This is a genomic window from Pedobacter terrae, from assembly GCF_036946585.1.
In the GTDB taxonomy this organism is placed as follows: Bacteria; Bacteroidota; Bacteroidia; order Sphingobacteriales; family Sphingobacteriaceae; genus Pedobacter; species Pedobacter terrae_C.
Map to the genome: position 1 here is coordinate 1 of NZ_JAQIIV010000027.1, position 49240 is coordinate 49240.

Genomic DNA, 49240 nt, shown 5'->3' on the forward strand with positions numbered 1-49240 from the left:
CAACTGTAGGCGTTGTGGTTACTAACATAGCTTCAGTTTTATCATTAGAGCAAATCTTTTGCAAAATGTTACATCTTTCAAAAATGCGAAGGTTGAGGATTTGAAATCCTGTTGATTGAATCATGTTACAACCAAAGTATACCGGATGGAGAACGCAATATTATCCTTAGCTAGATTTCCCAGCTGTGGTTTATAATAACGGTCTACAACACGGATTATAGCAGTAAACCCGCTACCTCCTCCCAGTTATTTACGCGCTCATATTCTGTAACCAACAAATTATGCGGAGAAGTATAAAGTAAAGGCCTACCTGTAAAATTTATAAAGTTTTTAATGCGATCGTCTATAATAATATCAACATTCACAATTTTATTTCCGCAGAACATGATGTGTTGCCAATCGATGAAAGGAAAATGCTCGGCCAGCCAGTCGTATTTATCAACCAATGAATTACGGAACTCCATAGCTGCTGAAACTATGTAAACATCATATTTCTCTTGCAAAGCTTTGATTACGCGCTGACTATCAGCAATAACGTCAAGATCACGAAAAAAACCAGGCTCATTGATATATTCGAACCATTTTTGATTCACATCTTGTGGAACATGGTGATAGATTTCATTACCGGCTTCAATTTTTAAGTCTAAAGGAACATTAAAGTCACGGTTATAAAGTTTAATAAATTTTCCAACGGCATCGGCAATCACCTCGTCCATATCAATCGCAATTCTTTTCATGTGTATCTGCAAATATTTTAGGTGTAAATATCCTGAAAACAAAGAAATTAAACTATGTTTTTAATTTCCAGTATTTTAGTTATCTTTGCAGCCCCGCAGTATGAAGCTCCGGGAACTATGTTGAATACATAAATACAAAAGAAAATGGCAACTAAAATCAGATTGCAAAGATTCGGTAAAAAAGGAAAACCTTTTTTCCACGTTGTGGTAGCAGATTCTCGCTCTCCACGTGATGGTAAATTTATTGAGCGTTTAGGTTCTTACAACCCAAATACCAATCCTGCTACCATCGAAATTAACTTCGAAAAAACTTTAGCCTGGGTTAACAGTGGTGCACAACCAACTGATACTGCTCGTGCTATCCTTTCTTACAAAGGTGTTTTATATAAAAAACACTTAGAAGGTGGTGTTAAAAAAGGAGCTTTAACTCAAGAACAGGCAGATGAAAAATTTGCAGCTTGGTTAGATGCTAAAGCGGGTAAAATTTCTGGTAAAGCAGAAGGTTTAGCTACATCTAAAGCAGATGCACGTAAAGCAGCATTAGCCGCAGAAGCTAAGAAAAAAGAAGATAAGGCAGCAGCTATCGCAGCCAAAAATGCACCAGTTGTGGAAGAAGAAGCTCCAGCTGTTGAAGCTGAGGCAACTGAAGAAGCTCCTAAAGAAGAAGGCGCAGAATAGTTTTAATTATTTTGTCACATGAAATAGCGTTCCGATCTCCGGAACGCTATTTTTATTGATACCCCCTTGCCCCTAAAGGGGGGTATCAGGTAATTCCCTGTTAGGGGATTTGGGGATAAATATGAAACACGAAGAAGCATTTTATATCGGTTATGTAACCAAAACAAGAGGTTTAAAAGGAGAAGTTCAGGTATTTTTTGAGTTTGAAGAATACGAACAGCTTGATTTTGATGTGGTATTTGCTGATATGAATGGCAAACTCGTTCCTATTTTGTAGCGTCTGCAAAGCTACAAGCCAATAAAACAGGTTACTTCAACTTTGATGATGCGGATCATATCGATAAAGTGCAGCCATTATTAAAAAAGAAATTGTACCTGCCGCTGTCGCAAATGCCCGAACGCGAAGAAGGAGAACTTTTCTATACCGATTTCAAAGGGTATCTAGCTATCGATGAAACCTTGGGCGAATTGGGCGAAATCCTCGAAGTGAATGAATATCCACAGCAGTTCGTGGCCACAGTGATCTATAAAGAAACCGAAGTGCTGTTTCCGCTAAATGAAGATTTTATCTTAGAAATTGATGATGAGGAGAAAATTTTAACACTCGATTTGCCCGAGGGCTTATTAGATGTTTATCTGCAGAAATAGAAAAATATTATCTTGGTGCTTTTTGGCTTGAGGCAGTTTTGTAAAAAATAAATATCTTTTGGTAAAAAATACTTGACATGAATATCAAAAATACTTTACATTTGGTAAAAAATATTTGATATGAAAAATTCGCTATTAATTTCCAGCAAATACAAGGTATTGGGTTGGATCATTTTCATTTGCTTTGCCACACTTGGTATATTTTGCATGGTTGAAGGTTTTGAAATACCGGGCTTTCAACTCCTTTCTACTATAGAACAAACCGGTGAAGACTCTGTCAGTATGGATCTATTCGGTACCTATAACCTGACTAATGAATTGGCTTTACTCGGCATTACGGTGGGGCTTCTCATGATTGTTTTTGCCAAAGAAAAAATCGAAGATGAATTTATTTCCATGCTTAGGCTCAAAAGCCTGCAATGGGCAGTCTTATTGAGCTATATCGTCCTGATTGTGATAAATTTTACAGCCTACGGCCTGAATTTCCTTTCGTTACTGGTTTACAACTTATGGACTGTACTGATTATTTTTATCATTAGGTTTTACTGGTCGCTTTATCGATTAAAAAAAGAAGAGGTTACAGATGAAAAATAATTTACGCGTACAACGTGCTATTAAAAATATAACACAAGCTGAGCTGGCAGAACTGATTCAGGTTTCTCGTCAAACCGTTAATACGATTGAATCGGGCAAGTATGTACCCTCCACTGTACTAGCCTTAAAGATGGCCAGGGTTTTTGGGAAAGCAATTGAAGAGATTTTTGAACTGGAAGAAGGAGACTAATCATGAAAAAATCATTTATAATATGATTAAGTCTGTTGTTGACTAACCTTTGTCACGCCCAAAATTACCGCATCAAGGAGCAAATAATTGTACTTGAGGCGGATAGTTTACTCGAAAATAACATGTGCAACAAAATAATTAATTTATATAGATCTTAATTTTTATATTGGCTGTATCTAATTAATTCTTTTATGTTTAAAACACTATCTAAAGCTTTTGCGCTACTTTTGGTGGCAGCTTTATGTCAAGCCTGCGTCACGCAAAAATTATCTTTCAAAGCCAACAAGCCATTGGTTGGAATTTGGCAAAATGTTAAAGAACGTACATCTTATATCACCTATACCGAAGATGGCCATTTTTACAATAGTTACAAAGAGGGCGATAACCAGGTGATTACGCACAGTGGTAATTATAAAATTATTGGGGATGATGCCTATTTACTTGATATCACTTATGAATTGCCAAATCGAAAGTATGCACTAAAAGACCGCCAGTACATCAATCATTATGTTTTTGGAAAAGATCTGAAAAGTGTAAAGCTTTCCGGAGTGGTGTATGGTAAATCTGGTTCGGATACCCTTACGTGGGAAGAAAATATGGTAAAAGTGAACACGTTGTAGTTATTTTAAAATCTTAAAACCAGTATGATGAAAATCCTTAAATCCCTTTTTGTTTTTGTTCTTTTTTTCTTAAGCTCAAATTTTATTATCGCCCAGGAGAAAGCCACGTTATCTGATTTCGTTGGGGCATGGGAGTTTGTAAAGCCATCTGGGCAGGCTAATGCTTCGCAGCTGCCATTTTTATCAACCCTTAAAGTGTTTGATACGATGGGAAACTGTCTGCAGTTAAAAGTAACTGAAAAGGGTACAGTGGTGTGGCAAACCGCTAAAATTGAGGTAGAAAATGAGAATTTTATAAAAGAAAGTGTTAATTATTCTATCAGCGCGCCATTAAACAATACTGTTTCCAGTTTGAAATTTAAATTTTTTGATGGGCCTGACGGGAACAAGTATCTTGGCATAATGGGTGGTGCTAAACAAGTTGATGGAAAAGAAACTTATGAATGGCAGGAACTATGGCGGAAGGTAGATAAAATTAAAAAAGGCTAATATTTGTCTTAGTCAGGAGTATTTGTATCACCAAAAATTTGTCAATTAGTTTGCCGACATAAATAGGTAGGTATTGATCCCGTTTTGGTTTATTTACATTTGACGGTCAAAAGCCTTAACTTTGCCCCATGCGTTTCGATATTATTACCGTTTTACCCGCTTTATTAGAAAGCCCTTTTGCTCATTCTATTTTGCATCGTGCACAAAAAAAAGGCATTGCCGAAATTATTGTGCATAACCTGAGGGATTATGCTACCAACAAGCAAAAAAGTGTAGACGATTACCAATATGGCGGTGGTAGTGGTATGGTAATGAGCATTGAGCCTTTTGCAGCCTGTATCGAAAAACTTCAGGCGGAAAGGGAATATGATGAGGTTATATTCATGAGTCCTGATGGCGTTACTTTAAACCAGAGTACGGCCAACGAGCTATCTATTAAAAAGAACATTATTATTCTGTGTGGCCATTACAAGGGCATAGATCAGCGTATACGCGATATTTTTGTAACGAGAGAGATATCTGTTGGCGATTATGTTTTAAGTGGAGGAGAGCTTCCTGCTGCGATTGTGGTAGATGCCGTGGTGCGTTTAATTCCCGGGGTTTTGAATGACGAGACTTCTGCCCTCTCTGATAGTTTTCAGGGCGAGCTACTGGATGCACCGGTTTACACCCGGCCTGCAGATTGGCGCGGACATAAAGTGCCTGATGTTCTACTAAGCGGCCACGAGGCAAAAGTGAACGAATGGAGGCACGAACAGGCTTTGGAGCGAACTAAAACCCGCCGTCCTGACCTTTTGGAATAGAAGCAATTAACACAATCAAATGTGGAATTCATAAAGATTGTGGAAAAAATTAAAATAGGTTTTTTTTTGTCGAAAATAATCCCTAATATTGCAATCCGATTTTCACGGGATGAAATATCGATTTAATAGCTTAAAATCATGGATTTAGTAAAATTTGTTGAAGAGCAGGCCATCGCGAAAAAAGATTTTCCTGCGTTCAAGTCTGGCGATACAGTGAGCGTACACTATAAAATTCGCGAAGGTAATAAAGAACGTATTCAAATTTACCAGGGTGTTGTAATACAACGTAACAGTGCAGGTGCTAACGAAACTTTCACCGTTCGTAAAATGAGCAACGGCGTTGGTGTTGAGCGTATTTTCCCTTTTAGTTCTCCAAATATCGAGAAAGTTGAAGTGAATAGCTATGGTAAAGTTCGTAGAGCGAAGTTGTTCTATTTACGTGCTTTAACTGGTAAAGCTGCTCGTATCAAATCATTGAGAAAATAATATTCTTTATTATAAGATATAGCCTTCACGATTAATTTCGTGGAGGTTTTTTTGTTTATACCTTTGTTTCATGTTAGACTCCGCTTTTTTCGATCAGGTTTTTTGGGGTAACACCATAAAGGCTTATTTCCTTTTCGGAGGAATACTTTTTTTTGGATTAGTTTTCAAAAATATCTTCTCTAAGCTCTTAAGTAAATTGCTTTTTAGACTTTTCAGGAACTTTTCAAATCAATCACATGATGATGCTTTTGTGGCCTTACTGGTAAAACCCATAGAAGTTTTTATTCTATTAACCACACTTTATCTTTCTATCAATCAGTTAAAGCATCCTTTAGAAGTGACTGTATTTCATTACAGCAAGTTAATTGGAAAGGTTAAAGAGTCTATACCTGTTTCCATTGGCGATTGTATAGACCGGATATTTTTGTTTGGCATCATTCTTTCGGTTTTCTGGATTATTTTAAGGATAATCGATTTCATTAGCCATGTATTATTGTTTAAAGCGTCGCTGACGGAAAATAAGGCTGACGATCAATTGGTGCCTTTTTTAAAAGAACTGCTTAAAACAACGGTAATTTTTATCGGGTTTTTCACTCTGCTGGGTTTTGTTTTCGAAGTTAATGTGTTAACGCTGATTACAGGATTGGGTATTGGTGGTATTGCCATTGCTTTGGCCGCGAAAGAGAGCTTAGAAAACTTAATTGGTTCATTTACCATCTTTTTGGATAAGCCTTTTACGGTTGGCGATCTGGTAAAAGTTGACGGTGTGGAAGGTACGGTGGAAAAGGTTGGTTTCAGGAGTACCAGGATCAGAACTTCGGAAAAAACCATGGCTACCCTGCCCAACAGGGCCATGATTGACGGCGTTCTAGAGAACCTTTCGTTGCGAAATTCACGCAAGGTATCATTTGTAATCGGACTTACCTACGAAACGAGTTTAGATTCTTTAAGAAAAATCATTTTCGAAATTCAGGATTATATCAACAACCATCAGGGCACCAGCGATGATGGCAATGCTTCCTTTAAAAGCTTTGGCGATTCAAGCCTGAATGTTGAAGTTAACTATTTTGTAACCGTGCTTAATTATGCTGAATTCCTAAAAATTAGGCAGGAAATTAACCTTGAAATTATGGATATTGTGATCCGTAACAAATCAGACTTTGCTTATCCTACGCAGCGTTTAATTAGCGACAAGCCAGCGGCTTCAGCCGGTAAGGAAGAAGTGGGTAATGATGCTACAGATTAGTTCTGATCCTATGATCTTGTATTTCCACAAACCGCTGCGTAAATTAAAGAAATTACAATGTAGAAGATGTAATGGATAAGAAAAAAAGTTGCTTTTTTGGAAAGCAAGGCCTGTGAGAATGATTAAACTTTGTTCCTGCTATCCACTACGAGTCCTCTCCCGATGAAAAATCGGAATCCGGGCTTTTCCGTTGCGATCAGGCTTAGGTGGATTCTTTAGTGTTTAAAAATCCCTTTAAGCTGCCGTGGTCTGTGTCCTCACAGAACACCGTTTTATCAAGTGGTAGTAATAACAAAAAAGCCGATTTAGCATTAACTAAACCGGCTTTTTCTAAGATATTATATGCTTAACTTAAAGTCGCCAGGGTAGTGATCCCACCTTTTACAACCTGGTTTAGTTCTACATTAACTTTGGTGCCTATCGGAAGAAAAACATCAACCCGTGATCCGAATTTGATAAAACCAAACTGCTCGGTTTGTATCACCTGATCGCCTTCTTTTACATACCATACAATTCTACGGGCTAATGCACCTGCAATTTGACGAAACAACACAGGCGTGCCATTTTTATGTTCAACAACGGTGGTAGTACGCTCATTTTCAGTAGATGATTTTGGATTCCACGCTGCAAGATATTTTCCCGGGTGATACTTAAAGAACTTTACCACTCCCGAAATTGGATTGCGGTTGATGTGAACATTTACTGGCGACATAAAAATCGAAACCTGTAAACGTTTATCTTTAAAATATTCGCCTTCTTCTGTTTCTTCAATTACCACTACTTTCCCATCTGCAGGACAAATAACCAGGTTATCACCTGAAGAAAAGCTGCGGCTCGGATTACGAAAAAACTGCAGTACAATAATAAATAATGCCGCTGAAAAGATATAGATAAACCAGCGTAACCAGGTAACGTCATGATATTTATAATCAACTATAGCGTTGATTACGAAGATAAACAATATGCTTAAGGCAATGGTGGTGTAGCCTTCTTTATGTATGGTCATTGTTTTAGAAATTATTGGGCAAAGGTGCGAAAAATAAATTAATCCAATCTAAAAATTATACGCCCGTTGCTCTGTAAATATCTGTCAGGTTTCTGCCAAGGCCATTATAATCCAGGCCATAACCAACCACAAACTCATTAGGTATTTCAAAACCAACGTATTCCAGTGCTTTAATTTCATGTTTTAAAGCGCTCGGTTTAAGTAAAAGAGAAGCTACCTTAACTGAAGCCGGATTTTTCTCATTTATCGTTTTTAAAATATGTGTTAAGGTAAGGCCGGTATCAACAATATCCTCCACAATGACAACGTCTCTACCTTCAATGTTATCTGGCAATCCGATTAGTTCTTTCACATTCCCCGAACTGGATGTCCCTTCATAGGATGCAACACGCATAAAAGCAACTTCGCATGGTACATTAATCTCTTTGATTAAATCAGCCATAAAGAGAAAACTACCATTGAGCACACCGATAAATAACGGGCATTTATCCTCATAATCTACATTTATCTGGATACCTAGCAAACGGATCCTTTTGTTTAAAGTATCATTTTCTAAAAATATCTCGAACTCTTTATCCTCTACTTTTATTTTGTGCATTTTGATGTTAAATAGTTTAAACGCTGGAAAGTTGTAATGTTATTATTAGTCGTTATTTTATTGTTGAGGCAGTGGATTACTTTAATCGGCATGTTAACCAAGCATGGTAAACTGCCAATTGAAAATTGATTTAGGTTTAATTGTTAAGTTAACTAAAAACTGTAAGCCGCTAATACAAAACAAGAACTGAAAACTGCCAATTTCAAACTGAAAACGGGCTACTATTGCTCCTGGTTTTTCTCCAGTTCCTTTTGGCGTCTTCGTTCTTCCCTTCGCTCCTGTCTTAATTGCTTTTTGGTTTTAGCGGTATCGGCTGGGGTAGTTGTCTGCTTATTGTTGGCGGAGTCTTTTTTAGAATCGCCACCGAAAAGGCGTTCGAAGAAATTTTTATTTTTGTCATGTACAATTACAACAGGCAATCCATCCCCGTCATCGTCAAAAGCAGAAGTATCAACCACAGCTGTATCTGGTGCCAGGTAACGACGCAATCCTTCTCGTAATCGCACATTGTAAAAACCATAACCTGAGGTATCGCCAGGGGTTAAACCTTTTCTGGCCATAATATTACCCATAAACCTGAAATAGTTGAACATATAAGGTTTCAGGCTGCCATCGGCCATAAATTTATACATAGAAGCTTTTGGTTTAGGCACAATACTGGCCAGAAACAGCCCTTCGCCGATGGTTAAATCTGCTGGTTGTTTTCCAAAATAATACCTTGAAGCTTCCCCTATTCCATAAATATTTTGTCCCAGTTCCATGATATTGAAGTACACCTCCAGCATTCGTTGTTTACTGATGAGACGATTATGCTCGATAAGCCAAACAATCAAAATCTCTTCGGCTTTACGTGCTAAAGTTTTCTGACGGCTCAAATATACATTTTTAACCAGCTGCATGCTGATGGTACTGCCACCACGTTTAAATTTCTTTTCCTTAAAATTTACAGCAATCGATTTGCGGATTGATTCTTCAACAAAACCATTATGCGTAAAAAAAGAAGGATCTTCTGCAGTTAAAACAGCATTGATAAAATTCTTTGAAATGGCTGATAGTGGTGTAAAATTAGGGTTGGATGGGCCAATGGTAATGTCACGCATCGGCTTGCCATACTCGTAAGGTGTATATACAAAAGTATTGTTGATTTTTTGGAGATTGGTTTTGCCCCACTGCACAATTTTGAAATTAACAGGTGTTAGCGTGGAGTTGAAACGTACACTATCCGGCACTTTGATGTCCAGGTAAAAGTTGAGGTTGTATTTAACCTTGCCCTGTACTTTTAACCCTTCCAGCGATTCGAACAAGCCTTGTGGGAATGCATCTAAAACCCCTTGAGCATCCTGCTCTTCAGCATTTAGCTTTAACTCATATATTTTGTTTTTTCCTAAAGTATATTTAACGAACGGATGGATCTGTGCGTTTTTTAAATAGGCTGTAGAGGTGCTGTCTAATGCGATATAATTAGGTCCAACCAAGATATCAGCATCCAGTTTTGCACTTTGTACAATAATATCATTTGATGCAATACGCGGCTGATTGATCAACATATTTTTAACTGACCAGGAGCCAGATATCTTATAATCATCACCACTGTATTTGGCATTTTTTAATTCGGTTTGTAAGGTGTCGAAACTAAGCCTGGCGTGTAATTTACTATTAAGGTAAGGCAGTTCCAGTTTCTTTCCATCAGCATAAGCTAAAAAGTTCAGCTTTTTACTTCCCGGATCAACATAACCATTGATATGCCAGGTAGCTTCATTATTATTGACATCAATGGTTGATTTTAAATCGCCACCATCAATTATAGCATTGGTTGCAAAGCTCAATTTGGCAGTATCATGATCGTTTAGTTTGAAAACCATGTTTTTTACATCCATATCATCAGGGATTTTATATAGAACCTGATTTAAGATGTTGCTGGCTATTTCGGATAAGTTGGCTTTTTGATTGGTTTGCGTGCTGTCTTTTTTCTTGCGTTTTAAGATGAAATCGATATTTGTGGTTGAATCTTTTAGCACAACACTCACATAACCTTCTTTCAGTTTTACTTCTGAAAGTTTTACGTTGCCAAATATTAAAGGTAAAATTTTAACGCTAACACTCAGCTCCTTAATGTTTGAAAGGGTGTCGCGTTCCTTAGGAACGACAGAGATGTTTGTCATTTTAACGGTGCTAAGTCCTGCAAAATCTGCTGTTCCGATTTTAACTTCCAGGTTATAATCCCTATCGGCCTTGGCAATTGCTTTAGTCACCATTTTTTTTAGAAGTGCTTCCCTTTTGCTATAGGCTATGGCTCCAAAAGCAATACAAACAACTAAAAAAATACCTAATAACCAGGCTCCGATTTTTAAATACTTTTTGGGGATCTTAATTTTTGGTATTCGCATATAGTCGTTAAAATGATTAATTGCTTAAACGTAACAATTAAATGTTTATTTCGTGTTAAAATTACAGTTAAAAAGCCTAAATAAAAGTATTTGTGGCTATGTTTTGTTAATTTTGAATTTAAAAAAATACCATGCAGATTAGCCCGCAACAAGTTTTAGATGCGCTTAAAAATGTTGAAGACCCCGATCTTAAAAAAGATCTGGTGACCTTAAACATGATTAAAGATTTACAGATCATAGATAACCAGGTCAATTTTACATTAGAACTTACTACGCCGGCATGTCCGATGAAGGAGATGCTGAAAAATGCCTGTACCAATGCTATCAAGCATTTTGTATCAGCCACAGCAGAAGTAGCGATTAATGTAACGTCGAGGGTTACTCAGCCCAGCAATTCATCATCGTTAGATAACATCAAAAACATTATTTTGGTTTCATCTGGAAAAGGAGGTGTTGGTAAATCTACCGTAGCGAGCAATTTGGCGATTGTATTGGCTAAAGATGGTGCTAAAGTTGGCCTTATCGATGCCGATATTTACGGCCCATCTGTACCCACCATGTTCGATTTGATTGATGCCAAACCAGCTGCCGAAGAAACAGCTGATGGAAAGACCAAGATTTTACCGATCGAAAAGTATGGTATTAAATTGTTATCTCTTGGTTTTTTTGCAGATCCCGGCCAGCCTGTGCCATGGCGTGGACCAATGGCATCAAATGCGGTAAAACAATTATTCAATGATACCAATTGGGGAGAACTGGATTATCTGGTCGTAGATCTTCCACCTGGAACGGGCGATATTCACATCACCATTACGCAAAGTTTCCCCATTTCGGGTGCGGTTGTGGTTACCACACCACAACAGGTTGCATTGGCTGATACGCACAAAGGTTTGGCAATGTTCAGAATGCCGGGGATTAATATCCCAATTTTGGGTGTTATAGAAAATATGTCATATTTTACGCCAGCCGAGTTGCCAGAGAACAAATATTATATTTTCGGAAAAGGTGGCGGTACGGAACTCGCAGCACGTTTTGACGTACCTTTTTTAGGAGAGATTCCAATTGTTCAGAGTATCGCCGAAGCTGGAGACGAGGGAAAACCAGTAGCGCTAAATCAAAACCCATTATTGGATGATATATTTGGGGATATCGCTAGTAAAATTGCGCAACAGATATCCATTAACAATGCACAAATGGTGAATTGCTAAAAAATTACTATTTTTATAAATTAAAATATATATAATGAATTTAACAGAAGAAGTAGAACAGGCATTGGAAACCATCAGGCCGTATTTGAAGGCAGATGGGGGTGATGTTTCTGTTGAAGAAATTACAGCCGAAGGAACGGTAAAGCTTAAACTTTTAGGTAACTGCGGTTCTTGCCCAATGAGTTTTATGACAATGAAATCTGGTATTGAACAAGCCATTATGAAAGCTGTTCCTCAGGTTACTTCAGTCGTAGCCGTCAACATGGCTGAACAAGAATAAGCTTTAACACTATTTAACAAGGAAGTTTTATTAATAAAATTACTTTTGTATTAATGAGATATTGTGTTATCCTGATTTGCCTGATTTTATCTATAGCCGCTTCTGCACAGCAAAAGCCGGTTCAGGATAAATTAATTCAGTTTTCTGGGATTATTACCGATATCGACAGCTCAAATGTAATACCTTATGTCACCATCACCAATCTTTCTGCCAGAAGTAAAAGGGTTGGTGCCGATTATAGGGGATACTTTACTTTTATTGTTAACCCTGGCGATACGATACTATTTACTGCCATTGGTTACAAAAAGTTTTCTACCGTAATACCTCAGAGTACGCCAGATAGTAAGTATACCATTATGGTTAAACTGAAAGCCAATGTGATCGATTTACCTTCGGTACGCGTTTTCCCTTGGGCAACCACTGAAGAATTTACCCGTGAATTTTTATCAATGAAACTGGCGGATGATGATATGGCGATAGCAAAAAAGAACCTTTCGCGTTCGTCAATTGATGGTTTGATCCAAACGTTGCCACGCGATGGACAGGAAATCGGTAGTCAGAATTATCGTTATAATTTTGATAGGATGATCAATAAGAATATGGTGCAAACCAATCCACTACTTAATCCTTTCGCCTGGGGTAAGCTGATGCAGCAGATCTTTGATGGCGATAAGAGCAGGACGAATTAGTCTTGAGTCCTAAAGTCTGGAGTCCTTGGTCTATTCATACGAGTTTATTTATACTACCGTCATCTCGCTGAAACATAGAGTTTATTTAACTTGAAAGACCCTGAAACGCCCGTCCGACTGGCCGGGCGGAAGTTCAGGATGACGGAATACAAAGAAATTGATGAGGAAAATCAGGAACGAAAAAGGGAAAACGTTTTCTTTTTCCCTTTAAAATCTTCCATCAAAAGCTATCTTTTCTTGCTCTTGTTCGGAAATTTCATTTCGTAGTCTGTTTTGATATTTCCTTTCGAAATGGCATCTAATTTACTTTTAAGCATGGTTTTACGTAAAACACTTACTTTATCGGTAAATAACTTACCTTCAATATGATCATATTCATGCTGGATTACACGTGCAGGCATTCCATCAACATCATCAGTATGCTCTACCCAATTTTCATCAAAATAGGTAATTTTGATATTGGGTTTACGCATGATATTTTCGCGGATATCAGGAATACTTAAACAGCCTTCATTAAAACTCCAGGCTTCGCCTGTTTCTTCCAGAATTTCAGCATTGATAAATACCTTTTTATAGCCAGGATTCCCGTCTTCATCTTCACCGGTATCTACAATAAACAAACGAATCGGCAAACCAATCTGCGGTGCAGCCAGGCCTACACCATTGGCGTGATACATGGTGTCGAACATATCGCTGATTAATTTTTCTAATTCTGGATAATCTTTATCAATATCGGTGCAAACCTTTTTTAAAACCGGATCGCCGTAAGCTACTATTGGTAATTTCATGGTATTGTATTTTTTCAGAAGTAAATCTGAACTCATTAATTATTATAATATGGTGTCAGCCTGAGCCTGTTGAAAACCTATTGTTAAGTCCCCCTACAGGCTAATGAAGACAAACAAAAAGATATTTGACTTACAAAAATAACAATTTATTCCTCTATTGGGCAGAAAGTAAAGACATTCAGTTGATCAGTATCTAAAATCTCATTGGCAACATTTGCCATTTGCTTGGTGGTAACGGCATTTATTTTCTCAAAAACAGTTTCCAAAGAATCGATTTTGTTATGATCGATCAGGCTTTTAGCCATTGAAATGATTAAACCAATTCTGTTTTCTTCACCCAACGCAATCTGTCCGATAAACTTGTTTTTCGCTTTTTGTAACTGCAATTCATTTAAAGGATGTTCGCGGAGTTTTTTGATCTCCTTAAAGATTAAAGAGAGTGCTTTGGCTTGTTTTTCTTTATCTGTTCCGAAGTAAATAGAAAAAATCCCAGTATCACTTAATGGAGAAAAATTTGACTCGATGGTATAAGCAATCCCGTATTTCTCCCTGATCTGCAGATTTAATACAGAGCTCATTCCATTGCCGCCAAAGTAATTATTCAACAGCATTAATGGGACTTTTTGCGATTGGTGTGTGGAATAGGCCTGTGTGCCCAAAATGCAGTGTGCCTGCATAATTGGTTTGTAAATGGTGGTATTGTTTGGTGGAAGTGTGGTTGGTTTAACCCTCGCTTTGTTTGGGCTACTCTCTTTAACATCGGCAAAATGTTTGCTCCCTTTGCTTACCACTTTATTTAAATTGTAATTGCCTAACACAGCCACTACAATTTCATTTGTGCGGTAATTGGCCTTTCTGAAGTTGATTACATCCTCGCGGGTAAAATTTTGAACGGTTTCTGTTGTACCCAAAATGTTATTACCCAAAGCATGACCAGTGAAAAGCATATCTTCAAAATCGTCGTTAATCGCTTCTTCAGGTTGATCCAGATAAGAAGAAATTTCGTCCAGAATTACACTCTTCTCTTTTTCCATTTCCTCTTCGGGAAAAGTTGAATGGAAAAGAATATCGTTGAAAAGATCTAAGGTTCTATCTAAATAAGGATTTAAAAAAGAAGCATGTATGCAGGTATATTCTTTAGTGGTATAGGCATTTAAATCAGCCCCAACACTTTCTAAACGATTTAAAATCTGGTTGGTGCTTCGTTTTTCGGTACGCTTAAAAATTAAATGCTCAATAAAGTGCGCTAAACCTGCTTTGCCTTCAGGCTCGTCACGTGATCCTGTATTAACGATGATGCATGCGTGAGATATGGCAGAGGCCGCGGGCACGTGTAATAAGCGAATGCCGTTTGGCAAAGTGTGAACATTGTATTCCATTGAGGGGCAAAGATAAGGCTAATTGCTTATAAAGACCCTGAATTTGGATGTTGCAATTGTAAGGTGGAAATCAATTTATCTTTTGTTGGTCGCTTCAGTACCAAAAATATAAAATTGGCTGCCCCGAAAATCAAAAAGAACGAATTGCGTGTCATAAAGAAACCGACGATATTGAAAAGTGCTCCTCCTTCCAGTAAAGCTGAACTAATGATAAATGCACTTTGGTACATGTTGATTTTAATATCATCAAAAGCTGTTTTATCGATCTTGGTTATTAAATTTCGGTAAAAAAAGATGCTTGCAGAGAGGGTGATTAATCCCATAACCGGAAATATAGGGTTAAAAGGTGCAGTGGTTTTAGGATCGGCATCGAAAAACATGACTTCACGGTTTAGAAATATCGTTACTAATGCAAAAAGTAATACGCCGGAGCATAGCGCAAGGTGGATGGTCTGAAGTGTTTTTAGTTTGGTATTCATTGTAGGATGATATAAGTTATGATTCAAATTTTAAAAAAGGATGGTCGTCATTCCCAACTTGATTGGGAAACCTAAAGCGGTTATGCATTAAGATTCCCGCCTGCGCGGGAATGACGAGCTGTGTGAGAAATTATTTCGTTATCCCCTCCAACGAGAATAAAAACGTCCAGCGCAATGCCACATCTTTCAAATAATCAAAACGGCCTGATGCACCACCATGGCCAAACTCCATGTTGGTTTTAAGTAGCAGAACATTTTTGTCGGTTTTGGTGGCCCTTAATTTAGCGACCCATTTTGCAGGCTCGAAATATTGCACCTGGCTATCATGTAAGCCTGTGGTGACCAACATATTCGGGTAAGCTTTTTTCTCAATATTTTCGTAAGGGGAATAGCTTTTCATGTAATCGTAAGCTGCTTTTTGTTTTGGGTTGCCCCATTCATCAAATTCGTTCGTGGTGAGCGGAATACTTTCATCCAGCATCGTATTAATTACATCTACAAAAGGAACATCAGCAATAAGACCGTTCCATAAATCAGGCGCCATGTTGGCTACAGCACCCATTAATAAACCGCCAGCACTACCACCATGACCATATAAATGGCCTTTTGAGGTATATTTCTGATCAATTAGATACTCCCCTGCTGCAATAAAATCAGTAAAAGTGTTTTTCTTTTTCATCAGCTTTCCATCTTCATACCATTGTCGACCCATTTCCTGTCCACCACGAATATTGGCTATAGCAAATACAAAGCCCCGATCTAGCAAACTTAAACGAGGAGAAGAGAAATAAACATCCGAATTTGAACCATAAGAACCATAGCCATAAAGCAATAATGGCGATTCACCGTTCCTTTCGAAGCCCTTTTTATAAACTAGTGCAATGGGCACTTTGGTACCGTCTTTAGCGGTTGCGAAAACACGTTCTGTAACATAATCTTTTGGATGATAGCCGCCCAAAACCTCCTGTTGTTTCATTAATTTCTGATCTTTCTTATTAAGGTCATAATCGTAAACCGAGCTGGGCGTAGTTAATGATGTATAATTGTAACGCAATGTAGTGCTATTGTATTCTGGATTTGCGCCAACGCCTACATCGTACACAGGTTCATCAAATTTAATGTAATAATCGTTTTTGTCTTTCTTCAATACACGCAATTCGGTTAATCCGTTTTTACGCTCAGATAAAACAGTAAAATCTTTAAATTCTTCAACACTTTCCAATAAAACATCGTTACGGTGCGGAATCACTTCCTGCCAGTTTTCTTTTTCGGTTTTATCCAGAGGACATTCCATTAAACGAAAATTCTTAGCGTTCCAGTTGGTTAAGATCAAAAATTTATCACCAACTGGCATCACATTATAAAGAACATCCTTTGAGCGGGCCGCAAAAACTTTAAAAGGGCTTTTCGGATGGTCAGCATCAATCATTTTGTATTCAGAAGTTAAGGTTCCTTGTGAAGCAATGAAGATATATCTGCCGTTTTTCGATTTGCCTACCCCGATATAGTTCGTGTTATCTTTCTCATCGTAAACCACCGCATCCGTTTTGGCATCTGCACCGAGCACATGTTTCTTAATTTTTTCACTCAATAGTGTAACCGGGTTTTTTGACGTATAAAAGAACGTTTTATTATCATTTGCCCAAGCTACCCCACCTTCTGTATTGGTAATGGCATCTTTTAAAATTTCTCCCGTTTCTAAATTTTTAACATTAATGGTATACTGCCGGCGTGAAACCTGATCGACCCCAAAAGCTAAAAGTTTGTTATCGGGGCTCACATTAAACCCGGTTGCACTGTAATAGGAATGGCCTTTTGCCAGTTGATCTACATCCAGCAAAACTTGTTCTGGAGCAGATAAACTTCCTTTTTTGCGGCAATATTTAAAATATTGCTGACCATCTTCTGTGCGTGAGTAATAATAGTACCCATTTCTAAAAACCGGAACGGATTCGTCTTTTTCTTTAATCCGGCCTTTCATTTCCTTAAACAGATCGGCCTGAAACTTTTCGGTACTTTTCATCATGGTATCCAGATAAGCATTTTCTGCTTTCAGGTAATTCACAACCTTCGTACTATCGGGACCTTTTTTAAAATAATCGATCATCCAATAATAGTTATCTATTACAGTATCGCCATGGATTACTCTTTGGTGCGGAATAATTTCTGCTACCGGAGCTTTGGCTTCAGGCCACTTTATTGCTTTCATTTCTTTCTTTTGAGGGTGATTACAGGCCGTGACTGCACTTAGCAAGATCAGGCTGGGTAAGATACGTTTCATCGCAGTTTGATTTAGGATCAACTGCAATTTAATGAAATAGTTTATTAGTTCAATAGTCATTAGTTTATTAGTGGTTAACCGGTTAATTATTTAAATGGTCAACGATGTTAGCCTCAGGTACTTCCGACCCCGTTCATCAGACTTCAGACTCATAACTTAATCAATGCCAATCGTTTAGCGCTAAATCCAATTATGATTTTCGCAAAAATCCATCAAGCCTATAGATAATCATTTGAATTAGAAAAATTGATGTTAAATTGCCTCATCAAATTGCTTTAAATAATAATGAAATCAGGTTACAAAAAGATAGTTGTTAAAATTGGTTCTAATGTCATTACACAGGCGAATGGTTTGCCTGATGAAGCGAGGATTAAACACCTTGTAAATCAATTGGCAGATATTAAAAAGCAGGGTATCGAAGTAATTTTGGTTTCTTCGGGTGCAGTAGCCTCAGGCAGAAGTTTGATTAAAGTATCCGAAAAACAAGACGCTGTAACTACCAGACAACTATTGGCGGCTATTGGTCAGGTGAAGCTGATTAATACCTACTCCAATTTCTTTGCAGCACATGCGCTACAATGTGCACAGGTTTTGGTTACCAAAGAAGACTTCCGCGACCGGGCGCATTACCTGAACATGAAAAATTGCCTGCAGATTTTGCTGCAGAACGAGGTAATCCCTGTAGTGAATGAAAATGATGTGGTTTCGGTAACCGAGCTGATGTTTACCGATAACGATGAACTTGCCGGATTAATTGCATCTATGTTAAATGCCGATGCGCTGATTATTTTATCGAATGTGAATGGCATTTATAATGGCGATCCGAAAGTTGAGGGCTCGGCTGTTATTGAGGAAATTAGTGGTTCGGTTGCTAATCTGGCCTCTTTTATTCAAACAGGAAAATCGCAGTTTGGCCGTGGCGGAATGATCACCAAATCGACCATGGCGCAAAAAGTGGCTAAACTGGGCATAGCCGTTCATATTGCCAACGGAACTAAGGATGAGGTGCTAACTTTGCTATTAAACAATGAGTTGATACATACGCGCTTTGTTCCCGAAAAAAGCAAATCGGGTAAGAAAAAATGGATTGCCCATTCTGAAACCGCGGCAACCGGTGTGGTGAAATTAAATGATGGGGCAAAAACCGTCTTGACCTCGGGCAAAGCAACCAGTTTATTGCCTGTAGGGATTATTGAAATACGAACAGACTTTTTAAAAGGTGATATTATTAAAATTATTGATGAAAAGAACAACCTGATTGGATTAGGCATTGCAGAATATGGATCGGATAAGGCCAGAGAACGTATCGGACAGAAGAAGCAAAAAGCACTAGTGCATTACGATTATTTTTATTCGGCTATTTAATTCTTTCATTCATCACCCTGAACTTCCGCCCGGCCAGTCGGACGGGTGTTTCAGGGTCTTAGCAGTAAAGATGCTGACCACGCAGTAGCTACAAGGCAATTAAAAATACTAGTACTACTTGTAAAATAAATTCAGCATGACGGATCTAACTAAAAAAGAAAAAATGGATTACAAACAATACTTCGAAAAAGCAAAACAGGCAGGTCGTGCGTTGATTAGCCTGGGCAAAGAAACAACAGATGCTGTTCTAACAGATCTGGCTGTTGCTTTATTGGCCAATACAGCTGAAATTCTTAATGAAAATGCAAAGGATTTAGCTAAAATGCCTATTGGAGATCCTAAATACGATAGGTTAAAGTTGAGCGCAGCGCGCATTGCTGATATCGCTAATGACCTTAAAAATGTGGCAAGCTTAAATAGCCCTTTGGGTAAAGTTCTTTCAGATAAAATATTGGATAATCGACTTCATATACAAAAGGTTAGTGTGCCTTTAGGTGTTGTGGGGGTAATTTATGAAGCCCGTCCAAACGTTACTGCCGATGTATTTTCGCTTTGCTTTAAAACCAGAAATGTTGCAGTGTTAAAAGGGGGCAGCGATGCTGAATTTTCCAACCTAGCCGTTGCGAAAGTAATACATGAGGTATTGGATAGCCATAAAATTAATCGGGATGTGTTGACCTTATTGCCTCCAGAAAGGGCTGCAACAGAAGCTTTGTTAGATGCACGGGGTTTTGTGGACGTATTGATTCCGAGGGGAAGCCAATCGTTAATTAACTACGTTCGCGAAAACAGTAAAATCCCGGTTATTGAAACAGGTGCTGGAATTGTGCATACCTATTTTGATGAAACAGGTGATTTGGAGAAAGGTAAAGCAATTATTTTTAATGCTAAAACGAGGAGGGTAAGCGTTTGTAACTCATTAGACTGCGTGTTGATTAACGAAAATAGATTGAATGATCTGCCTGCACTTCTATCTCCCCTAGCGGATGGAAAGGTAGAATTATTCGCCGACGAAAAAAGCTACGAAGCATTAAGGTTTTCATATCCCTTGTATCTATTGAATAAAGCTACACCTGAGCATTTCGGAACAGAGTTTTTATCATTGAAGCTAGCTGTTAAAGTGGTAAAGGATTTAGCAGAAGCATTGAATCACATTGCTGATTATAGCTCTAAACATAGTGAAGCCATTATTTCTGAAGATGCTACCCATATCGATCAGTTTTTAAATGAAGTAGATGCCGCTGCGGTGTATGCCAATGCCTCAACAGGTTTTACTGATGGTGCACAGTTTGGCCTCGGAGCTGAAATCGGAATTAGTACCCAAAAACTTCATGCCCGCGGACCAATGGGTTTGGAAGAATTAACCAGTTACAAATGGGTGGTTAGGGGTAATGGGCAAGTGAGGAAGTGATGTTTGATGGAAGATGGAAAAGGGATGATAGAATGAATAAGCAATGATCAATTTGAAATGCCAAATAGCTGCTGTTTGTAACATCATCATATTGAGCGGAGTGCAATGCAGCTAAGTTATTCAGGATATCGTCACCCTGGACTTCCGCCCGGCCAGTCGGACGGCGTTTCAGGGTCTTTCATGCTGAATAGATCTCTCTCCGCCTGTACGGGCAGGCCTGTCCGCACAGGCGGGCATTCCACTGCGTTACAGTCGAGAGGACGACTTTATATACCGGAAATTCAAACTCAGTGAATTATAACTCAAAAGAAGCTCCCCTTTCGGGTACTTCTACATTAAAACCATCTCCTTGCAGGGCCAGCGATAAACTTTCCAGACTTTTATCTTCACCATGAACAAGGAATACCTTTTTAGGCTGACCTGTTTGTTTAATTGTTTTTACCAGGTCGTTATGATCGCCGTGACCGCTTAACAGGTCGGTTTGGCGGATGGTTGCGTAAACCATCATTTCGCGGTCTTTGATGCGCACGATGGGTGCTCCGCTTAATAATTTATATCCTAACGTTCCTTTTGCACAATAACCAATAAATAGAATGGTGCAATAATAGTTCTGGATATTATAATACAAGTGATCCTGAATCCTGCCCCCCTCTAGCATGCCAGCAGAAGAAATAATGATGCAGGGATCGAAATAATTGGAAACATCTTTACTTTCTTTCATGGTTTGAACATAAGCCAGGTGCTCAAATTCAAATTCATCACCCATAGTTTGGTAAAAATCTTTCGCCTCCTGATTCACCAGGTTATGATGTTTGCGATAAACCTCAGTAGCCTGGATGGCCATTGGGCTATCCACAAAAATCTGAATAGGTGGCAACAGTTTTTTAGTAAATATCTGGTTTAAGGCAAACACCAGCGATTGTGTACGGCCAATACTAAATGCGGGAATAATCAGCCTGCCAGGGCTTTTGATACAAGCTTCAGTAATTTCCTGAACCAGGCGTTCTTCCAATGTCTGGTCTTTGGTATGCATTCTGCCCCCGTAAGTCGCCTCGCTTACCACATAATCTACCTCTGGCAGAGGTTCCGGGTTAACCAACACCGGGTAGTTCTCTCTACCGATGTCGCCTGTGAAAGCAATTTTCTTTTCTACGCCCTCATCGTTTATTGTTAAAATGGCTGCAGCAGCACCTAATAAATGGCCAACTGGTACAAAGGTTAAGCTAATATCGCCATTAATCTTAAACGGTTTGTTAAAAGCAATGGTTACAAACCGATCAATGGTATCCATTACATGTTTATGGAGGTATAGCGGTTTTGGTCCGCTAAAATTGCCACGTTTAGTACGCGGTTTCCGGCCTGCTTTTCTTAAAAAGAGTTCAACGGAATCGAATAATAATATCGAGGTAAGATCGGCTGTTGGTGGTGTACAAAGTACCTGACCCTCAAAACCCATCCGAACCAGTGTTGGCAAGTTACCAGAGTGATCGATATGGGCATGGGTTAAAATGACCAGGTTTATACTGGCCGGATCGAAGGGGAATTGTTGGTTTTCTTCCTGATAGGTTTCTTTCTCATAATCTAATCCGCAATCTATCAGTATTTTATAATGATCAATTTCAAGCAGGTGCATACTGCCGGTTACTTGTTGCGCTGCGCCCCAAAACGTTAACTTCATCTTCTTATCTATCGCGTAAAATCTTTAGCCGTAAAGTAGTATAAATGATGGGATTTTTAAACAACCAGGCGTAATTTTTTAATTATAGTTCATATTGTTCTCTGAATTTGAGTGCTCTTGCTATTTTGCTTTTTGCCTCTTCCGAAAAATCTTCCAAATCAGAAGTTGTAATGATTTTTTCTGCAAGCAGGGCAGTCACCGTGCCCAAAAACCACGAATTTCTAAGTCCGTCATATCTTCTGGCAATGTGTTTATCAAAATCTTTCACCGCCGTAAAAATTTTATAATAATCGTCTCTATTATCTTCGGGTTGTTGTGTTTTCCATTGGTCAAGTATTTCGGAGAATGCCTGCATTTCTTTTTTTAATTCTCATTGTAAAGCTATCTCGAATAATTTTCGGGCTACTTTATTATCTGCTTTTGAAAAATCCATCATATCAATTTTAAGCTATAAAGATAAAAATGTCTTGCCTATAGCTTTGCTTAACCCCAAAAAAAGATTTTATCTTTGAAGAAAAATATCCGCTATGCAAGAACCTTTTGATATAGAAATTGGCCCAGTTAATTATTCAGTTTTTCCAGAGGGGAATGATTCATACACCATTTTTAAAGAGGGAAAAGAATATATCCAGATTCAAAAAGATACTTCATCTATCTGGTTAAAAATGGACTATAAAACCGAACTTCCGATTTTTGAGGAAGACGAAGAAGTGAATGCAATTGGACAGGCCATAGAAAATTATGTGCCTGAGCCTGAAGATGAGGAAGAAGATGAACTATAACTAGGAATCCTCAACAGGAATGGGGGAAACCAATCTCTGTTGAGGATTTAAATTTAGGCAAGAAGTTTAAACAGTTCTTCTGCAACTTTTTCTGATGAGGCAGGGTTTTGTCCGGTAATCAATAAGCCATCAACTATGGCATAAGGGTTCCAATCGGCTATCTTGCTATAGTTTCCACCATTCTTTATTAACATATCCTCTACCAGGAAAGGCACTACGTTTGTTAGTTGTACAGCTTCTTCTTCGGTATTGGTAAATCCGGTTACATTTTTTCCATTTACCAGATATTCACCATTCACCTTTACATCTTTGAGTACGCCAGGAGCATGACATACAAAGGCAACAGGTTTGTTAGCGGTATAGAATTCGGTAATCAGCTGTTGTGAAGTTGCACTTTCTGCCAAATCCCAAAGTGGTCCGTGGCCACCGGGATAAAAAATGGCATCATAATCATCCATCTTTATATCGGCCAATGGAGTAGTATTTTTCAATTTATCTAAAAGGGCAGCATCTTTATCCATTCTTTTTGTAGTTTCGGTTTGAAAAGATGGGTCTTCACTTTTAGGGTCTATTGGAGGCTGACCACCTTTTGGCGACGCTAATACAATTTCAATACCTTTATCAGCTAAGGCATAATACGGCGCAGCCAATTCTTCAGCCCAAAAACCTGTTTTTAAACCTGTATTTCCTAATTCGTCGTGACTTGTAAGCACGAATACAATTTTCTTATTCATTTTTTTTATGCTAAGTGTATCACAAAATTAATGCTGTCGGTTTCAATAGCAAAGGACTTCAATCACAGATTTAATGTGCGCGAAATCACATCTTTGCGGATAGCCTGCTTAAGGTTTCTCTTGAAATACCCAGGTAAGCTGCTATTATTGTTTTAGAAACCCTTTGCATCAATTGCGGATACTGTTGGGCAAGTTGTTCAAAGCGCTCTTTCGGGCTTGTAGTTAAAAGTGATAAAACCCTTTGTTGTAAACCTACATAACCTAAACTATTTTTTATCCTGAAAAAATGCTCCATTTTATGGCTTTCGCGGCATAGCTGATCGAGGTTTTCTTTGCTGATGGAGAGTAGTTCGGAGTTTTCCAGGCAGCTGATGTTGGTAATCGATTTGACATGGCCATAGAAAGCCCTGAAATCAGAAAGCCACCAATTTTCCATCGCAAACTGGATAATATATTCCTTACCATTGGCATCTGTAAAGGTGGCCTTTAATAGACCTTTAACTACAAAATAAATGTGATTGACGAATTCGTCTTCCTGGATGAGGTACTGGTGTTTCTTAAGCGTTTTGGGTTTGAAATGTGTTGATATATACGCAAACTCTTTATCAGAGAGGGAAATGATTTCTTCGAGGTGTGTTTTTAATTCAAAACTCATGCTATAAATCTAGCTAAATTAAGCATGAAAATTATTTTTTGACGTTCAGAAGGAAGGAAAGGAGCAAAAAATAAGGCCTGATTACGAACCAGGCCTTACCTTTAATTATTTCTGCTTATCGATCACAATCTGCTGTCCAGGTTTGCCCGTCTTTTGAAACCAAAATTTTAAGCTTGCTCGCATCAATACTGATACCTGTTACACCTGAGCCAATACTCACATAACTGTTGTCGCCGGTTTTCTCAAACTTTACGCCTGTAATATCAGGAATGTTATTACCAAAATAAAAATTATAAGTTTCGCCAACTTTGCTCACAGTAACTTTTCCATCACTGCTGGTAATTGTATTTTGGCCATTGCGGTAAGAAACTGATCCTTTGTATGTGCCAACAAAGAAATCGCGATCTGCCGGATCGGTATCCTTTTTGCACGACACCATTACGGTTAATGCTATTAAAAGCATGCCGAAAATTTGAACTGTTTTTTTCATCTCTTTCACTTTTTAATTTTAAATAGGTTATAAATGTAACAACGCTATTACAATGACTATGCCAAACGAAAGAGGTGATCTGTTAATAAGATGGGTTTGGCAAGGAATAGTAATTAAATTTGTGACTTAAACTGTTGTATTTCAGGTTACTATTAGGGGGATTTGTCTTTTTGGTTTGAACTATTTAAACATCTGGTTTCAAACTGTGCTGATTGGTTCAAAATATTAAAACTGTTCAGTTTAAAGAACTTGTTCATTTGGCTAACTAAATGGTTGAACTTTTATAAGGTTGCTACTTTCTTTTTAGGAGATAGTGCTATAACAAATAAAGGTATTTTACCCTATTCTTTCGTGTAATTCGATGGTCCGTTAAAATTAACCTTTTCACCTAAAAAATAGGGCTTCCTGCCAGTAATCAGGTCAATTGAAGATTTTACTATAGCCAAATACGCTCTGAATGTAGCGTATCTGTAGCCCTGATAGGCCATAAGACTTTACTCCTGGCTTATTGCCAATATAGATATATTCAAATGGTAATTTTGTGATACGAGAATTGCAGTATCTATGTTAAAAATAAATTTTGATCGGTAAAGCGTAGAGTAACTATCAAAACCTGCATAATCGAGATAAATTTTATTGGTATCAACACCATTTTCATGGCAGTACAGTTTCATTACAGTGAGTTCATCGTGTTTGTCGCTACCGTTATCTCCTGAAAGCAAAATTTTATCAATTTTATGATTATTATAGAGTTTAATGCCAGCATTAAGCCTGTCTTTTAAATTTTTGCTAGGCTTATTGTTGTTTATTCCCGCTCCTAAATAATGGCTACCCTGGCTTTTGATGCGTCTTGCACGTTGAAGTAAATCGATGGGTCAGTTTGATGTTAACAAACAAATTAATACCAAATACTACTACGATAGGCCCCAAAATAAAGGCATATAAGAGCAGTTTAGTGATTTTTTTATGTTCATTGATATGTAAATTGTTTATCTCTTTGATCCGTGGCTTTGAATTATTGTTTTCTTTAAAATTGAGGCGATTTTTTTATCCAGATCTAAATCGTCAGTTTCATTGAAATGTTCGCCAATTTTATATGGTATGTGCTTTTTATTAAGTCTATACAGCTGATAATAATTAGTACCTGTTAAACCATAACTTAGAATCACCTGGTACTTTTTGTTGTAGCTGGGGTTAACGATACTGTTAAAATCTTTTACCTTAGTTAAGGTATAATTTTTAGGATTGACCAGATAAAGGTTGTAAAATGAATTGCCTCCTCTGGCACCAGTATCTTCGAAAATTAACAGATCTTTTATACCGTCATTGTTATAATCTTCGTAAACAATGTTATTTTGAAACTGACGTATATTAATATTTTCTTTCCAGAAAATTTTGTGTGCTCTTTTTCCGCTTTTACCGAAATAGATATTGGCATTAGACGGTTCTCTATCAACTATTATGTATTGTATAGCCATTACATAACTCTTATCTTTAAAAGGATAGACATATTGCCATGTACCTTTTACATCAGGCTGATGGAATATTTTTTGTGCAAACGAATGACTCGATATAAATATAAAGCATAGAAAAAATATCTTCCTCAGGTTAGGCATCTTGCATAGATTTATGTTATATTTCTGAAAGTTTTTGAGCAAGTTCTTCCGTCATCTCATCAAGTGTAAGTAGTCTGCCCCAATTAAATTTCTTCCATACTATTTTTGGTTTATTGGTTTTGTCGCTAAACATATTGCCGCCAGAGGTTTCACTTTTTTTTCGGGTAGAAAAATTAATGCTGGCAATGGTTTGTTCTCCAGAAGATCGGCTATAATTCTCGGAATCAAAGCCAATTAGTTCCATTTTTTGATTCTGGAACCTGAATGTATAATCAACACTATTTACCCAGTAGGAGCCACAGCTTAGCCAATATTGATAACTTAAAATGAGTGCGCCGTTTTTTATGTTGATGGCACCAGTTTCCTCTAAAGGATCGGCGAGGCAAGTGTTCTCTTCATTATTTTCAGTTGGAATAAAATTGGTGTTTTGGGCCTGTAAGCTGTAATTGCCGGATGTTTTAAAAAGAACCAAAAGCATACGGGGATTCACATTCAGTTTATCACTGCCCATACCATCGTTTTTGATGATATTTTTTGGATTGGTATTCTGGATAATGATCGCTTCATCAGGTAAATGATCTTTATTTAAATCACCTTTGGCCCGATAAATTATTTTCCATCCTTTTGGAACAAATGCATTTATATTAATGCCTGTTTTAGGGATTTGAGGATGATCGCTTTGGGCAAATAACTGAACAGAAATTAATAATAACAATATGCCTATAATATTTCTCATATAACGTAAAGTGTGAATGATCCCAGTAATAAGTAGATAAATTTCATTGTATATGTTATCTGCTGATCATTAAACTTGATCTTTATCAAGATAAGGAACAAGTTAAACCGCTTTTTGTGTTCAAGAATTACCCTGCCCAGCCATCCCTATCCAAACTCCTGTAATTGATTGATTCAGCTAAATGTTCAAGTTCTATATTTTCGCTGTTGGCTAAATCGGCAATGGTTCGGGCCACTTTTAAAATCCGGTCGTAAGCACGGGCCGATAATCCTAACCTTTCCATTGCAGTTTTTAGTAAATTGGTTCCAGCCTCACTGATCTGGCATACTTTGCGTACCATTTTAGGACTCATTTGAGCATTACAATGTAACTCTTCTCGATCTGCAAAGCGGATGTCCTGAATTTCTCTTGCTTTAATTACACGATCCCTGATTGGGTTACTTCTTTCCGTTTCCGAAATAGAGGCTAATTCTGTAAAATCAACAGGTGTTACTTCTACATGCAGATCGATCCGATCTAAGAGCGGTCCTGATATTTTGCTTAGGTATTTTTGAACTACACCAGGTGCACAAACACAATCTTTTTCCGGGTGATTATAAAAACCACACGGGCAGGGATTCATGGAGGCCACCAACATAAAACTGGCTGGATATTCTACCGAAAACCTTGCCCTTGAAATGGCGACCTTGCGGTCTTCCAAAGGTTGGCGCATGACTTCTAAAACAGTTCGTTTAAATTCTGGCAGTTCATCTAAGAACAGAACGCCATTGTGTGCCAGCGATATTTCTCCGGGTTGTGGATTGATTCCACCGCCTACCAAGGCAACATCGCTAATGGTATGGTGTGGAGAGCGGTACGGACGGCTTGTCATTAGAGCATCGCTCGCAGACAGTTTTCCTGCAACGGAATGGATTTTTGTAGTTTCTAGAGCCTCATTTAAATTTAAAGGGGGTAATATAGTGGGCAGGCGCTTAGCCAGCATGGTTTTGCCAGCTCCTGGTGGACCGATTAAAATTACATTATGACCACCTGCTGCTGCGATTTCCAATGCCCTTTTAATATTTTCCTGTCCTTTAACGTCGGCAAAATCATGTTCGTAATTGTTGATGTTTTTTAGGAATTCTTCTTTGGTATTTACTTTGACCTGTTCCAGCGCTTCGCTTTTGTTAAAGAAAGCAACTACCTGTGCCAGGTTTTCTACACCATAAGCCACTAAGTCGTTTACAATGGCTGCTTCGCGAACGTTTTGTTTAGGTAAAATAAAACCTTTAAAACCATCCTGTTGTGCTTGGATGGCAATTGGAAGGGCACCTTTTATGGGCTGGATACTTCCATCTAAAGAAAGTTCGCCCATAATAAAATAATCTTCCAGCTCGTCTGCAGGGATTTGACCCGAAGCTGCCAAAATACCAATGGCAATAGGCAAATCGTATGAAGATCCTTCTTTTTTCATGTTGGCTGGCGCCAGGTTTACCACTATTTTCTGTTTAGGCATGCGAAAACCTGAAACATTAATGGCGCTGGCCACCCTTTGCAAACTCTCTTTTACAGCATTATCGGGCAGGCCTACCATATAGTATTTGGTGCCGGCGCTAATATTCACTTCGATGGTTATGGTTAGTGCATTTACGCCATAAACAGCACTCCCGTATGTTTTTACAAGCATTGACTTTAATTAAAATAAATTCGGATGTAAATTATTCGGGATGAATATTAATTCTAATATACAGATTATTTAAAAAAAGATCAAGCTTTAGTGTCTATTATCGGAGTGGTTTTACCGACCCTTATTAAATAAACCTGATTGGACGAATGCTATTTCTTCTATCGGCAGCAGGTAAAGCAGGGCCAAACCCGCTATGAAATACGGACATTCATTTCCAAAACCTATAACACAAAAAATCCTGACCATTACTGATCAGGATTTAATATTTAAAATATTTTATTGCGCTTTAAGCTTTGGTCTTTAACCTTTCCACTAAAACCTATCTGCCAAATGGCATTTTAGGCATACCTTTCATCATGGCTGCTGCGGCTGCAGGGTTAGAAAACTGCTTCATCATTTTACGCATATCTTCAAACTGTTTAATAAGCTTGGTTACCTCTTCTACCTTGCTTCCCGAGCCTTTGGCAATACGTAAACGGCGACTTTGCTGGATACTATCCGGGTTTTCTTTCTCAAAAGGCGTCATCGAATTAATGATGGCTTCGATTGATTTGAATGCATCATCCTGGATATCCACATTTTTCATCATTTTGCCCACACCTGGTATCATGCCCATCAGATCTTTCATATTACCCATTTTCTTGATCTGCTGAATCTGGTTGTAGAAATCGTTAAAATCGAATTTGTTCTTACGGATTTTCTTTTGCAATTCTGCAGCTTCTTTCTCATCAAACTGCATTTGTGCACGTTCAACAAGCGAAACCACATCACCCATACCCAAAATACGTGATGCCATACGATCTGGATAGAAAACATCCAGTGCTTCCATTTTCTCGCCGGTACCGATAAATTTAATTGGTTTGTTTACCACCGATTTAATGGAAAGGGCTGCACCACCCCGGGTATCACCATCCAATTTGGTTAACACAACACCTGTAAAATCTAAACGATCGTTAAACACTTTGGCCGTATTCACTGCATCCTGACCAGTCATCGAATCCACCACAAATAAAATCTCGTGTGGCTGAGTTTTGGTTTTAACTTCAGATATTTCGTTCATTAACGATTCGTCGATCGCTAAACGACCAGCCGTATCGATAATGATGACGTTGTTTCCATTTTGTTTACCGTGTGCAATACCTTCTAAAGCGATACCAACAGGATCATTTGATGCACGGTTTGCGTAAACAGACACACCAACTGAGGTTCCTAAAACCTCCAATTGATCTACAGCCGCCGGGCGGTACATATCCCCTGCTACCAATAAAGGTTTTTTACCCTTACCTTTTAAATGCAAAGCCAGTTTACCTGCAAAAGTGGTTTTACCTGCACCGTTTAAGCCTGCAATTAAAATTACAGTGGGGTTTGCTTTAGTCTCTAACTCTGTAACTTCGCCACCCATTAAGGCCGCAAGTTCATCGTTCATGATCTTAGTAAGCAATTGACCCGGAGAAACCGCGGTAAGTACGTTTTGTCCCAAAGCTTTTTGCCTCACCTCATCAGTAAAGGCTTTTGCTGTTTTATAATTAACATCGGCATCCAGCAATGCTTTGCGGATTTCTTTCATGGTTTCTGCCACGTTGATTTCCGTAATGCTGCCTTGCCCTTTTAATACTTTAAATGCTCTATCTAGCTTGTCCTGTAAATTATCAAACATCTTTTTTTAAGCTAAAAGCTTCGTGCCAAAGGCAAAAAGCTGGTTGTTTTTAATAAAAGGCAAATGTATCAAATTTTGCTTGTAAATTGCTGCACCTCAAAGTCAAAACTTTTAAGGAGATATATTAATTTAGTCTTTTGGTGCAACATTCCAGTTATGGCGCAGTCTTATATCTAACTAAGCTAAACGAATGAAACGCTGCCTCCTTATACTTTTTGTATTTTCTTATGTTTTTTCTCAAGCACAGGATATTTCGAAACAGCGCCAGTTGGAAGCGAAAAGAACGCTGCAAAGCCCCAAAATAGATGGTGTTTTGGATGATGAATGTTGGAATAACGTTCCCCTTGCTACTGATTTTATCCAGATCAGGCCAAATCCCGGAAAGATAGATACTCATGATCGGCGTACTGAAATGAAAGTGCTTTATGATGATGTGGCCATTTATGTTTATGCTCGTATGTACGATCATCCTGACAGTGTTTCGCACGAATTGGTTTCGAGGGATCATATTGGCAATGCCGATTTTATTTCGATCATTGTTGATCCCTTCTACGATAAGATGAACGGAAATGGTTTTTTTGTTACGGCTGCAGGCGTTCAATTCGATGCTAAATACTCGCAGGTTGGTGATGAAGATGCCAACTGGAATGCGGTATGGGAAAGTGCAGTTAAAATTGATGATAAAGGCTGGACCTGTGAAATGAAAATTCCTTATTCGGCCCTTCGTTTTTCTGGTAAGGAAATTCAAAACTGGGGTTTGAATTTTAGCCGTAGGATACAGCGGAGCAATACGCAAACCTTTTGGAATTTTGTTGACCCTAAAGTAAATGGCTTTATTAACCAGGAAGGACTTTGGACCGGAATAAAAGATGTTAAACCACCTTTAAGATTATCTTTCTCGCCGTACATTTCGGCCTATATTAATCATTACCCCGTTAATTTACCCGGCGTAAAAAACACAACTTCGCGTTTTAATGGCGGGATGGACGTGAAGTATGGAATTAATAACAGTTTTACGCTTGATATGACATTGGTGCCTGATTTTGGTCAGGTGCAATCTGATAACCGGATATTAAATCTTACCCCTTTTGAAGTGAAATTTAATGAAAATCGGCAGTTTTTCACTGAGGGGACTGAATTGTTTAACAAAGGCGATCTTTTTTATTCCAAACGGATCGGTTCTATACCATCTTATTATAATTATGGTGAAATAGGCAGCACGGATAAAATTCTAAAAGATCAAACAGAGGCGAAAGTGTTAAATGCCACAAAGATTTCAGGCCGAACAGCAAAAGGCCTTGGTATTGGTATCTTTAATGCAGTTACCAGTAGTATGGAAACCGAGATTGAGGATGCTCAGAGCAACATTCGGATGGTGGAAACGCAACCGCTTACCAATTATAATATTTTGGTTTTTGATCAGTCATTGAAAAACAATAGTTCGGCTACATTTATCAACACCAACGTGCTGAGACAAGGCGCGGCCTACGATGCCAACGTGAGTGCTTTGCTTTTCAATCTAAATAATAAAGGCAATAAGTATTTCGTAAATGGCGGTGGTAAAATGAGTTATTTAAGGGGAGAAGAATCAAGCACGGGATATAGTTATACATTGCGGTTTGGTAAACAGAGCGGTAACTTTACCTGGAGTTACAATCAGGTATATGCTGATGATAAATTTGATCCATCAGATATGGGTTTCTTTACCAATAACAACTTTTTAGATCAGCGGGTAGGCATTGGTTACAACATGTATAAACCTAGCAAATGGTACAATCAATTTGAAAGCTGGATTAATTTAAACTATTCGCGCAGGGCAATACCAAGTGTTTATCAAAAAACAAGTACAAATGCAGGGTATTGGGTACAGTTTAAAAATCAATGGTCAGCAGAATTAGATTTAAGCTGGGAAAGAAAAAGTAACGATTTTTACGAGGCACGCAACGGGCAGTTATACCGTGCGCCGGAAAATTACGGTATCAGTCTTTATATAAACCCAAACCGCGCTAAAGCCTACAATTTTGGTGGAAATCTACGCTACTTTAAACAGCAGCTATTTGGCGGAAGGCAATATAACTTTTACCTTTTTCAGAACCTGAGGCAGAATGATCAGGTTGCCTTTGGACTAGACTTGAATTTTAACCCTAACTACGATTACGTAAATTGGGTAACGGCACAAGGGAACCAGGCCATTTTTTCTAAATATGACCGCAGGACGGTAGAAAATTCTTTCGATGCCAAATACACCTTTACCAATTTAATGGGAATAACTGTTGTATTAAGACATTATTGGAGTGATAGAAGAAATAAAGAATTTTACCTGTTAAATCCTGATGGTCATTTAACAAGCTACCAAGGTGCGCCGTTGACAGGAATGGATAGAAATTATAATGTATTTAATATTGATTTAATTTATACCTGGCAGTTTGCACCTGGTAGCACCCTTTCTGTTTCGTATAAGGATGCGGCAGAAACTTATGATACTTTTTACACACAGCGTTACAACAAAAACCTAAGCGGAATTTTAAATGCTCCTCAGAATAATAGCCTTTCGGTAAAGGTTTTGTATTATGTAGATTATCTAGACCTCAAGAAAAAAAAGAAGAAGGCTTAAACTCCTTCGTTATGTTGATCCGATAGTTAGTTATTGTATTACTTCAGCATCTTTCGTGCGGTTAAGGCCCTGGAATAAATTACCTTCGGTGAGCTCGACAAGCCTCGGTTCAGGGTGACGATCATTTGAGATCAGGAACTAAACTACCTAGCTTTACCAGGACTTACGCCAAATTTTTTACTAAAAGCACTGCTGAAATGCTGTACCGAAGAATAACCTAATTCGTCAGAAATATGCTTAATGTTTTTGCTGCCATCATTTAAGAGTTCTTTTGCCCGCATCAGTTTATAATCGCCTAAGTAACCAAAAACAGTATTCTGAAATACCTCTTTAAAACCTTGCTTTAATTTAAACTCATTTATACCTGCTATTTTTGCCAATTCGATTAAAGAAGGCGGATGATTGGCATTTGCCAACAAATATTCGCGGGCATAATAAATACGGTCTTTATCGTAATTAGACTTAATGGAAGTATTTGTTTTTTTAGCAGCCTCTTCAAATGCCTGCGCCTGTAATGCGAGCAATTCCAAACATTTAGATTGAAGAAACAATAATTTTAACCCACCGGTAAACTGGCAGTTCATGATATCATTTATACAACTGTGCATCGCTAAACTAATGGGCAAATTTTCTGAAGAAAGCTCTACCGGACGGCTGTTCATGATGTTTTCTGCAAAATTCTTTAGCAGGGTGCTGCTTTCGCTGGTTAAATCAACAAAACGTGACCTTTCGAAATTTATTTCAAAAAATTTATGTGGACCGGTATCAAATTCTGCCATCCCGTCAAAATCAGGACTGTAAATAATATTATGCTGGTTTACCCTGATATCCAGCCGTTTATTGGTGAGGTAATTTTCCATGATGCCCCCACCAGCGAGTGCAAAATGGAGTTCTACCATATCTGGTTCGTCAAAAGATTTAATGCGCAGGCGGCTCTGTTTCACAACCATATCGCCGTAAACAATATAAATACCCGAAAAAGCGATTTCTACAAGTTCAGCATCACCAAAAGGAAAACTGTATTTATCCCTCCGCTCTGTTACCAATGGTTGATTAAATTGAGAAATGTCGAACTTACTTCCTACAACATAATATTTATCATTACTATCGTAAATGTTTAAGGCCATAAAATCCTTTTGATATAAATTTTAATCCTTTTGGTATAAAAAGGTGCATTTGTTAGACAACTACTTTTGTTCAAAGTTACTAAACAAATAGATACAGTGCCCAAATTACCTTCATGGCTGGCCAACACTATGGAAAAAGTGATCAGCAATAAAATATATCAAGTAGAGGTTGTAGAAACTAAAATGTTAAGCAGCAATTTAAAGTGTGTTGCCTTTAAAGGCAATTTCTTCGATGCTGGATTTATTCCCGGAATGGAAGTGTTGTTAAGGGTTAATGCAAACGAATATCGGCATTATACCCTATCATCCTTTGATAAAACGGAGGAAACGTGTGAAATTATCTTTTATTTAAATAGGCAAGGGCCAGGGCATAGTTTGGCGGTGAACATTCAAAAAGGAGATCATTTAAAACTCATTGTAGACCGGGCCAGAATTAAATATAAAGAAGGTGCTAACCAGCATTTCTTTTTTGGTGATGAAACCAGCCTTGGTTTATATGAATCGCTTGGAAAGAAAGTGGTTGATGAAGATGTAGAATATTTTGGGATTCTGGAATTGCAGGAAGAGAATTTTTGTTCAGTTAAACAGCTAAATCTATTAATTGATGTAGTGCCTTCTGATATCCATGCTCCAGCTAAAAATGCCATTAATTGGATGGAAAATATGCACCCATTATGTTGGGAAATGTGGCAAAACGCTACTTTTTATCTAACCGGAAGGGCAAAATCGATACAGCATTTTAAAAAGTACCTGAAACAAAAGGGCATAAGCTTTAGGCAGATTGTTACCATGCCTTATTGGGAATTAGGTAAGGTTGGTGGAGGGGCTTAAAACTATTTGATGAGCGTATTGCGAGGCAAATATTAAAGAACACTGCTTGCACAGTGTTTCTTTATTTACACCCAATAACTACCTCGGAAAGGTAAAGGCAAAGCCAAGTGCTAAAGTTTGATTCGCTTGTATTTTGTTGGTGCCGGTATCATCATCAAACAGGAGAACACCTGTTAAGCTGGTGTTCATAAAACGGTTAATTTTTGCCGTTAATGCAACGTCTAACCTGTGATCGATTTTGCTCATCTTGAAATCCTTATAAGGGATAAACATGGCATACCTGGCTTTAAGGTTGGTATTGGTGAAAATATCTTTATCAAAAGCACTTACAATCTGAAAAGCTAACTCATTTTTAAAATTTTTGCCTTTTTCTACCGCGTATACTTCGTTTTTATTATCATAAACGGCAGTATCAAGTACAAAAGTTTGTCTTGCCGTACCAGTACCTATACGGGTAGAGAAGTACTTCACCGGTCTATACTCAAAACCGATTGACTCCGTTAAATAGCCAGGAGCCATAAATTTTGAAATTAAAACCTGCTGTTCATCGCCATTTCCGTCTCGGTAATACCTAAAACCTTTGTCAAACTGGGATTCAAAGCTTATAGACCCAAAGAAGAACCAGCTCTTCGATAATTGAAACGAGGCCTTGTTGTCCCAAAAAATACGGTCGTTGGTTTTCTTTTGCAACTGATCTTTATTTTTGATTTTGCCATATTGTAAAACCAATTCGCTTACATAACTATAGCTGTCTTTATTATATTCTGCCTTCCAGTTTAAAAGCCCTCCAACTGCCACGGAGTTAGTACCCCCCCCTTTCCAGTTGTTACTGAACTGGGCCTGGTTAACGTTGATGCCGATATTGGTTCTTGTTTTCCAGTAATTAATCTTGGCGTTTACAACCAAAGGTTTAATTTTTACCGGTTCAAAGTTTAAAGGCCCCTGCCTGCTTGGCAAAGGACTACGCTTTAACTTGATATTCAAGTCTTTAGTGTTGATCGGAATAGTATCAATTTCCTGAGCAAATATTTTTGTAGAGCAGAAACTTAGAATCAGGATGATGGCAGCTAAACAGTTCTTCATTACCTACAAAGAAAAAGAAAAATTTCAGAGATAAAAAGCATTTAACAAAATGATTACCAGAACAACTATTGAGGTAAAAGTAGATACACTAATATCACTTCGGCTTAAGCCAGCCATACCAATTACCATTTTTGAGGTAATCCAAATCAGTTTCATAAGTGTAAGCTTCTTTTTCAAAAACAATATTCCGATAGGCCAGATTATGTTTCTTGTATTTGATCAGGTTGATCAGATAGTTGAGCAGGTATACGATATAAAACGGAAACACAAGCAATTCCAGCTGTTGGCGCAAGTGAATTTTCTCATGATTAATAATCTCCCGATCGTTTTTAAGCCCTGCCGATTTTAACAAGATAAATGGAAAGATGGCCATACCTGCTGCAGGTAGTTTTTTAATGATCAGGATTGGAGCATTCACAACTTATCAATGGTTATTTTTGGCAATGCAGGTAATTGAAGCGCCTTAGGGTTTAACCTGTAACTTTTATAGGCGTTCCTGATAAAAAGATTGAAAGCATAATCTGTGGCCTCTAATACAAATTGGTAAGTGGGGCGATATTGCTGCATAAAATCAGTCAGTTCGGTATCTTTTATGCCAAGTACCTGGCTAACTAAGTTGGCGTTGAAACGGTAATCGATCAGGTCTTCACGATAATCTTTTTCCAATACTTTTTGCAGGTGACGGGCATTTCTTCCTTGTCTGCTTAATAGGTTGTAAATCGCATCGATACCTAAACCAACGCCGCCATTGCCTAGGTTCAATAAATCTTTACTACTTCCTTTCAGGGTTTGGTAGCGGTATTCCTGAACATTTTTTTCATATTGCTGCTGCGGGCTCAATCTTTTTTGTTGAATCACTACATCACGGAGTCTGATACCGAGCGATCTGAGTTGAAAATATGCAGCAGTTTGTCCCTTAAAAACAATGGTATCTACACCATAGCCCGATAAAGCCGCAACCAAGGTATCGCCCGGAAGCGCAAAAGTGCTGAACTCGCCTTTTGTATTGTTATATAAACCATCACCTGTGCGGATATTATAAATGTAAACTTTAGCCAAACGCTGCTTGGTTTCTTTATCAATAACAATACCCTGCACAGGTCTGTTTTGTGCATGGAGCCACGTCGAGAAGCCAAAAACAAGTATAAAGGGAATAAAAAATTTCATTCAATTACAAAACTACAAATATCTTGCTGGCTATGTTTGCACTTAACATTATTTAACCTTAAGTGTCTGACCAAGCTTAATGGCGTCTGTAGTCATTTCGTTCAGCATTTTTAACTGCTCAACCGTTAAATTAAAGCGTTTTGCAATATTATATAGGGTATCGCCTTTCACAACCGTGTATGTGCCATCGGCAAGAATCGGTTTGGCACCTGGCGGTGGCGTTTCAACTGGGGTAAATTTAACCTTCTCCTTGGGGATATTTTGATTGATTTCTGAAAAGACACGATCCTCACGGGCAATTTTTTGCTTTTCGCTCTCTGGTTGATCGTATTGGTAAAGCTGATATTTTTCGATCGTATTGATGAGCAAATCTGGATATCTTGGATTGGTTGCATAACCAGCTGTTTTCAATCCTTGCGCCCAGCTCTTGTAATCGTTTTTATCCAGTTGAAAAAGGAAACTGTAGCGTTTACGCTTTAAAAATTCAGAATGATCTCTAAACGATTCCCGTGCATCTTTATATACCCTAAAACAGTCATTTTTCTGGTCGTCATCACGGAAATAGTTTTTTCCCCTCCAATCTGACGTACATTTAATACCAAAGTGGTTGTTGGCATACTTGGCCAAATCGCTGTTTCCACTACCCGACTCCAGGATTCCCTGTGCCAAAGTAATACTTGCAGGGATACCGGCCGAGTTCATTTCTTCTATGGCCACACCTTTAAACTCATCGATATAACTTAAGGTATTATAGCTTTTGTAAGCGTTATTATTGGCTTTGTTGGCTGCTTTTTCAATCTGTTTGTTGTTTTTAGAAAACTTCCTGGAACCGCAAGAGCTAAAAAGAACAAGTATTGCCGCGATGATAAGGTAATGGTGATAGGAACGCATATAAGGTTAATGGTTAAATCGGTTGATTGGTTAATTGAAATTGCAAACTGTGAAATGAAATTATAACTTCAACTTTTGTCCTGGTTTTAAGTTTGCCTTTTTAATGCCGTTTTTTCGCATAAGGGATTTAACGGTTATACCTTTCTTTTTGGCAATAATACTTAAGTTATCGCCAGATTTGACAGTATATATTTTTGTTGTTCTTCTGTTTTTTACCCTGTGGCGAACTGGTGCTTCATAAACTGGTTCTTCATATCCCTCTGGTCGCTCGTCGTATTGATAGAGTTCATATTTTTTAATTAAGCCGATTACCTGACTGGCCCAGCTTCTACTACGGGCATAACCACAGCGACGGATACCATAAGTCCAACCTTTGTAATCGTACTGATCGTATTTTTCGAAAAGATTATTAAAAGGCTCACGGGTTTCCATCATCTCTACAAAATGACTATAAGACTCATCGGCATTTAAATAATCGCGGTATGAGGAGCGGATTTCTAGATTGTTGTTAGGTCCTTTTACGCCAAAATGGTTATTGAGATGTTGCGCGATTTTACTGTTTCCAGCAGCAGATTCATGTATGGCGACAGCTAAAATAACACTGGCCGGAATTTTATAATCATGCATTAAGCCTTGTGCATATGCTGCATGTTCAGCTATATAGTTGTCAGTATCTTGTGCTTTCGCGATCATTCCGGTTAAAAGGAACAAACAAAAAGTAAGGGTTTTTTTCATTTCTTTTTTGGTTAATAGATCATGGTTTTTAACGGTTGATAGCCTTAGCTTAGAAGGCCATGAGCCATTAACTATATGCCACTATCAGTTCTTCCTGATTACAAATAAACCATCCCGTACAGGTAAAATCAATTTCTCAACACGTTCATCTGCAGCTATTTTATCATTAAAACTAGTAATATTTTTGGTGTCTTTATCCTGTTTATCCTGAAGTACTTTTCCACTCCATAATACATTATCAACAATGATCATCCCGCCTGGGCGAACACGGTCAAAAATCAGATCGTAATAGGTACCGTTGTTTTTCTTGTCTGCATCGATGAAAACAATATCAAAAACTTCATCTAAACTTGCTATCGTCCTGGTAGCATCGCCAAGGATATAATTAATCTGATTATTATAGGCCGATTTGGAGAAGTTATGGCGAACCATGTCTTCCAGTTCCTCATTAATGTCAAGCGTATAAATGAGGCCATCTTTAGTTAATCCTTCGGCAAGACATAAGGTGGCATAACCGGTAAAAGTGCCAATTTCCAAAATCCTTTTTGGAGAAATCAATTTGCTGAGCATACTTAATACCCGTCCTTGATAGTGACCAGAGAGCATGCGGGGCATTAAAACCTTAAGGTTGGTTTCGCGGTCTATGTGTTGTAGCAATTCGCTTTCAGGCTCGCAGTAGGCAATCAGTAAATTTTGTAAATCGTCGTTTATTAGGCTCATTTGTTGGTTATAAACGGTTACTTTCCATAAAATATTGTAAAATAATGGTTGCGGCAATGGTATCAACCCTATCTTTATCCCTTCTGTCCAGTTTTTTTAAGCCACTTTGCATAATGGCCTGATGGGCCATTTTAGAAGTAAAACGCTCATCAACCCAATGCCTGGGGATATCGGGAAAAGATTTTTTTAATAGTGTAGCAAAGCCTTTTACGTGCTGTGCCGAATCAGACGGAGAACCGTCCATTTGTTTAGGATCGCCCAGTACAAAGGCCTCAACCTGCTCGGTAAGCATGTATTTTTTGATATATTCAATCGCATCTTTAGGGTGTACGGTATCCAAACCTGTTGCAATAATCTGCAAAGGGTCAGTTACGGCAATGCCGATGCGTTTCGTTCCATAATCAAATGCGAGGATCCTTGCCATAAATGTTAAGCGTTGGGTATATGGCGTAAAGCATTTACCACCATTTAAAAAATAAATGGCAAAGGTAAGCTTTTTGAAATAATTGGTAAATCCTGCAGATTTTTAAAAACCGACAGGATTTGTTACACCATTACTTTGACCTGATGTGGTGAAATTAAAAGCCCAAACAAATGCAATCAATAAGTTACATTTTTACTTCTGTTTTCCATCTTTTGGCGCTTTCATTTTTTGAATTTTCATTAAGCGACTTATTAAGGTAAAGCTTTGCATTGTATTTGTTGTTCTTATAATAATAGCACTTTGCTATTAATAAATAGGCATCGCTTACGGTATAAAAAGTGTCCGGTGGGTTTGTTCCTCGGTATTTTATGAAATCTAACAAATTTGCAATTCCTTCATCTAAATTAGATTTGCTTTCAACAGAAATTTTACCTGCAATATATTTGTATGCATAGTATTTAGTGTATTCGAAACCTTCTTTTAATGTTCTCCAGGCCGCTTCTTTATTTTTATCATGTTGCCAATAAAGGTTTTTCGCTAAAGATCTGTATGCGTTATCGCTGGCGTTTCTGTTGTTTTTCCTTTTGGCTTCGTTAATAGATTTTAAGTAGTATTCTTTTGCTTTTTCAACATCAGTAAAATCTGTCTGGTAAGTATAGGCAGTATTAAAGAGCATAAGAGAATTATCCTTGGCGGTGGTATCATTAAAATATCCGGCAAAATAATCCATTGCTTTTTTGTCTTTTTGTTCTGCTATGGCATTAATTAAAGAAACCTGCAAGTTTGAGTTTTTTATATACTCCAGTCCATATATTTCCTTTACTTTATTCTTTGTATCGTCGAACCATTTAGTAATATCATTTACATTTTTGGGTATTGCAATTGAGTAAGAAGAATAAACAAACTTTAATCCGTTCAAAAGGCCATAAGATACAATATCGTTGTGCCCTGCATCAGGAAAAAGCTCATATTTAAAATGAAAGTTAGCTGAATCCAGTACTGTTATCTTTTGTTTAATTTCATTGGCATAATCTTTTCTTCGCTCTATGTCTTTTCCGGCAGGAGCAAGATAATAGAAGGTTGGATGTGCTTTATAGTAAGCAATTAATTCATCGCTTATTTCGAAAGGAGGTTGTTCTTTTGTTATTTTTTCAGGGGTAAATAAAATATAGGCATTAAATAAACCCGGTTGTTTTAAAAACAAATAATTGGCGTAACTTGATGAATAGGACTGGCCTATAAAGGCCCTAAAATTGGTGGTTTTATAGTCGGTTTCTATATGCGGAATCAGTTCTGTTTTTAAGCATTCAATAAAAGATTTTCCGGTTTTTCCGGTCTCTCCGGTTTCGTAATTATAATCCATTTTGTCCATTTGGCCTGACGTAATATCTATAACTACCGAAGGGGGCAGGTTATTTACGAAATTATTAATGTTGGCTGCCACCAACATGCCATTCCCGCCACCTAGTGCTCCGTAGGCATTTAAATAAACAGACGGATACCTGCCATTTGCATTCCAATTTTTGGGTAACCAGATATTACAGTGTATGCTATCATTTAAAACTTTCGAAAAAAATACTTTTTTGATTTTTGTCTGGCAAAAAGACAAACTGCTAACAGCTAAACTTATTGATACTAATAATATACATTTCATGGTCCTGTTCTTTATGAAATACAAATAACGATAAGGATATTGTTGTAAAATTGTATAAATGTAACCTCCTTTATTTAATGAATGACCAAAAAATATCTTCCGAACCAATAGCTTTTAAAGAATCAAAAAAATCTTTTGGAGTTAGCCCGGTTAATTGCCTGCAGGCTTTTACAAAATGTGATTGATCTGCATAGTTTGCGTAATAGGCAAGTTTGGTGAAATTTACATCATCACTTATTTGCATCCTCGCATTCATCAGGTACCTGAAACGAACAATCATCCTGTATTTTTGAGGCGTAATGTTAAGATAAGAAATAAAAAGATGGTTTAAATGTTTTCTACTAATGCCTAAGTTGTTCACTGCTATTTCATTTATTGTTTGGATATTGTCAATATCCAAAAAAAAATGCAGCGCTTTTTCCAAGTGCTTGTTATGAAAGATAGATAAGCGGGTTAAAAAAAAGGCATCTAGAGTAGTTACAATTTTGTGGTCATCAAATGTGTTGAAAACTTCACTTAAATGTTCATCAATATCAGGGTTAAATACATTAAAAATACTGGGTATTTTTTCTACTATCTTCTGGTTTGCTAAAAATTGGTTAATACCCAAAGGCTCGAATACTGCTGCTACTTTGTGGACCTTACCAATTTGTGTAACCTTTAATATAGATTCTCTTATAGGAGTGATTACCTTTAGATACGGGGTGTTTTCGCGATAAATAGCCGTACTATGATTGTTGTTTTGTTCAAAGATGTTGCTTTTGTAAAATGAAAGCGTTGTATTGATGTGTGGATAGCAGGTATATTCATTAAAGTAATCTTCACTGTCGCACACATCCAGATAATAGTAACTGATATACTTTTTGATAACAGGATGCTTCGGCTTAAATGTTTTAAATATTTTCATAAACTTATTTTCTATTCAAAAATTAGTTGGGAAGAATTAATTTATTTCATGACTGTAATGTTTGCTTCTAACAAAAAGTAATAATGATTCTAAAATATACAATTAAGAAATAGGTTCGGCATCACTTATGCGCGAATCTCATATCTATTTCTTATTTTGCACCAAATGCAGTTTAAAGAAATCATCGGACAGGAAAGAGTAAAGCAACAATTGGTGCAAACGGTTAAGGAAAACCGCATTAGCCATGCGCAGCTATTTTTGTCGCCTGCCGGTTCCGGAGCTGTACCCTTGGCTATTGCCTATGCGCAATACATCAATTGCCTTAATAAAGGCGAAAATGATAGCTGTGGCGAATGTTCGAGTTGTAGAAAATACGAACGTTTAATTCATCCCGACCTGCATTTCTCCTATCCTTTTTTTGCTTCGGCAAGTGTAAAAACAGCTGTGGATGTGCTGGAAGAATGGCGGGGTATGTTAATGCATGATCCCTACTTTGATATGGATATCTGGCGTTCCAAACTTGATGCAGCCAATAAACAGGCCAATATTAACATCGCCGAATGCCATGATATTATAAAAAAACTAAGCTATAAAGCCTTTGAAGCCGAAACGAAGGTCTTAATTATGTGGCTTCCTGAATACCTGGATAAAGCCGGAAACGCGCTGTTAAAATTAATTGAAGAACCGCCTGCAAATACGTTATTTATTTTAATTGCGCAAAGTCAGGATCAGATTTTAACGACCATTTTATCCAGAACGCAGATTGTGAAAATCACAAAACTTTCATCAGAAGAGGTAACCGGATATTTATTAAATGCCAGCGGATTAACGGAGCATCAGGCTATTGATTATTCATTTTTGGCCGATGGAAATTTAATTGAAGCAAAAGCACTTGCAGCAGATACACAGAGCGACAGTTCTGGCACATTTACGGCCTGGCTTAGGATGGGTTTTGGCAATAAAGTGCCCGATTTGATCGACTTTACGGATGATGCAGCGAAATGGGGAAGAGAGAACCAGAAGAATTTTTTAAAGTATGGTGTAAATTATTTACGCGAATGCTGTTTAATTTTAAGTGGTGCCGAAGAATTGGTGAAACTACCTCCCTTAACCTTTGAAACCGCTAAAAAACTCAGTATACACGTGCTTACCCTGCCCATGGCAGAGGCCATTATCAGCGAATTGGAAAAGGCACATTACCACATTGAAAGAAACGCAAACCCGAAAATTCTGTTTTTAGATGTATCTTTACAATTGGTAAAAATTATCAAGTTTAAAACGCTCCCTGCGGGGACTCAATATATATACAATTAATATGGGATGTGGAAGTTGTTCAACAGGTGGTGGTTGCACCCCTAATGGATGCAAAAGTAATGGCTCATGCGGCACCGGTGGTTGCCAAACAATGGAAGTGCACGATTGGCTGTCTAATTTGGATATGCCTTCTAATTATAAACCTTTTCAGGTTACAGAGATCAAGTTTAAGGGCTCACGTAAAGAGTTTTTTCTCAATAGTGATAACATTTATCTCGAAATTGGAGAGCTTGTTGCTGTTGAAGGGCCGACGGGTGGTTTTGATGTAGGGCATGTTTCGCTTACTGGCGAGTTGGTGCGGATCCAGATGAAACGCCGCAAAACCACGCTTGATCAGGTAACCAAAAAAATATATCGTAAGGCTACAGAAGCTGATGTGGAAAAATGGAATGCCGCCAAAGGAATGGAATGGGAAACCATGCACAAAGCAAGAAAACTGGCATTGGATCTGCGTTTGCAGATGAAAATCAGCGATGTGGATTATCAGGCTGACAAAACAAAAGCTACCTTCTTTTATACTGCTGATGGACGTGTGGATTTCCGCGAGCTGATTAAAAAGATGGCGGAAAGTTTCCGTATCCGGATTGAAATGCGCCAGATTGGAATGCGTCAGGAAGCTGGCCGTTTAGGTGGAATCGGTTCTTGCGGTCGCGAATTATGCTGCTCTACCTGGTTAACCAATTTCAAAACCGTATCTACGGCTGCAGCCCGATATCAAAATTTATCATTAAATACCTTGAAGCTTGCAGGGCAGTGCGGTAAATTAAAATGCTGCTTAAACTATGAGCTGGATACTTATCTGGATGCTTTAAAAGACATTCCGGATAGAATTGAAAACCTGGACACTGAAGCTGGTTACGCCCGTCACCAGAAAACCGATATTTTCAAAAAAATCATGTGGTTTAGTTATCAGGGTGATGAAAACTGGATTCCGGTTAAAGCTGCACGTGTAAAAGAGATCATGGCGATGAATAAGGCAGGTAAAAAAGCACCAAACTTAAAAGAAGAAGCCGTTCAGATCGCTGCACCTGTTGTTGTAGAGAAATCATTTGATTACGAAAATGTTGTGGGTCAGGATAGTTTAACCCGTTTAGACGAACGCTCTCGTGGTAAAAACAACCAGAACAGGAATAATCAAAAAAATAACCGAAACAATAACCAAAATAAAAGAGAAAGAATTGCTGCCGGAGAGAAAAGTACAGGGGCAAATAACAGGAGTCAGCAGCCTCAACAAGGTACGCAAAAAGCACAACAAGGCGGAAAACAACAATCTAATGGCGCAAAGCCGCAGCAAAATTCTGGTCAAAAGCCTCAACAAGCAGTACCAAAACCACAGCATGTTAATGGACCAAAGCCTCAAAATAACAAAGCAAAGCAACAGCAAGGAGCAAAGCCTGTAGCTAAAGCCGAAGGAAATGTTGCCACAGAAGGTGCTAAGCCAGAGCAGAGCAAAAATAGAAACAGAAATAACCGTAGGAAAAACAATAACCGCCGAAACAATAATAATGGCTCAGAAAATAAACCTGCTGCTGAATAAAAGGCAAATCATTTTGCTTGCCTTTTTATGGATGGTTACACTATTTGTGGGCTGTACCGACAGTTTAGTTGATAGCAATGTAGAAATTGCCGATCGCAGGTGGACTTATCGAAACCATGTTTCTACGACATTTGACATTAAAGATAACACCAAAGCTTATAATATTTATTTTAAATTAAGGCATACTGCAAATTATAAATATGCCAATATTTTTATCCTGGCCCATTTCAAGGATGGTAAAAAGGTAGTAACCAAACGTTATCAATACAAATTGGCTAAAAATGATGGCGAATGGTTAGGTAGTGGCTCTGGAAATGTATTTAATTATACCTTACCCATGTTAACCAACTATCATTTTCCACGAAACGGCAAGTTTGAGATAGAAATTGAGCAGAATATGCGTGATAATCCACTCTTGGAAGTAAGTGATGTTGGTTTAACAGTAAGCGAATCCCTAAACAATTAATTGGTAACTCTTGAAAATAGCGCTTTTTAGATTAATTTTTTTAGGCTTAGTCACAATATTTTCATCATGTGTGACCATCTATCAACTTAGTCCAGCCAAAAATAACTTCAACTACAAAAATAATATCGAATATGAAGTTTATGGATTGAGTTCTGCAAGCCAGCAAGCCACAGGAAACACCAGGATAGTTGCTAAAAAAGGCTATACTTTTGTTAGCGTAAAGATGAAAGTGACCAATAAAACAAACGAGACCGTTGATATAGATTTCTCACAAGTTTCGTTATTGGATCATGTGAATCTGGTAAAATCCCGTTTCTTTTGTGTACCAAGCTACGGTGGTTTCAATACCTGCGAAAACTAAAACAACTTTAGAACCACAAAAAAGTTTAAAACGGATATTATTGATTAGCTATCCGGAAAAAATAAAACCTGAACGTTTGGAAATTACTGGCGAAAGGTACGAAATTCAGTATTCTAAGTAATTACAAGTATTTTAACAGGCTTTCCAACTTCATTCCCCTCGAACCTTTTAGCAATATTAAATGATTCTGAACTAAGTTTTCCTGTAAGTATTGAGCAGCTTCAGCGGGCGTTTGGAAATATATGCCTTTAAAAACATCTTTAAACGTATAGAAATCCTTCCCGATAAAAATGATTTGATCTAAATCACTTTCATTTGCTTGCTTAACTATGAGCTCGTGCTGGTGATGTGATTCAGCACCTAATTCAAACATGTCGCCCAGAATGGCCGTCTTTTTATGTGCTGATATTATGGAAAGATTTTTCAAAGCCGCTGCCATACTGCTTGGATTGGCATTATAGAAATCGCAGATTACCGTATTTTTTTCAGTTTTGGTGAGTTGTGAACGGTTATTTTTTGGCTGATAATTTGATAAGCCCGTATTAATTTCTTCAGGCGACATGTCAAAAAAGTCTCCTATGCAAATTGCAGCCAGGATATTTTCGAAATTATAACTGCCTGTTAAATTGGTTTTTACTGATGATGAAGCTTCATGATTGGTCCAGTTCACTTCGATAAAAGGATCGCTGCTTTTTAGTTCTCCTTTAATGGTATTGCCGTTTTCTGTTCCATAATAAATAAGCTTATTTAAACCAGCTGCCGTACTCATTTCAAGCAAGTGCGGATTGTCTCGATTGATAAAAGTATAACCATTTGTCTGCTTTAAATAGGCATAAAGTTCGGCCTTACCTTTTTTTACGCCTTCAAACCCACCAAACCCATCTAAATGCGCCATGCCCACATTGGTAATAATGCCGTGGGTAGGCTGTGCTATAGTAGAAAGTAATGCTATTTCTTTCTGGTGGTTTGCACCCATTTCAATTACTGCAACCTGCACATCATTGGTAATGGATAGTATAGATAGGGGAACACCAATATGGTTGTTTAAGTTGCCAAAGGTGGCAAAGGTTTTATACCGTTCGGATAAAACTGCGTTTATCAATTCTTTGCTAGTGGTTTTTCCATTGCTGCCAGTCAAACCGATCACCGGAATATTAAGTTGTTTGCGGTGATGGCGCGCCAGATCCTGTAAGCTGATTAGTACATCCTCAACCAGTAAAAACCTGTCGTTTTGCGCATATTTTTCTTCATCAATTACGGCAAATGCAGCGCCTTTTTCTAAGGCTTGCGCGGCAAATTGGTTTGCATTAAAAAGATCTCCTTTCAGGGCAAAAAAGATACAACCGGGTGTAATGTTTCTCGTATCTGTAGAAATGACAGGGTTTTTAAGGTAATAGTCGTATAGTTTTTCGGTTGTAATCATGCTTATAGTAAAAAATATGATGTAAAATTAAGCTTTCGCGACAACAAAAAACAAAATTTGTACATTAGGTAAAATTATTTCTTATGAGAAGACTCTTAACGTTCTGGTTAATCTCGCTCGGTGCGGTTTCTTTTGTGCAGGCACAACTAAAATCTCCAGACGATTTTTTAGGTTATCAGTTAGGTTCGCATTTTACCCCTCATTATAAAGTAGCCGATTATTTTAGGCAAACTGCTGCGGCTTCTGCTAACAATATGAAGCTGATTGAATATGGTAAAACCAATGAGGGCAGGCCGTTAATGGTAGCTATTGTTTCTTCACCAGAAAATATAACCAAACTGGAACAGGTTAGGAGTAACAATTTGGTTTTGGCAACGGGCAGCAATAGTACCATCGATTTAACCAATCAGCCTGCAATACTTTGGTTAAGCTATAATGTACATGGTAATGAGGCTAACTCTACTGAAACCGCCATGAAGATGCTTTACACCTTAGTTTCGGGTAATAACAAGCCCGCAAATGAATGGTTAAAAAATACCGTTGTGGTAATTGATCCTTGCTTAAATCCCGATGGAAGAGACCGTTACGTGAATTATTTTAACAGTGTAGTTGGGAAAACACCTAATGCTGATCCCTCATCAAGGGAACACATTGAACCTTGGCCAGGCGGCAGGCCAAACCATTATTATTTCGATTTAAACCGCGACTGGGCCTGGCAAACCCAGATTGAAAGTCAGCAACGGCTGGCCTTATATAACCAGTGGATGCCCCAGGTACATGTCGATTTTCATGAGCAGAGTTATAATGAGCCTTACTATTTCGCACCTGCAGCAGAGCCGGTTCATCAAGACATTACACCTTGGCAAAAAAGTTTTCAGGTGGTTGTAGGTAAAAACAATGCTAAATACTTTGATGCCGAAGGCTGGCAATATTTTACAAAAGAACGTTTTGATCTGCTTTATCCTTCTTATGGAGATACTTATCCCTTATATAATGGATCAATCGGTATGACTTATGAACAGGGTGGTATCAGGGCTGGATTATCTGTTGTAACCAATGATGGAGATACCCTAACCTTAAAAGATCGTATTGCACACCATTTTACCACAGGAATGTCTACCCTCGAGGTAACTTCTTTAAACCATCAGAAATTATTAGAAGAATATAAAAAATATTTCAAGCAGGAATTGGCCAATAGCCCGGGTGTTTATAAAAGTTATATTATAAAAGCGACTAATTTATCACGCTTAAAAAAACTGGCCCAACTGTTAGCCAAAAATAAGATTGAATTTGCCTTTGGTGGCGATAAAACTGGAAGGGCTTATGATTACGATAGCCAGAAAGAAGAAAATTTTAGTATCTCCCGGAATGATTTAATTGTAAACATTCAGCAGCCAAGGGCTATTCTCGCTCATGTTTTGTTAGAACCACAAACCTTTGTAACCGATTCTAATACCTATGATATTACGGCCTGGGCACTGCCCTATGTTTACGGATTAAAAGGCTATGCCAGTAAAGAAAATATAAAGGGAAAATTCCCAACAATTGAGGAGCCAAAAATCATCAATACGGAAGTGGATAAACCCCTGGCCTGGCTGTTTAATTGGGGA

52 protein-coding genes are annotated in these 49240 nt (G+C 38.0%); 23 read left to right on the forward strand and 29 right to left on the reverse strand.

All coding sequences use genetic code 11. The annotated features are described in order from the left end of the window. Positions 1–215: 215 nt before the first annotated feature. Positions 216–737 carry a 5' nucleotidase, NT5C type gene (locus PGN18_RS21670; RefSeq protein WP_335321666.1) on the reverse strand — a complete coding sequence of 174 codons (522 nt, stop codon included), beginning with the start codon at positions 735–737 and terminating at the stop codon, positions 216–218. A 144-nt stretch (positions 738–881) separates the two neighbouring features. On the opposite strand from PGN18_RS21670, the gene PGN18_RS21675 reads away from it, so the two are divergent. The 10 genes from PGN18_RS21675 (at position 882) to PGN18_RS21720 (ending at position 6491) form a co-directional block, all read left to right on the forward strand. After that, complete coding sequence (locus tag PGN18_RS21675) at positions 882–1415, forward strand: 30S ribosomal protein S16 (protein ID WP_335321667.1); 534 nt, start codon at positions 882–884, stop codon at positions 1413–1415. Positions 1416–1536: 121 nt separating this feature from the next. Beyond that, complete coding sequence (locus PGN18_RS21680; RefSeq protein ID WP_335321668.1) at positions 1537–1692, forward strand: hypothetical protein; 156 nt, start codon at positions 1537–1539, stop codon at positions 1690–1692. Between the two features lie 68 nt (positions 1693–1760). Further along, positions 1761–2063, forward strand: a complete 303-nt coding sequence (locus PGN18_RS21685; protein ID WP_335321669.1) for a ribosome maturation factor RimM — start codon at positions 1761–1763, stop codon at positions 2061–2063. A 120-nt stretch (positions 2064–2183) separates the two neighbouring features. Beyond that, positions 2184–2657, forward strand: a complete 474-nt coding sequence (locus PGN18_RS21690) for a hypothetical protein (protein WP_335321670.1) — start codon at positions 2184–2186, stop codon at positions 2655–2657. Continuing rightward, positions 2647–2847, forward strand: coding sequence for a helix-turn-helix transcriptional regulator (locus PGN18_RS21695; protein ID WP_335321671.1), 201 nt, complete (start codon positions 2647–2649; stop codon positions 2845–2847). The genes PGN18_RS21690 and PGN18_RS21695 overlap by 11 nt, the downstream gene beginning before the upstream one ends. Before the next feature lie 191 nt (positions 2848–3038). Beyond that, on the forward strand, positions 3039–3467 hold the full coding sequence (locus PGN18_RS21700; RefSeq protein ID WP_335321672.1) for a hypothetical protein: 429 nt from the start codon (positions 3039–3041) through the stop codon (positions 3465–3467). Positions 3468–3491: 24 nt separating this feature from the next. Then, positions 3492–3956 carry a hypothetical protein gene (locus tag PGN18_RS21705; protein ID WP_335321673.1) on the forward strand — a complete coding sequence of 155 codons (465 nt, stop codon included), beginning with the start codon at positions 3492–3494 and terminating at the stop codon, positions 3954–3956. A gap of 128 nt (positions 3957–4084) precedes the next feature. Beyond that, complete coding sequence (trmD, locus tag PGN18_RS21710; RefSeq protein ID WP_335321674.1) at positions 4085–4759, forward strand: tRNA (guanosine(37)-N1)-methyltransferase TrmD; 675 nt, start codon at positions 4085–4087, stop codon at positions 4757–4759. 138 nt (positions 4760–4897) lie between these two features. Further along, positions 4898–5245 (forward strand): 50S ribosomal protein L19, encoded by a 348-nt coding sequence (rplS, locus tag PGN18_RS21715; RefSeq protein WP_029274890.1) that lies wholly within the window; start codon positions 4898–4900, stop codon positions 5243–5245. 70 nt (positions 5246–5315) lie between these two features. Then, complete coding sequence (locus PGN18_RS21720) at positions 5316–6491, forward strand: mechanosensitive ion channel family protein (RefSeq protein WP_335321675.1); 1176 nt, start codon at positions 5316–5318, stop codon at positions 6489–6491. A 346-nt stretch (positions 6492–6837) separates the two neighbouring features. On the opposite strand, the gene PGN18_RS21725 is transcribed toward PGN18_RS21720, so the two are convergent. From PGN18_RS21725 to PGN18_RS21735, 3 genes are all read right to left on the reverse strand, one after another. Continuing rightward, entirely contained in the window at positions 6838–7497 is a 660-nt protein-coding gene (locus PGN18_RS21725) for a phosphatidylserine decarboxylase family protein (protein WP_335321676.1), read from the reverse strand. A gap of 55 nt (positions 7498–7552) precedes the next feature. Then, complete coding sequence (gene hpt / locus PGN18_RS21730) at positions 7553–8095, reverse strand: hypoxanthine phosphoribosyltransferase (protein ID WP_335321677.1); 543 nt, start codon at positions 8093–8095, stop codon at positions 7553–7555. 221 nt (positions 8096–8316) lie between these two features. Next, complete coding sequence (locus PGN18_RS21735) at positions 8317–10482, reverse strand: transglycosylase domain-containing protein (protein ID WP_335321678.1); 2166 nt, start codon at positions 10480–10482, stop codon at positions 8317–8319. 131 nt (positions 10483–10613) lie between these two features. Between PGN18_RS21735 and PGN18_RS21740 the strand changes: the two genes are divergently transcribed. The 3 genes from PGN18_RS21740 to PGN18_RS21750 are packed head-to-tail and all read left to right on the forward strand — an operon-like array spanning position 10614 to position 12659. Further along, complete coding sequence (locus tag PGN18_RS21740) at positions 10614–11690, forward strand: Mrp/NBP35 family ATP-binding protein (protein ID WP_335321679.1); 1077 nt, start codon at positions 10614–10616, stop codon at positions 11688–11690. Positions 11691–11724: 34 nt separating this feature from the next. Beyond that, positions 11725–11970: a NifU family protein gene (locus PGN18_RS21745; RefSeq protein WP_335321680.1), complete on the forward strand. Its 246-nt coding sequence runs from the start codon at positions 11725–11727 to the stop codon at positions 11968–11970. Between the two features lie 53 nt (positions 11971–12023). Next, positions 12024–12659, forward strand: a complete 636-nt coding sequence (locus PGN18_RS21750) for a hypothetical protein (protein WP_335321681.1) — start codon at positions 12024–12026, stop codon at positions 12657–12659. A gap of 227 nt (positions 12660–12886) precedes the next feature. Here PGN18_RS21750 and def read toward each other — a convergent pair whose 3' ends face one another. The 4 genes from def to PGN18_RS21770 all read right to left on the reverse strand — a co-directional run bounded on the left by def (position 12887) and on the right by PGN18_RS21770 (position 17586). Then, complete coding sequence (gene def, locus PGN18_RS21755) at positions 12887–13447, reverse strand: peptide deformylase (RefSeq protein WP_335321715.1); 561 nt, start codon at positions 13445–13447, stop codon at positions 12887–12889. Positions 13448–13593: 146 nt separating this feature from the next. Next, positions 13594–14826 carry a M16 family metallopeptidase gene (locus PGN18_RS21760; RefSeq protein WP_335321682.1) on the reverse strand — a complete coding sequence of 411 codons (1233 nt, stop codon included), beginning with the start codon at positions 14824–14826 and terminating at the stop codon, positions 13594–13596. 26 nt (positions 14827–14852) lie between these two features. Further along, positions 14853–15305: a hypothetical protein gene (locus PGN18_RS21765; protein ID WP_335321683.1), complete on the reverse strand. Its 453-nt coding sequence runs from the start codon at positions 15303–15305 to the stop codon at positions 14853–14855. Positions 15306–15435: 130 nt separating this feature from the next. Continuing rightward, positions 15436–17586, reverse strand: coding sequence for a S9 family peptidase (locus PGN18_RS21770; protein WP_335321684.1), 2151 nt, complete (start codon positions 17584–17586; stop codon positions 15436–15438). A 285-nt stretch (positions 17587–17871) separates the two neighbouring features. On the opposite strand from PGN18_RS21770, the gene proB reads away from it, so the two are divergent. Both proB and PGN18_RS21780 read left to right on the forward strand, forming a co-directional pair. Beyond that, the gene (gene proB / locus PGN18_RS21775) at positions 17872–18951 is read left to right on the forward strand and encodes a glutamate 5-kinase (protein ID WP_335321685.1); all 1080 of its coding nucleotides are present in this window, start codon (positions 17872–17874) and stop codon (positions 18949–18951) included. A gap of 163 nt (positions 18952–19114) precedes the next feature. Further along, positions 19115–20362: a glutamate-5-semialdehyde dehydrogenase gene (locus tag PGN18_RS21780; protein ID WP_335321686.1), complete on the forward strand. Its 1248-nt coding sequence runs from the start codon at positions 19115–19117 to the stop codon at positions 20360–20362. 295 nt (positions 20363–20657) lie between these two features. Here PGN18_RS21780 and PGN18_RS21785 read toward each other — a convergent pair whose 3' ends face one another. Beyond that, entirely contained in the window at positions 20658–22040 is a 1383-nt protein-coding gene (locus PGN18_RS21785) for an MBL fold metallo-hydrolase (RefSeq protein ID WP_335321687.1), read from the reverse strand. An 82-nt stretch (positions 22041–22122) separates the two neighbouring features. Then, positions 22123–22395, reverse strand: a complete 273-nt coding sequence (locus PGN18_RS21790; protein WP_335321688.1) for a hypothetical protein — start codon at positions 22393–22395, stop codon at positions 22123–22125. A gap of 172 nt (positions 22396–22567) precedes the next feature. Here PGN18_RS21790 and PGN18_RS21795 point away from each other — a divergent pair, with 172 nt between their 5' ends. Further along, on the forward strand, positions 22568–22822 hold the full coding sequence (locus PGN18_RS21795; RefSeq protein WP_335321689.1) for a hypothetical protein: 255 nt from the start codon (positions 22568–22570) through the stop codon (positions 22820–22822). A 53-nt stretch (positions 22823–22875) separates the two neighbouring features. Here the strand turns inward: PGN18_RS21795 and PGN18_RS21800 are convergent, their stop codons facing one another. The 8 genes from PGN18_RS21800 to ffh all read right to left on the reverse strand — a co-directional run bounded on the left by PGN18_RS21800 (position 22876) and on the right by ffh (position 30376). Further along, positions 22876–23556: a type 1 glutamine amidotransferase domain-containing protein gene (locus tag PGN18_RS21800; protein ID WP_335321690.1), complete on the reverse strand. Its 681-nt coding sequence runs from the start codon at positions 23554–23556 to the stop codon at positions 22876–22878. A gap of 85 nt (positions 23557–23641) precedes the next feature. After that, on the reverse strand, positions 23642–24211 hold the full coding sequence (locus PGN18_RS21805; protein WP_335321691.1) for a Crp/Fnr family transcriptional regulator: 570 nt from the start codon (positions 24209–24211) through the stop codon (positions 23642–23644). 115 nt (positions 24212–24326) lie between these two features. Then, entirely contained in the window at positions 24327–24701 is a 375-nt protein-coding gene (locus PGN18_RS21810) for a hypothetical protein (RefSeq protein ID WP_335321692.1), read from the reverse strand. A gap of 494 nt (positions 24702–25195) precedes the next feature. Continuing rightward, complete coding sequence (locus tag PGN18_RS21815) at positions 25196–25573, reverse strand: SanA/YdcF family protein (protein WP_335321716.1); 378 nt, start codon at positions 25571–25573, stop codon at positions 25196–25198. 117 nt (positions 25574–25690) lie between these two features. Then, positions 25691–26179: an XAC2610-related protein gene (locus tag PGN18_RS21820; RefSeq protein WP_335321693.1), complete on the reverse strand. Its 489-nt coding sequence runs from the start codon at positions 26177–26179 to the stop codon at positions 25691–25693. Between the two features lie 154 nt (positions 26180–26333). Continuing rightward, positions 26334–27053: a hypothetical protein gene (locus PGN18_RS21825; RefSeq protein ID WP_335321694.1), complete on the reverse strand. Its 720-nt coding sequence runs from the start codon at positions 27051–27053 to the stop codon at positions 26334–26336. Positions 27054–27180: 127 nt separating this feature from the next. Further along, on the reverse strand, positions 27181–28719 hold the full coding sequence (locus tag PGN18_RS21830) for a YifB family Mg chelatase-like AAA ATPase (RefSeq protein WP_335321695.1): 1539 nt from the start codon (positions 28717–28719) through the stop codon (positions 27181–27183). A gap of 319 nt (positions 28720–29038) precedes the next feature. Next, positions 29039–30376 (reverse strand): signal recognition particle protein, encoded by a 1338-nt coding sequence (gene ffh, locus PGN18_RS21835; protein WP_335321696.1) that lies wholly within the window; start codon positions 30374–30376, stop codon positions 29039–29041. Between the two features lie 190 nt (positions 30377–30566). Here ffh and PGN18_RS21840 point away from each other — a divergent pair, with 190 nt between their 5' ends. Next, on the forward strand, positions 30567–32990 hold the full coding sequence (locus PGN18_RS21840) for a DUF5916 domain-containing protein (protein WP_335321697.1): 2424 nt from the start codon (positions 30567–30569) through the stop codon (positions 32988–32990). Between the two features lie 143 nt (positions 32991–33133). Here PGN18_RS21840 and PGN18_RS21845 read toward each other — a convergent pair whose 3' ends face one another. Continuing rightward, complete coding sequence (locus tag PGN18_RS21845; RefSeq protein WP_335321698.1) at positions 33134–34117, reverse strand: helix-turn-helix domain-containing protein; 984 nt, start codon at positions 34115–34117, stop codon at positions 33134–33136. A 96-nt stretch (positions 34118–34213) separates the two neighbouring features. Here PGN18_RS21845 and PGN18_RS21850 point away from each other — a divergent pair, with 96 nt between their 5' ends. Further along, positions 34214–34948 (forward strand): hypothetical protein, encoded by a 735-nt coding sequence (locus PGN18_RS21850; protein ID WP_335321699.1) that lies wholly within the window; start codon positions 34214–34216, stop codon positions 34946–34948. 78 nt (positions 34949–35026) lie between these two features. On the opposite strand, the gene PGN18_RS21855 is transcribed toward PGN18_RS21850, so the two are convergent. The 9 genes from PGN18_RS21855 to PGN18_RS21895 form a co-directional block, all read right to left on the reverse strand. After that, the gene (locus PGN18_RS21855) at positions 35027–36031 is read right to left on the reverse strand and encodes a DUF3078 domain-containing protein (protein WP_335321700.1); all 1005 of its coding nucleotides are present in this window, start codon (positions 36029–36031) and stop codon (positions 35027–35029) included. 94 nt (positions 36032–36125) lie between these two features. Further along, positions 36126–36449: a hypothetical protein gene (locus PGN18_RS21860; RefSeq protein WP_335321701.1), complete on the reverse strand. Its 324-nt coding sequence runs from the start codon at positions 36447–36449 to the stop codon at positions 36126–36128. Continuing rightward, positions 36446–37198, reverse strand: coding sequence for a hypothetical protein (locus PGN18_RS21865; RefSeq protein ID WP_335321702.1), 753 nt, complete (start codon positions 37196–37198; stop codon positions 36446–36448). The genes PGN18_RS21860 and PGN18_RS21865 overlap by 4 nt, the downstream gene beginning before the upstream one ends. A 48-nt stretch (positions 37199–37246) precedes the next feature. Next, positions 37247–38089 (reverse strand): glucosaminidase domain-containing protein, encoded by an 843-nt coding sequence (locus PGN18_RS21870; protein WP_335321703.1) that lies wholly within the window; start codon positions 38087–38089, stop codon positions 37247–37249. A gap of 60 nt (positions 38090–38149) precedes the next feature. Further along, entirely contained in the window at positions 38150–38824 is a 675-nt protein-coding gene (locus PGN18_RS21875) for a glucosaminidase domain and LysM peptidoglycan-binding domain-containing protein (protein ID WP_335321704.1), read from the reverse strand. 84 nt (positions 38825–38908) lie between these two features. Then, positions 38909–39544 carry an O-methyltransferase gene (locus PGN18_RS21880; RefSeq protein ID WP_335321705.1) on the reverse strand — a complete coding sequence of 212 codons (636 nt, stop codon included), beginning with the start codon at positions 39542–39544 and terminating at the stop codon, positions 38909–38911. Between the two features lie 7 nt (positions 39545–39551). Continuing rightward, entirely contained in the window at positions 39552–39968 is a 417-nt protein-coding gene (ruvX, locus tag PGN18_RS21885; protein WP_335321706.1) for a Holliday junction resolvase RuvX, read from the reverse strand. Between the two features lie 184 nt (positions 39969–40152). Next, on the reverse strand, positions 40153–41622 hold the full coding sequence (locus PGN18_RS21890; RefSeq protein WP_335321707.1) for an alpha/beta hydrolase: 1470 nt from the start codon (positions 41620–41622) through the stop codon (positions 40153–40155). A 70-nt stretch (positions 41623–41692) separates the two neighbouring features. Then, a complete protein-coding gene (locus PGN18_RS21895; protein WP_335321708.1) occupies positions 41693–42529 on the reverse strand; it encodes a helix-turn-helix domain-containing protein in 837 nt (278 codons plus the stop codon). 165 nt (positions 42530–42694) lie between these two features. Between PGN18_RS21895 and PGN18_RS21900 the strand changes: the two genes are divergently transcribed. Genes PGN18_RS21900 through PGN18_RS21915 form a run of 4 tightly spaced genes read left to right on the forward strand, consistent with a single transcriptional unit; the run spans position 42695 to position 46207 of the window. Beyond that, entirely contained in the window at positions 42695–43843 is a 1149-nt protein-coding gene (locus PGN18_RS21900; RefSeq protein WP_335321709.1) for a DNA polymerase III subunit, read from the forward strand. A gap of 1 nt (position 43844) precedes the next feature. After that, entirely contained in the window at positions 43845–45380 is a 1536-nt protein-coding gene (locus tag PGN18_RS21905) for a PSP1 domain-containing protein (protein WP_335321710.1), read from the forward strand. After that, positions 45349–45846 (forward strand): gliding motility lipoprotein GldH, encoded by a 498-nt coding sequence (locus tag PGN18_RS21910; RefSeq protein ID WP_335321711.1) that lies wholly within the window; start codon positions 45349–45351, stop codon positions 45844–45846. The genes PGN18_RS21905 and PGN18_RS21910 overlap by 32 nt, the downstream gene beginning before the upstream one ends. Positions 45847–45856: 10 nt before the next feature. Next, positions 45857–46207: a hypothetical protein gene (locus PGN18_RS21915; RefSeq protein ID WP_335321712.1), complete on the forward strand. Its 351-nt coding sequence runs from the start codon at positions 45857–45859 to the stop codon at positions 46205–46207. 121 nt (positions 46208–46328) lie between these two features. Here PGN18_RS21915 and PGN18_RS21920 read toward each other — a convergent pair whose 3' ends face one another. Continuing rightward, complete coding sequence (locus PGN18_RS21920; RefSeq protein WP_335321713.1) at positions 46329–47630, reverse strand: UDP-N-acetylmuramoyl-tripeptide--D-alanyl-D-alanine ligase; 1302 nt, start codon at positions 47628–47630, stop codon at positions 46329–46331. A gap of 83 nt (positions 47631–47713) precedes the next feature. Here PGN18_RS21920 and PGN18_RS21925 point away from each other — a divergent pair. Beyond that, positions 47714–49240: M14 metallopeptidase family protein (locus tag PGN18_RS21925; protein ID WP_335321714.1), on the forward strand; the 1527-nt coding region annotated here is incomplete at its 3' end.

Excerpts from the sequence above, each read along its gene's own strand:
- PGN18_RS21680 (WP_335321668.1), top strand. The coding sequence starts at position 1,537 with ATGAAACACGAAGAAGCATTTTATATCGGTTATGTAACCAAAACAAGA.
- PGN18_RS21725 (WP_335321676.1), bottom strand. The coding sequence starts at position 7,497 with ATGACCATACATAAAGAAGGCTACACCACCATTGCCTTAAGCATATTG.
- PGN18_RS21805 (WP_335321691.1), bottom strand. The coding sequence starts at position 24,211 with ATGAGTTTTGAATTAAAAACACACCTCGAAGAAATCATTTCCCTCTCT.
- PGN18_RS21675 (WP_335321667.1), top strand. The coding sequence starts at position 882 with ATGGCAACTAAAATCAGATTGCAAAGATTCGGTAAAAAAGGAAAACCT.
- rplS (WP_029274890.1), top strand. The coding sequence starts at position 4,898 with ATGGATTTAGTAAAATTTGTTGAAGAGCAGGCCATCGCGAAAAAAGAT.
- ffh (WP_335321696.1), bottom strand. The coding sequence starts at position 30,376 with ATGTTTGATAATTTACAGGACAAGCTAGATAGAGCATTTAAAGTATTA.
- PGN18_RS21690 (WP_335321670.1), top strand. The coding sequence starts at position 2,184 with ATGAAAAATTCGCTATTAATTTCCAGCAAATACAAGGTATTGGGTTGG.
- PGN18_RS21745 (WP_335321680.1), top strand. The coding sequence starts at position 11,725 with ATGAATTTAACAGAAGAAGTAGAACAGGCATTGGAAACCATCAGGCCG.
- PGN18_RS21895 (WP_335321708.1), bottom strand. The coding sequence starts at position 42,529 with ATGAAAATATTTAAAACATTTAAGCCGAAGCATCCTGTTATCAAAAAG.
- PGN18_RS21695 (WP_335321671.1), top strand. The coding sequence starts at position 2,647 with ATGAAAAATAATTTACGCGTACAACGTGCTATTAAAAATATAACACAA.
- PGN18_RS21870 (WP_335321703.1), bottom strand. The coding sequence starts at position 38,089 with ATGCGTTCCTATCACCATTACCTTATCATCGCGGCAATACTTGTTCTT.
- PGN18_RS21855 (WP_335321700.1), bottom strand. The coding sequence starts at position 36,031 with ATGAAGAACTGTTTAGCTGCCATCATCCTGATTCTAAGTTTCTGCTCT.
- PGN18_RS21785 (WP_335321687.1), bottom strand. The coding sequence starts at position 22,040 with ATGAAGTTAACGTTTTGGGGCGCAGCGCAACAAGTAACCGGCAGTATG.
- PGN18_RS21900 (WP_335321709.1), top strand. The coding sequence starts at position 42,695 with ATGCAGTTTAAAGAAATCATCGGACAGGAAAGAGTAAAGCAACAATTG.
- PGN18_RS21810 (WP_335321692.1), bottom strand. The coding sequence starts at position 24,701 with ATGAAAAAAACAGTTCAAATTTTCGGCATGCTTTTAATAGCATTAACC.
- PGN18_RS21920 (WP_335321713.1), bottom strand. The coding sequence starts at position 47,630 with ATGATTACAACCGAAAAACTATACGACTATTACCTTAAAAACCCTGTC.
- PGN18_RS21750 (WP_335321681.1), top strand. The coding sequence starts at position 12,024 with ATGAGATATTGTGTTATCCTGATTTGCCTGATTTTATCTATAGCCGCT.
- PGN18_RS21865 (WP_335321702.1), bottom strand. The coding sequence starts at position 37,198 with ATGAAATTTTTTATTCCCTTTATACTTGTTTTTGGCTTCTCGACGTGG.
- PGN18_RS21825 (WP_335321694.1), bottom strand. The coding sequence starts at position 27,053 with ATGAGAAATATTATAGGCATATTGTTATTATTAATTTCTGTTCAGTTA.
- PGN18_RS21740 (WP_335321679.1), top strand. The coding sequence starts at position 10,614 with ATGCAGATTAGCCCGCAACAAGTTTTAGATGCGCTTAAAAATGTTGAA.
- PGN18_RS21760 (WP_335321682.1), bottom strand. The coding sequence starts at position 14,826 with ATGGAATACAATGTTCACACTTTGCCAAACGGCATTCGCTTATTACAC.
- PGN18_RS21720 (WP_335321675.1), top strand. The coding sequence starts at position 5,316 with ATGTTAGACTCCGCTTTTTTCGATCAGGTTTTTTGGGGTAACACCATA.
- PGN18_RS21670 (WP_335321666.1), bottom strand. The coding sequence starts at position 737 with ATGAAAAGAATTGCGATTGATATGGACGAGGTGATTGCCGATGCCGTT.
- trmD (WP_335321674.1), top strand. The coding sequence starts at position 4,085 with ATGCGTTTCGATATTATTACCGTTTTACCCGCTTTATTAGAAAGCCCT.
- PGN18_RS21830 (WP_335321695.1), bottom strand. The coding sequence starts at position 28,719 with ATGCTTGTAAAAACATACGGGAGTGCTGTTTATGGCGTAAATGCACTA.
- PGN18_RS21780 (WP_335321686.1), top strand. The coding sequence starts at position 19,115 with ATGGATTACAAACAATACTTCGAAAAAGCAAAACAGGCAGGTCGTGCG.
- proB (WP_335321685.1), top strand. The coding sequence starts at position 17,872 with ATGAAATCAGGTTACAAAAAGATAGTTGTTAAAATTGGTTCTAATGTC.
- PGN18_RS21820 (WP_335321693.1), bottom strand. The coding sequence starts at position 26,179 with ATGGCTATACAATACATAATAGTTGATAGAGAACCGTCTAATGCCAAT.
- PGN18_RS21770 (WP_335321684.1), bottom strand. The coding sequence starts at position 17,586 with ATGAAACGTATCTTACCCAGCCTGATCTTGCTAAGTGCAGTCACGGCC.
- PGN18_RS21845 (WP_335321698.1), bottom strand. The coding sequence starts at position 34,117 with ATGGCCTTAAACATTTACGATAGTAATGATAAATATTATGTTGTAGGA.
- PGN18_RS21705 (WP_335321673.1), top strand. The coding sequence starts at position 3,492 with ATGATGAAAATCCTTAAATCCCTTTTTGTTTTTGTTCTTTTTTTCTTA.
- PGN18_RS21880 (WP_335321705.1), bottom strand. The coding sequence starts at position 39,544 with ATGAGCCTAATAAACGACGATTTACAAAATTTACTGATTGCCTACTGC.
- PGN18_RS21795 (WP_335321689.1), top strand. The coding sequence starts at position 22,568 with ATGCAAGAACCTTTTGATATAGAAATTGGCCCAGTTAATTATTCAGTT.
- PGN18_RS21875 (WP_335321704.1), bottom strand. The coding sequence starts at position 38,824 with ATGAAAAAAACCCTTACTTTTTGTTTGTTCCTTTTAACCGGAATGATC.
- PGN18_RS21765 (WP_335321683.1), bottom strand. The coding sequence starts at position 15,305 with ATGAATACCAAACTAAAAACACTTCAGACCATCCACCTTGCGCTATGC.
- hpt (WP_335321677.1), bottom strand. The coding sequence starts at position 8,095 with ATGCACAAAATAAAAGTAGAGGATAAAGAGTTCGAGATATTTTTAGAA.
- PGN18_RS21910 (WP_335321711.1), top strand. The coding sequence starts at position 45,349 with ATGGCTCAGAAAATAAACCTGCTGCTGAATAAAAGGCAAATCATTTTG.
- def (WP_335321715.1), bottom strand. The coding sequence starts at position 13,447 with ATGAAATTACCAATAGTAGCTTACGGCGATCCGGTTTTAAAAAAGGTT.
- ruvX (WP_335321706.1), bottom strand. The coding sequence starts at position 39,968 with ATGGCAAGGATCCTCGCATTTGATTATGGAACGAAACGCATCGGCATT.
- PGN18_RS21890 (WP_335321707.1), bottom strand. The coding sequence starts at position 41,622 with ATGAAATGTATATTATTAGTATCAATAAGTTTAGCTGTTAGCAGTTTG.
- PGN18_RS21800 (WP_335321690.1), bottom strand. The coding sequence starts at position 23,556 with ATGAATAAGAAAATTGTATTCGTGCTTACAAGTCACGACGAATTAGGA.
- PGN18_RS21735 (WP_335321678.1), bottom strand. The coding sequence starts at position 10,482 with ATGCGAATACCAAAAATTAAGATCCCCAAAAAGTATTTAAAAATCGGA.
- PGN18_RS21700 (WP_335321672.1), top strand. The coding sequence starts at position 3,039 with ATGTTTAAAACACTATCTAAAGCTTTTGCGCTACTTTTGGTGGCAGCT.
- PGN18_RS21905 (WP_335321710.1), top strand. The coding sequence starts at position 43,845 with ATGGGATGTGGAAGTTGTTCAACAGGTGGTGGTTGCACCCCTAATGGA.
- PGN18_RS21790 (WP_335321688.1), bottom strand. The coding sequence starts at position 22,395 with ATGCAGGCATTCTCCGAAATACTTGACCAATGGAAAACACAACAACCC.
- PGN18_RS21840 (WP_335321697.1), top strand. The coding sequence starts at position 30,567 with ATGAAACGCTGCCTCCTTATACTTTTTGTATTTTCTTATGTTTTTTCT.